Source organism: Burkholderia sp. HI2714, assembly GCF_002223085.1.
In the GTDB taxonomy this organism is placed as follows: domain Bacteria; phylum Pseudomonadota; class Gammaproteobacteria; order Burkholderiales; family Burkholderiaceae; genus Burkholderia; species Burkholderia lata_D.
In genome coordinates, this window is record NZ_NKFM01000016.1 from 1 (window position 1) to 56,661 (window position 56,661).

Here is a 56,661-nt window from a genome sequence, read left to right on the forward strand (position 1 = left end):
TGCACATGCGCCTGATGAAGGGCCTGCGCGGCACGGTGGCCGCATGGTGGGCGCTCACGGGCCTGCTCGTGACGACCTTCGCGTTCCTCGGCGTCAACATGTTCCTGTCCGGGCTGCACAGCTACGGGCAGCTCTGAAACGCGCGCGACGGCTTCTACCGTGTTCTACCCATGCACTTCGGCGAGCACTACCACTACAAGCCGGACGCGTACCGAACCAGAATGTCCGAAGGGGGGATCGCCGCATTGCGCGGTGACGTAGGAGGAGCCATGAGACGCGTCTACTTTCTGTTGCCGACGACGCAATGCGCGCAGTCGATCGTCGGCGAGTTGCTGTCGCTGCGAATCGAGTGGCGACATATCCATTGCCTCGCCAATCACGATGTGATGCGCGACGGGTTGCCGGAGGCCACGCTCGTGCAACGCAGCGATCTGCTGCCGTCGCTCGCGCGCGGCACCGCGGTCGGCTTCGGGACCGGCATGCTGCTCGGGCTGCTCGTGCTGGCGTTCCCGCCCGACGGTTTGCGGATCGGCGGCGGTATCGTCGTGGCGATCACGCTGTTCGGCGCGGCCTTCGGCGCATGGGTGGCGACGATGATCGGTGTCGACGTGCCGAGCACGCGCCTGAAGCGCTTCGAGAACGGCATCGAGCACGGCGAATTGCTGATGATGATCGACGTTCCGACCGACCGCGTTCACGAGATCGAGGACGCGATCAAGCTTCATCATACGGACGCGCATCTACAGGGCGAAGATCCGACCATCCCGGCATTTCCCTGATCGTCTCTCGAGCCGTCGGCCGGTGTCACGCCGGCCGCCATCGCTCGGTGACGCCGGGCCGCGGATCGTACGCGCGTCGCCGGCGGCATCGCGTGCCGCCCGCGTTTCAGTTCGCGGCGAGGAGCCGTTTGTAGCGCGCCAGGACGCGCGGCACGTACTCGCGCGTCTGCGGAAACGAAGGAATGCGATAACCGGCCCGAATCACGGCGTTCTCCCCGGCGTTGTAGGCAGCGAGCGTGAGTTCGACGTTTTCCTTGAACAGGTCGAGCAGGAAACGCAGATACCGCGCGCCGGCCAGCACGTTGTCGCGCGGATCGAGCATGTCGCCGCCCGAGAAGCGCCGCGCCGTTTCCGGCATCAATTGCATGAGCCCGCGCGCGCCTTTGTCCGAGACCGCCTTCGGGTTGTATCCCGATTCGACGTCGATCACCGCGCGAAGGAGTTCGGGCGGAACGTTGAACGCCGCGCTTGCCTCGGTGATCACGTCCGCGAACGACGAGGCGACCGCCGATTTCGGCGCGGCATGCTTCACTGCCGATGCGGCCGGACCGGGGGCCGCGACGATCACTTTCAGATTGGCGGTGCCGGGCTCGTTGGTCAGGACGATGACGCCATTGCTCGCCACCGTGCCGTAAATCTGCGCGTGCGCGACGCCGACGCATGACCATGCCGAGCCGATTCCCACGCATGCGGCAACGATGGCTTTGCTCAATCCGGATGAAGGGTGGCGGTGCATCTTTCTGGCCTCCTGCATCTGCATTGTCGTGGCCGTGCCGGCTCATCGACAATGGGGCACCCTCCTACACTTCGACGCCCGGGGCCGTATGCGGCGGCAGCGCTGCAAAAGTGTTACACAAGTAATGATCGGTAGCGCACAGTAATTGACAGAAGTTGACGATCCTTACGCGCGACGATTGTTTTTTGCTCAACGCAATCGTTGCTCAAGAAGAAATCTTTTCGTGCGCGACGAAAGCGATTGGATAGTCGCGCCATCCGTAGTCGTACGGATGCGTCGCACAACGCTGAATCGATGCAACCCTGAAACATTTCCTGCTACCGCGGGCCCTTTCCGCAGGTGTATGCCGGCGCGGGGGGCTGGCGCGTGGCGCGCTGGCGCGATCCTTGCGGGCACAACGGGCATGGCCGGACAACCGCCATCGGACCGGACCGATGAAATGATTGAAAGCAGTCCGGCACCGTGCAACGAGGCATTGATGTCCAACGCGCGGGAATACTTGGGGGAAGTCGTGAATACTAAATATCGAGTGGTCATTGCAGAGGATCACGATCTGCTGAGAAACGGGCTCCGGTCGATGCTTTGCGCCCAGGGGGATTACGAAGTCGTCGGAGAAGCGCGGGACGGCAAGGAGGTATGCCATCTGGCCATGACGCTCGCGCCGGATCTGATCCTGATGGATCTGTCGATGCGCGGGATGAACGGCATCGATGCGAGCGCGACGATCAAGCGTCGAATGCCGGCCGTCCGGATCGTCGTGCTCACGGTCCATCAGAACGAAGAGTATGTGCGCGAGGCGCTGCGGGCGGGCGTCGAAGGCTACGTGCTCAAGGACGTTTCGTTTGACGAATTGCTGCTCGCCATGCGTATGGTCATGCAAGGGAAGAAGCACCTGAGCGCGGATGTATACGGCTACATGGTCGACTCGTTCGTGACGGGGCGCGAAATGCCTGCGCCGAAAAGGGCTTGGGACATCCTGACCGCGCGTGAACGCAGCGTACTGAAACTGATCGCGGAAGGGCGTACCAACCGGCAGGTCGGCCAGTACCTGAACCTGAGCCCGAAGACGATCGAGAAGTATCGGGCGAGCATGATGCACAAGCTCCATCTCGCGAATCTGACGGAACTGGTGCTCGTCGCGATGAACATGGGTCTGTTGACCACGCTCGCGGCGAAATGCGCGGAGCCGAACGTGGACGACGTGCTGACGCACCCGGTCGTCGACGCAGGGGTGGTTGAGGGTGCCGTCGTGCGGCTGGATGACTATCCGGCGGGCGGCGCGAAGCGCTGAGTGCGGCTGGCGCATCAGACCGGCCAGGTGGCCGAGACGCGTGTACCCGTCGCGGCGGATGACCGGATCGCAAGCGTGCCGCCGTGCGACTCGATGCGGTGCTGCATGCCGATGAGCCCGAGCCCCGCCGCGCGCGCGTCGTCCGTCGAAAGCGGATGACGCTCGTAGCCGACGCCGTTGTCGTCGATCGTCAGCAGCAGGCCGCCCGGATCGTGTTGCAGGCCGAGCACGATTTCGGTTGCCTGCGCATGCTTGACGACGTTGTGCAACGCTTCCTGCGCGACCCGGAACATGTCCGCCTTCAGATGATCCGGTATGTCGTCGTCGTCGACGTTGCAATTGAACTCGACCGACAGCGGGTTCGCGTCGCGCTCGATGCGCCGGCATAGCGAAGCGAGCGCGGCCGGCAGCCCGAGCCTGTCGAGCATCGGCGGCTTCAGTTCGCCGCAGATCTGGCGCACTTCGCCGATCGTCTCGCGGATCCGCAACACGGCGGCGTCGAGCAGATTCGTCGCGTCGGCGATCTCGCCTCGGCGAATGCGCATGAGCGCGTCCTCATTCATCAGCTTGATGAGCGTCAGCGCCTGGCCGAGCCCGTCGTGCAATTCCGCGGCAAGCCGATGTCGTTCCTTCTGTTGGCCCATCAGCATATACGTGTGGAAGGCATGCACGCCCGTATCGTTTGCCGCGGCGCCGCGCCGTTCGGGTTCGGGGGGCGGCGGTTCCTCGAACAGCGTTAGCGACAGGCAGGTGCCGGGCAGCAGCTGCTGATGTACGACGAATCGCGCGGGATGGCCGCTTCGCCCGCTGAGCATGGCCGCGAACGAATGCTGCGCAAGGGCGCTGCTCCTCGACAGTTCCTGCGTCAGTTCAGCGTGGGCGTCGTCGGGTGCCAGTTCGACCAGGTGCAGGTGGACGAGCTCGGTGGTCGTGTACCCGAACAGCGCCGCGGCGCTGCGATTGACCGCCAGGAAGGTTCCGTCGCGGTCGAGAATGGCAAGCGCCGCGCCACGCGCATCGGTGACGATACCGGTGCCGCGATCGTCGGGACGCACGGCACCGCGCAGCTTGCGCATCGCATCGATCAGGTCGAGCAGCCTGATCCGTGGCTCTTCGGGCTGGTGTTCAGTCATGGTAGCTCCCGATGCGCAATTTTCAGGAAACCGTAAGGTTTCGGTCATTCTAGGACGTGACCGACGCCGGCCGCAACATGGGGATTTCGCGCGTAAGGCATAGGGGCATCCCTTACGCATGCACGGGCATTCCAGCCAAGCGGACATGTCCTACCGGCCATTGGGGGGCGTCATCCCATGACGCTTGCGATCAACTTCATGACACTGCATTGACGAGGCACGGAATTATCCGTCGCCTGCATTCGTGTCAGGGAGGCCGGTATGAACAGGATCGCAAGATCGACGATGCGCGCATGGGTGATCGCGGGCGCTGCGCTTGCCACGACGCCCGCGTGGTGTGCGCCCGATGGCAGCGAGATCATGAACGCCGGCGGTGGCGCCGCCGAAGGCGCCGTCGCAAACACGAGCACCGTGGAGGATGCCGCGCCGGGCGTCAGCGAAAGTCTGATGGGAAAGGACATGCAGAAAGGTGTCGAAGAACCGGTCGGGACCGCCGTAGATAGCGCCGACGGGCGTGCCGCCGCCGACGCTGCGCCGCCCACCGCGGAGCACGCGACGGAGCCGGCCGTCGCGCCTGCTGCTGCGCCTGTTACCGGACCCGCCGCGGAGCCTGCTACCGAGCACCCCGCAGAGCACGCACCGGCCGCACCCACCGGGAGCGAGGTGGGCAAAACCGACTCGCACATGACCGAGGGCGCGACCGAAGCCGCCGGCATGCACATGCATCACGCCGTGATGCCGGGCACCGTGCACACGATCGTCCGGTATGCCGAGCCGTCGGTCCAGCTCGTGCGCGACGACGGTCAGGCCGTTTCGCTGGTCAAGGAGCTCGACGACGGCCGGCCGGTGTTCCTGACGTTCATCTACACCAGTTGCACGACCATCTGCCCGATGGTCAGCCAGACGCTCGAACAACTGCAGGGCGAACTCGGCGCCGACCGCGACAAGGTGCACATCATGTCGATCTCGGTCGATCCGGAGGCGGACACGCCCGAGCGGCTCAGGACTTACGCGGCACGCTTCGGTGCCGGCCCCGAATGGCAGCACTACACCGGTACCGTCGATGCGAGCGTTGCGGCTCAGCGCGCATTCAACGTGTATCGCGGCGACAAGATGAACCACACGCCAGTGACGTTCGTGCGGGCCGCGCCGGGCCAGCCGTGGCTGCGTATCGATGGCTTCGCGACGCCGACCGAACTGCTCGCCGCCTATCACGATGTCGTCGCGTCCAATTAGGTGCCACGTTTCTGCAAGGGAGCGTCGAAATTGGACAACAAGCACCGCGTGCTGATCGTCGAGGACCAGCATCTGTTACGCGTCGGCCTGAGTCATCTGGTTTCCGAGTTGGCCGACTACTGCATCGTCGGTGCGGCGAGCGGCGGGGTCGAGGCCTGCCGTCTCGCCGAGAAGACGCGGCCCGACCTGATCCTGATGGATCTATCCATGCCGGGCGGCAGCGGCTTCGAAGCGATCGCGACGATCAAGCGCGACGCGCCGCATACGCGGATCATCGTCCTCACGGTCCATCGCAGCGAAGACAACGTGCGCGAGGCGTTCTTCGCCGGCGCCGACGGGTACGTGGTCAAGGACTCGCCGTTCGCCGACCTAGTTCGCGAGATGCGTTTCGTGATGCAGGGAAAGTGCGTGGTCAGCCTCGACGCGTATCGTGCCCGCGCCGGCCTGCACGGGCTGCACGACGCGAGCGCGCACAAGGCGCGATTGTGGAATGCGCTGACCAATCGCGAGCGCACGGTGTTGCGGCTCGTTGCCGAAGGGCACACGAGCCGGCAGGTCGGCGAGTGCCTGAAGGTCAGTCCGAAAACGGTGGACAAGCACCGTGCCAATCTCATGCGCAAGCTCGGCATCGTGAACCTGACCGGCCTGGTCCACTTCGCGATCGACATCGGCGTGCTCGCGCTGAACGACGACGACCGTGTGTGAACACCCTCCATTGACGCATGGCGAAACTGGAGGGGATTTACCCACAGGGATGGACGGCACTCCCTACTTCTGACCCGTACCGACGCGAGCAAGAATGCAATCAACGGCATCGGCGGCGCCGATGCCGCGGGTCGATACAGGGAGGGAGCCGTGAGCCACGAATCGTTCTCGATCCCGGCCGCCGGGGGGGCGGACCAGCGGCGGCGTGATGAACGACGCGTGTGCCGCGTGTACGCGAGTCGCGGCTTCACCTTGCTCGAGCTGCTTGTCGTGATGGTCATCATCGGATTGCTGGCAGGGCTCGTCGCGCCACGGTATTTCGAACAGGTCGGCAAGTCGAACGTGAAGATCGCGCGTGCGCAGATCGTGTCCCTCGGCCAGGCGCTGGATCAATACCGGCTCGACGTCGGCTCCTATCCCACGACCGAGGAGGGGCTGGATGCGCTCGTGAACAAGCCGCAAAACGCATCGCGGTGGAGTGGTCCCTATCTGCAGAAAACCGTTCCGTCAGATCCGTGGGACCGGCCCTATCAGTATCGCTCGCCGGGCGAGCACGGCGACTACGACCTGTTTTCGCTGGGCAAGGACGGACGCGGCGGCGGTACCGGCGAGAACGTGACGATCTCGTCGTGGTAGCGATGCGTGGCGCGGCGGCCGTGCCTGTCGCGAGCCGTGCGCAAGGAGAATCGACGTGAAGTTCGTGCTGCGTGTTTTCGATACGAATGGCCTGGTCCAGACGCTTCGCGTCGACAGCGATTCGCCGGCCAGCGCGACGGCGGTCGCACGTGCGCGCGGCCTTCGCGTCGTATCGGTGAACGCGGACGCGCGGCGGCAACGGCGCGGCACGGGCCGGCTGGGCATGCCGGGCGCGCGGTTCGACGTCGAGATGTTCGCGCGCGAACTGGCGGCGCTGCTCGATGCCGGGGTCGGCGTCGTCGACGCGTTGCGCACGCTCGGCGGCAACGTGCGGCGCGAGGCGTCCGCGCAGGTCTATCGCGACCTGCTGCGGCGACTGGAGGAGGGGCTGTCGCTGTCGGCGGCGCTCGAGCATGCGAGCCACATCTTCCCGCCGGTGCTGGTCGCGTGCGTCAAGGCGAGCGAGCAGACCGGCGGCCTGGCCGGCAGCCTGACGCGTTACTCGCGCAATAGCGCGACGCTTCACGAGCTGCGCGGGCGCGTCGTGTCGGCCGCGATCTATCCGACGGTCCTGCTTTTCGTCGGCGCGGCCGTCGTGCTGTTCCTGCTCGGCTTCGTCGTGCCGCGATTCGCGACGCTCCTCGAACACAGCGGCCGCGAACTGCCGCTGATGTCGCGGCTGCTGATGGCGTGGGGCGCCATGGTGCACGCGCACGGCACCGGGCTGGGCATCGGCCTCGCGGTGCTGGCCGTGGTGACCGGCATCGCGTTGCGTCGGCCGTCGCTGCGGATCTGGATCGCCGATCGCCTGCTGGCGCTGCCCGGCATCGGGCAACACTTCCGCGTGTTTCGCCAGTCCCAGTTCTATCGCACGACGGCGATGCTGGTGGACGGCGGTATTCCCGCCGTGCGTGCGTTCGACCTTGCGCGCGGCCTGGTCGGCCGGGCAGACCAGGCCGCGCTCGCGGGCGCGCTGCAGCAGGTCCGCAATGGCGCGAGGATCTCCGATGCGTTCCAGCAGGCCGGCCTCGCGAATGCGATCGGCTATCGCCTGCTGACGGTGGCCGAAAAAACCGGCGGCCTCGGGCCCGTGCTCGATCGGATTGCCGCGTTCCAGGAAGCGCAGGTGTCGCGCACGATCGATCTGATCTCGCGACTGATCGAGCCCGTGATGATGATCGTGATCGGCGTGGTGATCGGCGGCATCGTCGTGCTGATGTACCTGCCGATCTTCGAGATCGCGTCGAGCATCCAGTAGGCCGCTCAGGAGACACGCGTGGATACCGACATCACCCTCCCGGAAAACCTGCCCGACGCGGGCGTCGAATTGCGCGATATCCTGCGCGCGCTCGGCGAGCGGCACGGTTCCGGTATTCGCGCGCTCGAAGCGCTGATGGCGCAGACGGCCCTCGGCGCGGACGAGATACGTGGGCGGCTCGCCGCGCAATTCCACATGAAGCCGATCGGGATCCGCGAACTGAATCGTCTCGAGCCCGATTTCGACACGGTGTCGTTCGTCGAGGCGACGGCGCGCCTGTGTGTGTGCTTCCGCGATCCCGACGGCGGCGACGCGCTGCTGTTCGCGATCGCAGACCCGCTCGATGCGCGCACGCGTGGCTGGGTCGAGCACCGGATGCGCGCTCGGCCGGCGATGCCGTACGGCTGGGCGCTCGCGAGCGCGGGGGACCTCAACGCATATCTGGCCGTGCGCGAGAAGGATATCCGCGCGATGGATTCGCTCGCGTTCGACGATTCGATCCCGCACGCGCCGGATCCCGCGTCGCTGGCGCTGACGCTGCAGGGCATCAGCAGCGACGACAGCCCGGTGGTACGCCTGCTGAATTCGACGATCTACGATGCGCTCAAGATGCTGGCGAGCGACATCCACCTCGAATGCCGGGCGAACGGATTGATGATCAAGTGCCGGGTCGACGGCGTGCTCACCGTGGTGGGGCGCGTCGACGGCCATGACGTCGCCGACCAGGTACTGTCACGCGTGAAGGTGATCTCCGAACTCGATATCGCGGAGCGCCGCATTCCACAGGACGGGCGCTTCAAGGCGATGTACGCCGGGCGCGAAATCGATTTCCGCGTGTCGATCATGCCGAACCAGTTCGGCGAGGACGCAGTGCTGCGGATTCTCGACCGCTACCAGCTTTCCCAGGCCGCGGGCGGCCTGACGCTCGAGGCGCTGGGATTCCAGCCGGGCGACACGCGGTTCATGCGTTCGGTCGCGGCCATGCCGTACGGCATGCTGCTCGTCACGGGGCCGACCGGCAGCGGCAAGACCACGACGCTTTACGCGATCCTCACCGAAATCAACAACGGCCTCGAGAAGATCGTGACGATCGAGGATCCGGTCGAATACCAGCTTGGCGAAATCCTGCAGATTCCGGTCAACGAGGCGAAAGGCCTGACCTTCGCGCGCGGGCTGCGCTCGATCCTGCGGCACGATCCGGACAAGATCATGGTCGGCGAGATCCGCGATCCCGACACCGCGCAGATCGCCGTGCAGGCCGCGCTGACCGGCCATCAGGTGTTCACGACCGTCCACGCGAACAACGTGTTCGACGTGATCGGCCGCTTCACGAACATGCAGGTCGATTCGTACAGCTTCGTATCCGCGCTCAACGGCGTGGTCGCCCAGCGGCTGCTGCGTCGGTGCTGCCCGGATTGCCTCGTCGAGGACAGGGTGGATGCCGATACGCTCGCCCGCTCGGGCATCGATCCGGACACGGCCGGCGGCTACCTGTTTCGGCGCGGCGCGGGTTGCGCGATGTGCCGCGGCAGCGGCTATCGCGGCCGGCGCGCGATCGCGGAGGCGCTGCGCATGAACGACGAGCTGCGGCAACTGCTGTCGGAGCGCGCGCCGCTCGGGCACATCAAGGCGGCGGCGCTGCGCTACGGGATGATGACGCTGCGATCGGCGGCGATCGAGCAGGTGAGGCGCGGCGAGACGACGCTCGAGGAGATCAATCGTGTCACCATGGTCGAATAATGCGCTTGCGATCGGCGTCGGCACGCGCGAAGTCGTGGTCGGGGTCCGCACGTCCGTACCGTGGCGGCTGCACCGGCGCACGCTTGCCGGCGATCCGGTCAGCATCGGGATTCCCGACGAGCGGTTCGGCAGCGAGACAGGCGTGCTCGACGCGCTGCGCGCCGCGTTTGCCGCGCCACCGGACGCCGATGCCGATGCCGATGCCACTGCCTCCACGGCGCAGGCGCATGACGCGCACGTGCCGGCGCACGGCAAGACGCCGCCGAAGCGCAGCGCACACATCGTGCTCGACGATTTCTGGTGCCGCCACGCGATTTTGCGCGGCGATTTCCGCACGCTGCGCACGCGCGAACTCGAAACGATCGCGCTCGCCCATTTCTCCGATACGTACGGGATCGACGTCGAATCGCTGATGGTGCGCTTCTGCGTGCAACCCGGCGGGCGCGCGCTCTTTGCCAGCGCGCTTTCGCGCACGCTGTACGACGGCATCCACGATGTCGGTGCGGCCGCCGAGGTGCGCGTGCGCAGCCTGAGATCGGGTCTGCCGGAGACGCTGAACCGTCTCGCGGTGAAGTCCGACGGCGATGCGCTGCTGCTGGTCGCCGCCGACGCGTTGCTCCAGGCGGTCGTGATCGAGCGGGGCGGCTGGACGGCGTACGATGCGCAGCGCCTCTTTCCCGGCGAGCTGGACGACGCGTCGCGGCTCGCCGAGCTCGCGGAGCAACTGTTCGAACGCTCGGCGACGCGGGCGGGCCTGAAGTCCGGGGACTGTACGGTCTATCTGCCTGCGCTCGACACGGACGCGGCACCGTTCGAGGCGCGTTTCGCGGCCGCGATCCGGCCCGCGCTGCCGGCGCTCGACGGCTCGCCCGCGCGCCGGCTGATGGAGTATGCGCCATGATGCGGCCGCTCGACATCGACTTCTGCCGGCGCGGTGCGCGCGTCCGGACGGGCGGCATGATCCTGCTCGGCGTAGCCGTGCTGCTGTGTGTCGCCAGCGGCGCGCGACTGTGGCGCGCCTATGCGGAGAACGATCGCGTGCAGGAGAGCGTGGAGGCCGCCCGGCACCGGACGCTCGCGCAGCGGCACGTCGCGAAGGCGCTGCCGACGGCGGCCGAGAAGCTCGCGGAAAAGCAGAGCGGGGCGGTGCTGCGCGAGCTGACGGTGCCGTGGCAGACACTGTTCTCGATCGTCGAGGACTATCCGGACCACGACGTCGCGCTGATCGGCATCGACCAGAACCCGGCGCAAGGGCAGATCCGCATCACGGCCGAAGCGAAGAACCCCGACGCGATGATCGCGTACCTGAAGTATCTGCAGACGAGCGTCGTGCTGCGCGAAGCGGTGCTCAACGGTCATGTCGTCGAGACCAACGTGCCGGGCATGCCGGTGCGTTTCCAGATCACGGCCGTCTGGAGGAAGTCATGAAAACCGATCGGTTGGCCGACCGGCTGCTCACGTTGCGTTTCGAATGGCGGCGCGCGTTCGGCCTGCCGGGCCTTGCCGGCCTGCTGCTGGTCGGCGCTGCGATCATCATGGTCGCGGCGGTACCCGGCCTGGATGCCGATACGCGCGCGCTGCGCGCGCCGGCCGGGCTCGTACGGGCCGCGCCCGTCCACCGTCCGGCCGGGGCGCCCGCACCGGTGGCGGATGCGGTTTCGCTCGACGCGTTGCCCGAGCTGTTCCCGCGTTTCACGCAAAGCGCGGATGACATCGCGTCGATCTTCGCGCAGGCGCGCGACAGTCACCTGACGCTCGGCTCCGCCGAGTACCAGGTGATGACCGATTCAGGCGCGCGCTTCGCGCGCTACGAGGTGCTGTTGCCGGTCAAGGATCAGTACGGCGCAATCCGGCATTTCCTGGCGTCGGTGCTCAACACCGTGCCGAATGCGGCGCTGCAGGAAATCCACGTCGAGCGTCCCGCGGTGGGCAGCAATATCCTCGATGCGCGGGTGCGCTTCGAGCTCATCTACCGGAGCGCGCAGCCATGAACGCCATCGCCCTGAAGCCGGCTTCGCGCACGCGTATCGTGCTGGCACTGTGCTGCGTCGTCTTCGCCGGCGCCGGGTATCGCGTGCTGGTCGCGGCGACGCGGAGCACGTCGCCGGTTGCGGCGATTGCCGGCGTGCATCGCGACAGCGCACACGCATCGGCGGCCCGGGCCGCCGCGCACGCCGCGCCGGCCACGCCCGCGTCGCGACCCGCGCCACCGGTCGCGGCGCCGACGCCGCTGGAGCGGCTCGCCGCATTGCGTGCGCCGGTGTCCGTCGAGGCGGCGCACGACCCGTTCACCGCGTCGTCGTGGCTGCCGCCGCCCCCCGTCGTGCCGCCGCCGCCCGAAACGCGTCCGGCGCCGCCGACGGCGCCGCCGATGCCTTTCACCTTTGTCGGCGAACAGGATGCCAAGGCGGCCAGGCCGCGTGTGTTTCTCAGCAACGGGGATCAATTGCTGATCGTGTCTCCGGGCGACGTGATCGATCGCCAGTATCGCGTCGAGTCGGTTTCGGAGTCGAGCGTGGTGCTCACCTATCTGCCGCTGAACCAGGTGCAGGTGGTGTCCATTCCAGTGGAAGGAAAGTAGATGAAAACCTCACGCACACGGGATGCGCGCCGCACCGGGGACAGCGGCCCGTCGACCCCACTCACGCCTGCCGTCCCGTTCGACCTCCGGCATGCGCCGGTCAGCCGGATCGCGACGACACGCGCGCTGGCGATCGCCGTGGCGCTGCTCGCGGGCGGCGGCTGCGCGCACGTGCCGAACGTTCACGACGATCCGACCAATGCGCAGGTGAGGATCGACGCGATGCACGACCGCGACGCGCAGGTCAACGAGTTGCTGGACAACGCCGACACGTTTCGCCGGCAGAACCAGTTCGACGACGCGGCGCGGTCCGCCTACATGGCGGCCGAGCTCGACCCGACCAGCGAGCGCGCGCGCCGGATCGGCACGATGATCGAGCAGGACCGCAAGCATCTGGCGATCCTGCAGGAAGCGGACCGCATGATGAAGCGCGGCTCGTACGCGCCGGCGGCCGACCGCGTGCATCGCGTGCTGGTCGAGGATCCGGCCAATGCGATGGCGCTGAGCATGCAGTCGGAACTCGACGCCAAGCGCCAGCAGCAACGCGCGGAACGGGACGACAAGCTCGCCGCTTCGTCGATCATGCGTACGCCGGTGTCGCTGCAGTTCCGCGACGCCAATGTGCGGATGGTGTTCGAGGCGCTGTCGCGGACCTCCGGACTGAACGTCATTTTCGACCGCGACGTGCGCGCCGACCTGAAGACGACGATCTTCGTGCAGAACGCGTCGCTGCAGGACACGGTCGACATGATCCTGATGCAGAACCAGCTCGACAAGAAGCAGATGAACGCGAACACGTTGTTCATCTATCCGGCGACACCCGCGAAGGAACTCGAATACCAGGAGCTCAAGGTGCGCACGTTCCAGCTGTCGAACGTCGATGCCAAGCAGATCCAGTCGCTGCTGAAGAGCCTGCTGAAGGTGAAGGAAGTCGTGATCGACGAGCACGCGAACACCGTGACGATCCGCGGCACGCCGGACATGATCAAGGTCGCCGAGGAGATGATCGCCGCGCAGGACCTGCCGGAACCGGAGGTGATGCTCGAAGTGCAGGTGCTGGAGGTGTCGCACGAGCGGATGACGCAGCTCGGCATCGACTGGCCGAATTCGTTCACGGTGTCGACGCCGAGCACGGCGAATACCTGGGGCGGGCTGCACCATCTGCCGGTCAATGCACTGAACGTCAGCGGCTTGTCCGCGACCGCGGATTTCAAGCTCACGGATACCGACGCGAACCTGCTCGCGAGCCCGCGCATCCGCACGCGCAACAAGGAGAAGGCGCGCATCATGATCGGCGACAAGGTGCCGGTGATTTCGAGCTCGAGCACGCCGAGCACGAGCGGCCCGTCGTTCACGCAGATGATCCAGTACCTCGATGTCGGCATCAAGCTCGAAGTGGAGCCGCAGGTTTACCGCGACGGCGACGTCGGCATCAAGTTGAATCTCGAGGTCAGCAATATCACCAACACGATCTCGAGCAGCAATTCGCAAGGCCTCAGCTCGCTCGCGTATCAGATCGGTACGCGCAGCGCGTCGACCAGCCTGCGCCTGCGGGATGGCGAAACCCAGATACTCGGCGGGCTGATCTCGGACGAGGATCGCCGGAACGCGAACAAGGTGCCGGGCCTGGGGCAACTGCCGTTGCTCGGTCGGCTCTTCTCGGATCATGGCGGCGATCACAAGAAGACCGAGATCGTGCTGCAGATCACGCCGCGCATCGTGCGTCCACAGGTCGCGGCGGATTCGGACACGCAGGAAGTGTGGTCGGGCACCGACGTCAACGTGCACGCCGACCAGCTGCGGCTCGACCCGGTCGCGCTGAACGCGGAAGGGTCCGCCCCGGCGTCCGCATCGTCGGCGCCGGCGCCCGTCGCGAGGGTGGTGCCCGGCAGCGTGGGCGGCGGCACCTCGGGCCGCAGGACGTCCACGCCGCTGGAGGCGGCCGCGATCCGGGCGCAACCGTCGCCGGGGAGCGGCGCGTTCGGGCAGATGCCGGCCGCGCCGCGCACGACGCCGCCGCCCGAACCGTACGGCGGACGCTTCGCGAGACCGCAGCCCGCGTTGCCCGCGCCGGCGGCGGCAACAGGCGGAGCGTCGCCCGCGGATGGCGCGGCGCAGGCCGCCGAGCCGGCGGGCAACGAAGTGGCGCCGGCCCCGGGCACCACCGTGACGCCGGTGGCGACGCCGCAGTCGACAACGCAGGTCGCGGCACCGGCCGCGCCGCCGGCCGCGGCACCGGCTGCGGCACCGGCGTCGACGCTGCAGATGCCGGCGGGCGATATCCCGAGCGAAAACCCGCTTCACGCGGTTCCCACTGGAAATTGAACCGTGGCTATCCATCACCGCACGTCGCGCGTCGGCGGCCCTCGTCATCCCGGTCAGCGGGGCTTCACGCTGATCGAGATGGTGATCACGCTCGCGCTCGTCGGCATTCTTGCGTTCGCGATCATGCCGTTTTCCGAACTGATCGTGCAGCGCCAGAAGGAGCAGGAACTCGGCGCCGCGCTGCGCGAGATCCGCACCGCGGTCGATGCGTACAAGGATGCGAGCGACGCGGGGCAGATCGACAAGGAACCGGAAGCGTCCGGCTATCCGCCGTCGCTGGCCGTGCTGGTGACGGGCGTGAAGAACGCGAGGGATCCGAAGGGCGGCCTGATGATGTTCCTGCGCCGGGTGCCGCGCGATCCGTTCTTCGCCGGCGATCCCGATACGCCCGCCGAGGAGACCTGGGACGTGCGCGCCTATGGAACGCCGCCGGATCCGGCGGCGGGCGATCCCGCGGCCGACGGGATATCCGGGAGCGCCGAGGCCGGCAAGGACGTGTTCGACGTGACCTCGAAATCCGCGCGTGTCGGCATCAACGGCATCCCGTACAAACAATGGTGACGGTGATCATGAACCCCGCTCGCATCCGCAGGACTCGCGGCTTCACGCTGATCGAGATCGTGGTCGTGATGGCCATCATCGGCCTGCTGCTGACGCTGGCGGTGCCGCGTTACATGCACAGCATCGAGCGCGGCAAGGAGCAGGTCCGGCAACAGAACATCGCGGTGATGCGCAACGCGATCGACCAGTACTACGGTGACAACGGTCAGTATCCCGAAACGCTCGACGAGTTGGTCTCGAAACATTATCTGCGAGCGGTCCCGCTCGATCCGGTGAACGGCGACGACAAGTGGGCGGCGATCGCGTCGTCGGACGAGACCAAGCCGGGCGTCTACGACGTGGCGCCCGCGAGCAGCGCACAGGCTGCGCAGCCCGCTGCGACGAGCGTGCCCAAATGAGCCAGGCCGGCCGAGCCGCGCACGTCGTCGCGCGGGCGATGCGCGGCCGCCCGTGCACCGCGCGTCAGCGCGGGCTCGTGCTGCTGGCGCTGCTGATCGCGCTGATGCTGATGTCGATCGCGCTGGCGGGCGCGCTGGATGTCTGGTCGTTGCAGCGTCGCCGCGAGCAGGAGCGGCAACTGCTGTTCGTCGGCGATCAGTACCGGAGGGCGATCGTCCACTACTACCGGCTGGCGCGCGCCTATCCGGAAACCGTCGACGACCTGCTGGAAGACAGCCGCTTTCCGAAGCCGATCCATCATCTGCGCCGCGCGTATCCCGATCCGGTCACCGGTCGGAACGACTGGGGATTCCTGTGGCGCGCCGATCGCTTCTACGGCATCTACAGCAGCTCGGATCTGGCGACGATCAAGCGTGCGGGATTTCCGCCTCGGTATGCAGATTTCGAAGGCGAGGAAACCTACGGAAAGTGGCGCTTCCTTTATCTCGCCCCCGGCCTGATCGCGCCGGCCGACGGTGTGTCCGCGTCCGCGCCTGCGCCTGCGTCTGCGTCGGTGGGCAGCTTCCCGAGCCTTTCCGGGTTCGCGGGCGGATACCTGCCGGGGCAGGCGCGGTCCGGTCTGCGTTGAGGAACGACGAAAAAAAGCGCGATGCCCACACGGGCATCGCGCGTCAAACGGCGTGGAGCGCCGACGAATGATCGTGGTGAAGAAAGGGACGCCCGGTTAGGGACGCCCGGTCAGGGGAGAGGCCCGCCTCGCGCGCCCGGTCAGGCCTTCGCGAGCTTGATGCTGGTCTGCTCGGCGGTCAGGTAGCCGACGCTGGCGCCGAAGCGGTCCTTGAAGTTCGCGCGCACGAGCGGATCGAGCGTCGGCTTGACCTTGTCGTGCAGCGGCGATTCCCAGTCGCCCGCGTGCTGGAAGTTGCTCATGATGTAGGTCCAGCCGTTGATCTCGTCGACCGCGTGCAGGCCCGTCGATTCGGCGCCGGCCGGGCACGACAGCACGCGTACCAGCGACTTCGTGTCGACGTTGTAGGCCCACAGGAAGTTGTTCACGTGCATGCCCGAGTCTTCGCCGATGAAGAGCGTGCGCAGCTTTTCGGAGAACTTCAGGTTGTCCGGGTTCGCGATCTTGTCCGGGTTCGCGAGGTTGCCGAGCGCGTCGGCCGCGGCGAGATCCTCGCCGACGAGCGCGGCCGGCGCGCCCATGTCGACCGGCACCCATTCGCTGTCGATCGCGCTGCCCGTCGTGTCGCGCTGGCTGCCCTTCAGGTTCAGTGCATAGACGGCGCCCGCGGCGATCTTCTTGTCGACCGCGACGTCGCGCGACACCGCATTGCCCTTGACCATCGACGTCTCGATCCGCGACATCGCCGTGTAGACGATCTTGTCCTTCGCGTTCACGGTCGTGCCTTCGAGCTTCGTGAAGCCCATGCTGCCGCCGAGCAGCGCCGCGTAGCGGTGCGTCTCGAGGAACGCGGCCGCTTTTTCCATCCCCGGCTTCACGCGCATCCAGTTGAACTTGCCGCCGAAGTGGATCTTCGTGTAGCTCGCATCGTTCGGGTCGGTAGTCACCAGGTCCATGATGTCCGACGCCTTCAGCGTGTTCGCGAGCGCTTCGATCTCGCTGCTGGTCGCGTGGCCGATCCTGATCCACGTGAGCGTCGCGGTGCCCGCGCCGGCCGACGACGTCTGCGTCCACTTCGCGACGTACAGCGTACCGGCCGACAGGTCGGCCGCCTTGTCGGCGACGAACATGAACAGGCCGCCGTTGGTGGCGTCGTCACCCATCATCACGGTGCGCTGGTCCGGCATCACCTGGATCAGCTCGTGCGAGATGCGGCCGAGGCAGTAGTGCTTCTTCACGGTGCCCGTGCCGTCCGGATTCACGGTGATCTCGGGCAGGTGGCCGTAGTGGTAGGGGTTCGCCTTCGTCTCGTCGCCGAAGGTGTTCTTGCTGAACGCCTTGAACTGCGCGTCGGTCGCGACCTTCGTCGCGTCCGGCTCGTACTCCTCGCTCGACAGGTGCGTGCCCCACGGCGACAGGCTCGCGCCGCACGTGATCCACAGCCCGTGCGCCTTCGACGTGTCGACGTTGTGGTACTTGACGACCTTCAGCGCGCCGTTGGCCGGATCCTGGTCGAGCGTCAGCACCGCGATCGGCGACGGCAGCTGGCCGTATTGCGATGCGCTGGCCTGGTCGCGCGTCGTGTATTCGAACTGCACGACCGCGAACACCGTGTTGCCCTTCACGCCGGGCACGTTCGCGTTCTTCAGCGTCAGCAGCGAGCTGCCGTCCGGGCAGTCGGAATAGAACTGGCGTTCCTTGCCGGCCACCGAGCGATCGATGATCGGCTGGTTGTTGATGTCGTAGTAGCCGCCCGCGAGCGTCGTGCCGCCCTTGCCGTCCGGCACCAGGTCGCCCGTCACGAAGAACGGCCGGTACGCCAGCTTGAAGTTGCGCGCGGAGCCGTCCGAGAACGACACCGACAGCGTCGAGCCGACCGTCGTCGTGGCCATCGCGGCCGCGTTGTCGAGCGTGGGGGCAGCCATCGCCGAGAACGTCGCCGACGTGTACGCGGCGGCGACCGGGGCCGGCGTCGACGCCGGATTGTCGTCGCCGCCGCAACCCGTCAGCAGGGCCGGCAGCGCGAGGCCGGAAAGCGGAAGCATCGGCGCGCCGGCGAGGATCTTCAGGGCCTGACGACGGGAAGTATTGGGCAACGCGGGCATGTGGAGTCCAGTTTCAGTTGTTGGAAGAATGGCCTTCGCGAAGCAGGCGGTCGGCAAGCTCGGCGAAGGCAAATTGAAAACTGGACGGAAGTGTAGGGACGCTAGATGAAAGTTTTTTGAATTGAAAACGTAATGATGTGTCGGGCGGCCGTCAGGTGAACGGACGGACGCCGGTCGCAAGCGTTTGCGCTCAATCGCGTTCGGGCGTCGCCGAGATCCGGTGGATCGACAGGTCCGCGCCGTCGAACTCGGCTTCGCGGTCGAGGCGCAGCCCGACGGTCGCTTTCAGCGCGCCGTAGACGAGCGTGCCGCCCGCGGTCGCGATCGCGATGCCGCCGAGCGTGCCGACGAGCTGCGACATGAACGACACGCCGCCGAGACCGCCGAGCGCGGGCAGGCCGAACACGCCGGCCGCGAGGCCGCCGAGCGCGCCGCACATGCCGTGCAGCGGCCACACGCCGAGCACGTCGTCGATGCGCCACTTGTTCTGCACGCAGGTGAACATCGCGACGAACAGCGCGCCGGCCGCGGCGCCCGTGACGAGCGCGCCGATCGGGTGCATCACGTCGGAGCCCGCGCACACCGCGACGAGGCCCGCGAGCGGCCCGTTGTACGTGAAGCCCGGGTCGTTGCGGCCGGCCATCCACGCGGCGAGCGTGCCGCCGACCATCGCCATCAGCGAGTTCACGGCGACGAGGCCGCTGATCTTGTCGAGCGTCTGTGCGCTCATCACGTTGAAGCCGAACCAGCCGACCGCGAGCACCCACGCGCCGAGCGCGAGGAACGGGATGTTCGACGGCGGGTGCGCGGCGATCCGGCCGTCCTTCGCATAGCGGCCGTGGCGCGCGCCGAGCAGCAGCACGGCGGGCAGCGCGACCCAGCCGCCGAACGCGTGCACGACGACGGAACCCGCGAAATCATGGAATGGCGCACCGAACGCGTGCGTGAGCCAGGCCTGCACGCCGAAGCGTTCGTTCCACGCGATCCCTTCGAAGAACGGATAGATGAAGCCGACGATGATCAGCGTCGCGACCAACTGCGGATTGAACTTCGCGCGTTCGGCGATGCCGCCGGACACGATCGCGGGGATCGCCGCCGCGAAGGTCAGCAGGAAGAAGAAGCGCACGAGCGCGTAGCCGCTGTGCTGCGACAGCGTGCCGATGTCGTCGAAGAACTCGACACCGTACGCGATCGTGTAGCCGATGAAGAAATACGCGAGCGTCGACACCGAGAAGTCGACCAGGATCTTCACGAGCGCGTTGACCTGGTTCTTCTTGCGGACCGTGCCGAGTTCGAGAAAAGCAAAGCCCGCGTGCATCGCGAGCACCATGACGGCGCCGATCAACAGGAACAGTGTATCGACGCCGGATTTCAGACCATCCATGCCGTGGCTTCCTTGCGCAAAAAACGGGCGAGGAACGCAAGTATCGAGCCAACTTGGTGAACGGCTGCGTGGAGTTGGTGCTTCAACCCCGTGTGGTGCGGCAATCCGGTGAATCGTGCACGGGAAGGGGGCGCGGCCGATGCGTATGCGATGTGATTCGGGGTGCACGCGTGTGGTGCGACACGTGCAGAACTGGTGCGTGTGACGTGCCGATTGGCGCGGTGTGGTGCGTCGTGGTGCGCGAAGGTAGGTCGCTGCGCACCGTTCCGGCGCATCAGTGACGCGGGAACAGCAGCGGCGGCCGGCGCAGCCGCAGCGCGCACGCCGACCAGTAGGCGGCGACGGTCGTCAGCCCAAGGGCGGCAAACGCGAGTGCCGCGAAGCCCGCCAGCGACTGGCCGTCGGCGGTGGGGCCGAGGATGCCTTCCGCGACGATCAGCGCGGCCGTCCAGAAGCCGATCACGGCCTGCGTGAGCAGGCGCGCGGACGCGACGCGGCGTGGGCGCCCGGATTCGGCCAGGCGATGGGCCGACGGCGGGCGCAGGCACAGGAACAGGGTGGCGGCGAGCACGGCGGCCAGGGCGATGAGCCAGTCGACGAGAAAATTCATGAGAAAAAGGGGGCGTCCAAAGCGGATTGAAGCGTGCCCACTTTAGTGTCCTCGCGTGTTCGATTAAATCAGACGAGTCCGAAATTGAAAGCCATTTTTAATCACGGCGCGTGATTGGCCCTGTTCCACAGGCGGTATCATCGACGTCGGTCCAACCACGAGGCTGCGCGACGCGCGGCCGGAGATTGCAGATGAACATGAAGACATCGCGGGCGCGTCGCGTGCCCGGGTCCGTACTGGCGGCCATGGCCGCCGGTGCGCTGCTGTTGCTTGCGGGTTGCGAGAAGTCCGGCGCGCCGGCCACGCAACCCGATACGGCCGCGAGCGCGGCCGCCGATGCCGCGAACAATGCGGCCAAGGCGCTCGACCAGGTGGCGAGCACCGTCAACCAGCAGCTCAACGCCGCGAAGGCCGGCATCGCGTCCGCGGCGTCGGCCGTGCCGCCGCTGTCCGCGAGCGGCCTTGCATCCGCCGCGCAGGCGCAGATCGACGCGGCCGCGTCCGCGGTCGTCGCGCATGCGGCTTCCGAAGCCGGCGCGAAGATCGCCGAAGCCGGCAAGAAGCTCCAGCAGTGGAGCCAGCAGAATGCGTCGGGCGCCAAGCCCGCGAGCGGAGAGTGACGCGGGCTTGCATGATCCGCTAAATGTAATTATAGTAGTTACACATGTCGCCGGCTGCGGGATGGGCCGGCGTCGTCAAGTGAGTCAGGAATGAATACCAGCAGCCGGTTCGCGTTTGCCGTCCACGTGCTTGCCTTGCTGTCGATGCAGGAGGGCGTGCCGCTGTCGTCCGACATCATCGCGGGCAGCGTGAACACGAATCCGGCGCTGATCCGCCGGTTGCTGTCGATGCTGGCGGCCGCAGGGCTGACCACGTCGCAGCTGGGTGCGGGCGGCGGTGCGCTGCTGGCGCGTGAGCCCGGCGAGATCACGCTGCTCGACGTGTATCGCGCGGTCGACGATGCGCAACTGTTTGCGCTGCACCGTGAGGCGCCGAATCCGGCGTGTCTCGTCGGGCGGCACATCCAGGGCGCGCTGATCGACTACATCGGCGACGCGCAGCGTGCGATGGAAGCATCGCTTGGCACGCGCACGCTGGCCGACGTGACGGCCGACGTGCTGGATCTGGAGCAGCGCACGCAGCAGGCGACACGCGCCGGCGGGTGAGCGGCGGCAGGGCAGGAAGCCGGACGGCGCGAGATGCGTGGCGACCGGCACAACGGGGGCTTTGCCCCGTTTTTTTCGGTCTTATATGTAATTAACTACGTTACATATTTTTCTTACTGGAGAATCGATATGACGCAACGTACCTTGAATATCGCGCTGTTCGGCGCCACCGGCACGATCGGCTCGCGCATCGCCGCGGAAGCGGCACGACGTGGCCATCGCGTGACCGCGCTGTCGCGCCATCCGGGTGCAGCCGGCGACGGTATCACCGCGAAGGCGGCCGACCTGTTCGACGCGGCCAGCATTGCGGCCGCCCTGCCGGGCCATGACGTCGTCGCGAGCGCGTACGGTCCGAAGCAGGATGATGCGGCGAAGGTCGTCGCCGCTGCGAAGGCGCTGGTTGCCGGCACGCGCCAGGCGGGGCTGAAGCGGCTCGTGGTGGTGGGCGGCGCCGGTTCGCTCGAAGTTGCGCCGGGCAAGCAACTCGTCGACAGCGAAGGTTTCCCGGAAGCGTACAAGGCGGTCGCGCTCGCGCACCGCGACGCGCTCGACTACCTGAAGACGGTCGGCGATCTCGACTGGACGTTCTTCGCGCCGGCTGCGCTGATCGCCCCGGGCGAGCGGACGGGTACGTTCCGCACGGGCGTCGGCAAGCTGATCGTGGACGCGCAAGGCAACAGCAAGATCTCGGCGGAGGACTACGCGATCGCGTTCGTCGACGCGCTCGAGCAAGGCAGCTTCGTGCACGAGATCGCGACGGTCGCGTATTGAGCGGTGCGCTGACGCTGGCCGGTGGCGCGTGAGCGCCGGGCCGGCCGCGACGTGCAGGAACGCCAGGCGATTCCACCTTCACGGGCGGGATCGCCTGTTTCATTTGGCGCGTGCGGTGTGGCGGCGGATCCGCTCGCTCCGCGCGCGTACCGGATCGGTATTTATACCGGTCGACGCGGCGAAGCCGTTTTCATATTGTTCCCCGTTGTGCAGGATGAATAGAATAAATTTCTATCTACGAGGGACTGGAGAAATGGACGCCATCGATCGCAAGCTGCTGGAGCTGTTGCAGGCGGATGCCACGCTGCCGATCGCGGAACTGGCGCAGCGCGTGAACCTGTCGCAGACGCCGTGCTGGAAGCGCGTGCAGCGGCTCAAGGAAACCGGCGCGATTCGCGCGCAGGTTGCGCTGTGCGATCCGCGCAAGCTCGGGGTCGGCACGACCGTGTTCGTCGCGATCCGCACGAACCAGCATACCGAGGAATGGGCGCAGCGTTTCACGCAGGCCGTGCGCGACATGCCGGAAGTGGTCGAGGTGTACCGGATGAGCGGCGAGACCGATTACCTGCTGCGCGTCGTGGTGACCGGCATCGACGATTACGACCGCGTCTACAAGCAGTTGATTCGCGCGGTGCCGCTGTTCGACGTCAGCTCGTCGTTTGCGATGGAGCAGATCAAGTATTCGACCGCGCTGCCCGTGCGCGATCTTGCCGAGCCGGCCTGACGCGGCAATGAAGCGCAGCAACGAAACGCGGCGATGAAGCGACGCGGGCGCGTATTGCGCCCGCGGGTTCAGCGGCCGCGCGCCAGTGCGCGCGCGCGTTGGTCGGCCAGCGCGTCGCGGCGCACGAAATCCGCGACGAACGGGCTGGCCGGATGGTGATGCAGCGCGTACGGCGTATCCCATTGCGCGAGCTGGCCATCCTTCATCACGCCGATCCGGTCGGCGATCGCGAACGCTTCGGCCTGGTTGTGCGTGACGAGGATCGCGGTGTGGCCCGTGCGTTTCAGGATGTCGCGCAGCTCGAACGCAAGCCGCTCGCGGGTATCGACGTCGAGATTCGAGAACGGTTCGTCGAGCAGCAGTAGCTCCGGCGACGGTGCGAGCGCACGCGCGAGTGCGACGCGCTGCTGCTGGCCGCCCGACAGCTCGTGCGGATACGCGCCGCCGGAATCGGCGAGGCCGACGAGTTCGAGCATCTCCGCGACACGCAGGCGCCGTTCGGCCTTCGGCATGCGCCGCAGGCCGAAGGCGACGTTGTCCGCCGCGCTCAGGTGCGGGAACAGCGCGTAATCCTGGAACATCATGCCGATGCGCCGCCGCTCGGGCGGCACGTCGAGCGATGGCGCCGCGACGGGCACGCCGTCCAGGATGATGCGCCCCATGCGCACCGGCTCGAAGCCGGCGATCGCGCGCAGCACGGTGGTCTTGCCGCAGCCGGACGCGCCGAGCAGGCAGCCGATGTCGCCGCGCGGCAGCGCGAGGCTCAGCCCGTCGACTACGGTGCGGCGGCCGTGCGGCGAGTCGTAGGCGAGGCAGAGGTCGTCGAGTTCGAGCAGGTTCACGGTGTCAGGCTCCGATCTTGTGGCGGGTGCGGGCGAGCAGGATCACGGGCACGAGCCCGGCCAGCACGATCGCGAGCGCGGCGACCGCGCCTTCCTCGTAGGTGCCGCGCGCGGCTTCCGCATACAGCCAGGTCGCGAGCGTGTCGAAGTTCAGCGGACGCAGCAGCAGCGTCGCCGGCAATTCCTTCATCGCGTCGACGAACACCAGCAGCGCGCTCGTCGTGAGCGCGGGCCGCAGCAGCGGCAGGTGCACGCGGCGCAGCGTGCCGCCGGCCGTCTCGCCGAGCGAGCGCGCCGCCTGTTCCAGCGACGGCGGGATGCGCGCGAGGCCGGCCTCGATGCTGCCGGCCGGGATCGCGAGAAAGCGCACGGTATAGGCGATCACGAGCGCGGCGGTCGAACCCATCAGCAGCAGCCCGTCGCGGCCGAGCGCCGCGCCGAACAGCCGGTCGGCCGCCGCGAACGGGATCAGCAGGCCGATCGCGAGCACGGTGCCGGGCACCGCATAGCCGAGGCTCGCGATTCTCGCGCACACGCGGGCCGGGCCCGCGCCGGCGCTGTCGCGTTGCGCGCGCGCCGCCCATGCGACGACGAGCCCGCACACGAGCGTCGCGAGGGTGGCGGCGGTGGCGATCGTCAGTGTGTTCGCGAGCCCGGTCATCAGTTGTGCGGATATGCCGCCGACCAGATGCAGCCGCTTGGCCGTCTCGACCGCGAGGTAAGCGGCCGGTGCGCCGAAGCCGAGCAGCACGGGCAGCCAGCCGAGCACCGCGGCGCCCAAGGCAGCCGTGCCCGTCAGGCGGCGCGGCGCGATCGGCCGCATGCGCCGGCCATGTGCATAGCGCTGGCGGCGGCGCCCGTAGCGTTCGAGCGCGATCATGCCGACGACGATCGCGAGCATCGCGAGTGCGATCTGCGCGGCGCCGGCGAGGTCGGAGCGCGTGATCCACGTCGTGTAGACGGACACGGTCAGCGTCTGCACACCGAGGAATTCCGACGCGCCGATATCGTTCAGCGTTTCGAGCAGCGCGAGGCTCACGCCCACCGCGATCGCCGGCCGCGCGAGCGGCACGACGACGCGCCAGAACGTGGCGATGCGTCCCGCGCCGAGCGTGCGCGCGGCTTCGAGCAGGCTCGCGGACTGCGTGACGAACATCGCGCGCGTGCTCAGGTAAACATAGGGATACAGCACGAAGCCGAGCACGAAGATCGCGCCGGGCAGCGAACGCAGGTCGGGCAGGCGGAACTGGCGCGGGCTGTCGAAGCCGAGCAGCCAGCGGACCGCGCCCTGTACCGGGCCGATCGGGTGCAGCAGGTCGAGATAGGCGAACGCGACGATGTAGGTGGGAACCGCGAGCGGCAGCAGCAGCGCCCACGTCAGCATCCGGCGGCCGGGAAAGTCGTACGCGGTGACGAGCCACGCGCAGCCCGTGCCGACGATCGACACGATCGCGCCGACGCCCGCGAGCAGCAGCAGCGTATTGACGAGTGCCTGCGGCAGCACGAATTCGGCGAGATGGTGCCAGTGCGCGAGATCGGCGTCGAACGCGGCGGCCACGAGCACCGCAAGCGGCGCCGCGACCGCCGCGGCGATCGCCAGCGCCGCGAGCAGCCACAGGCTGCCCGCGCGCGGCAACACGCGCGGCCGGCGGGGCGGGCGGCGCGCGGCGCCGGCGGTTGTTGCGTCAGTTGTCAAAACCGACCTTGTCGACCAACTGGCTCGCCTGCTTGCGATGCTTCGCGATGTCCGCCAGCGGCAGCGGGTCGATCTTCAGCGTGCCGAAGCTGGCGATCACCGGGTCGAGCTTCACGTTCGCGCGCACCGGGTATTCGTAGTTCGCCTGCGCGTACAGCGCCTGCGCTTCCGGCGACACGAGGTACTCGAGCAGTTTCACCGCGTTGGCCTTGTGCGGCGCGTGCTTCGCGACCGTCGCGCCGCTGATGTTCACGTGCGTGCCGCCGCTCTTCGCGTTCGCGAACGTCGGCCGCACGACCTTGATCGCGTCGCCCCACTTGCGCGCGTCGCTGCCGGGCTCCGCGTTCTTCATGTGACCGACGTAGTAAGCGTTCGCGAGGCCGACGTCGCAGATGCCGCCGAGGATGTCGCGCGCGACGTCGCGGTCGCCGCCCGTTGCCTTGCGCGCGAGGTTCGCCTTCACGCCGCGCAGCCACTTCTCGGTCGCCGCTTCGCCATCGTGCGCGATCATCGCCGCGACGAGCGCCGTGTTGTACGGGTGCTGGCCCGAGCGGATGCAGACCTTGCCCTTCCATTTCGGATCGGCGAGATCCTCGTAGCGGAACGCGTCGACCTTCAGGTCCTTCTCGACGTACAGCACGCGATCGCGCAGCGACAGCGCGTACCAGTCGCCGTTCGCGCCGCGCAGGTTCGCGGGAATCGCGTCGTCGAGCGCCTTCGAGCGCACCGGCTGCGTGAGCCCGCCGTCGACGAGATCGAGCAGGTTGCCGACGTCGACCGTCATCAGCACGTCGGCCGGCGACTGCGCGCCTTCCGCCTTCACCCGCTCGAGCAGGCCGTCCTTCACGAACACGGTATTGACCTTGACGCCGCTCTGCTTCGTGAATGCGTCGATGAGCGGCTGGATCAGCTTAGGTTCGCGAGTGGTGTACAGGCTCACTTCCTCGGCCGCTTGGGCCGGCGGCGCGAATGCGGCGGCGGCAAGGGCGAGGGCGCCGGCAAGCGGCAGCAGGCGGGTGCGCGGATTCGACATGAAGACTCCGGAAGGGGCAGGTGGAAGATGGGGGCGTTCCGGAGCGCGCCTGCCGCCCGAGCGATCCGAAACATTACAAAATGAAAGACTCGAGATTCTAGATCGAAATGGGAACGATTATCAAATGAAAGCTTGCGATGGGCGCGGGGAGGACGGGGAAGGGGGACCGGAAACGGCGCGTCGCAGCGGGCGCGCAAGCGCGTAGAATGCCCGCTTCGATGAATTTGACGGAGTCGCCCCGACCATGAACGATCAGCGCAAGAAGAATCCTGTCCGCAACGTGAGCATCCTGATCGTCGTGGCCGTGCTGCTCGTGATCGGGACGATCCTGTACAACGCGATTTCGCAGAAGCACGCGTACGACGAGGCCCATCCGGCCGAGGCCGCGAGCGCGGCGTCGCACTGACGTGCCGATGCGCGGCCCGGCGGGCCGCGCCCGCAGGTGCATGCGAAGGGGAGGCATCCCCGGCTGCTGGCGCGCTGGATGCCGCGCGGAGCCGGGCGAGAAGCGGGCGCCGGAACCGGCGCGTCGCGTAGGCAGGTCAGTCGTGCGTCAACGTGACGCAGGGGCGAACTTCGGGCGGATTCGTGCGTAGAACACGACCGCGAGCAGCGCGAGCCAGGCCGCGCCGACGACCAGCGCGACGCGCGTGTCCTCGAACCAGCCGAGCATCACGATCACGAAGCCCATGAACGCGATCGTCAGTGCCGGCGCGACCGGCCACAACGGCACCTTGAACTTCAGCGCCGCGACTTCGGCGCTCGACAGCCGGCGGCGCATCGCGACCTGCGACAGCAGGATCATCAGCCACACCCACACGGTGGCGAACGTCGCGATCGCCGCGACCATCAGGAACACGTCCTTCGGCATCAGGTAGTTGAGCAGCACGCCGACGAGCAGCGCGACCGCCATCACGAGCACCGTGACCCACGGCACACCGTGCCGCGACGTCGTCATCAGCACGGCCGGCGCCTGGCCCTGGCGCGCCATCCCGAACATCATCCGGCCCGCGCCGAAGATGTCGCTGTTGATCGCGGAGATCGCCGCGCTGATCACGACGAGATTCAGGATCGTCGCGGCCGACTTCACGCCGAGCGCCGAGAAGATCTGCACGAACGGGCTGCCGTCGTTGCCGACACCCGTCCACGGGCTGATCGACATCAGCACGACCATCGTCAGCACGTAGAACAGCAGGATGCGCGCGGGCACCGCGTTGATCGCGCGCGGAATCACGCGCTCCGGGTCCTTCGCCTCGCCTGCGCTCATGCCGATCACCTCGATCCCGCCGTACGCGAAGATCACGACCGACAGCGACGCGATCAGCCCGCCGACGCCGTTCGGCAGGAAGCCGCCGTGGTTCCACAGGTTCGCGAACGTCGGCACGTCGGCCGAGTGGCCGAAGTGCATGCCGGTCAGCAGGATCGCGACGCCGCCGCCGATCATCGCAATGATCGCGCCGACCTTGATGATCGACAGCCAGAACTCGAGCTCGCCGAACACCTTCACGTGGCACAGGTTCAGCCCGCAGATGATCGCGACCACGCCGAGCACCCAGATCCATTGCGGGACATCCGGAAACCAGAAGCCCATGTAGATGCCGAACGCGGTGATGTCGGCGATCGCGACGATCACCATTTCGAGCGTGTAGGTCCAGCCGGTGACGAATCCGGCGAACGGGCCGAGGTTCTCGGTCGCGTAGTGGCCGAACGAGCCGGCGACGGGTTCGCGCACGGCCATCTCGCCGAGCGCGCGCATCACCATGTAGACGGCCGCGCCGCCCAGGATGTACGCCAGGATCACGGGCGGGCCCGCGAGCTGGATCGCGGACGCCGACCCGTAGAACAGGCCCGTGCCGATCGCCGAACCCAGCGCGAGAAAGCGGATGTGCCGCGCGCTCAGGTGGCGCTGCAAGTTTTTCATCGTGTCTCCGATATCGTTATGCGACGGACCGGGCGAGCGGAGCCGGTCCGATTGGCTCAAGTTGTCTATACAACTTAAATGTGAACGAATGATAACAAGCCGGGCCGGGTGACCGGAATCGGGTATTCCCTGACTGGCGCGACGGGCGCAATGGGGGGCTGGGCGGTCGCGCCTCGAGGGCGCGGGCCGCGTGGAACGGACGGGTCATGCTTCGGGGATCGCTGAATCGGGGAGCGCCGGGGCCGATCCGCGGCATGCGCGGGCCGGCCACCGGCGGGGTAAAGCCTGGTCAGGCGGGCAGGCGGATCACGCTCGCATCCTTGCGGATCAGCAGCGACGACGCCAGCATCTGTTTGCACTGGTGCGCGAGCACCTTCAGGTCGTGCGTGAGCTCGGCTCCCACCGCATCGGATTTCTCCGCGGACACGACCATCGCGTCGAGGTCGCGCGTGATCTGCTTCGACGTGTCGAGCTGGTCGGCGGGCGGCGGCTCGCCCGCCTCGGCCTTCTCGAGATTGTCGAGCACCGCGGCGAGGCCGCGATGCAGCGCGTCGTCGTGGAGGAGGCTGCCGTCGGCCGCGCAGGCCGTGCGGATCAGCGGCGCGGCGGCCGTGATCTGCGCGCCGAGCACGTGCGTCTGCACGAGCAGGTCGTTCAGTTCGGGCACGAAGCGCTGGTGCGCCTTCGGCTCGATCATCATCCGCTGGAACGCCTGCCCGAGATTCGCGAACGCGATGTGCACGTCCTTGCGCGCGAGGCGGTAGCGGTAGTCGTCGTCGAGGGCCGTGGCCGGCGTCTCGATGGCCGCGGCGACCACCGGCACGACGGCCGCGCCGTCGGCGGCCGGCACCGGCGGCGGCGACATGCCGCGCCCCGCGCGCCACACGGCCTCGAAATACTTGCGGGTGGCGGTGAGCATGTCGGCGACCTGCTTGCCCATCAGCCGGTATTCCCAGTACGGGAACAGCCGGCTCGCGGCGATCGCGATCATGCAGCCGACCACCGTGTCGATTGCGCGCTCGCCGATGATCCGCATGCTGCCCGGCGCGAGCAGGTGGAACATCAGCAGCACGTACGACGACGTGAACACGACGCTCGCCGCGTAGTTGAACAGCAGCAGGCTGTAGCTCATCACCATCGACCCGAACATGATCGCGATCAGCAGGTGCGTATCCTTGACCGTGTAGATCAGCGCGACGCTCGCCGCGCAGCCGATCAGCGTACCGACGATACGCGCCGTGTTGCGCTGCTTGGTCAGCGAGTAGCCGGGCTTCAGGATGATGATGGTGGTCATCACGATCCAGTACGCGTTCGTGAGCGGCAGCAGCCGGCCGATCCAGAAGCCGACCGCCACGGCGATCGTCACGCGCAGCGCATGGCGAAAGCTCGGCGAGCGCATGTTCAGGTTCGAGAAGATCAGCAGCGGCGACATGCGGCGGCGCTGCAGGAAGCGCGTGAGCGCCTTGTCGATCTTCAGTTCGGTTTGCTGCGGATCGGCGCGGCCCGACAGGTTGCGGCGCATCCGGTCGATCAGGCGCGTCGCGCTCCAGATGCGCCGGAATGTGGCCAGCACGGCCGCATACGCTTCCGCGTTGGTGGCCGGGAAGTTCTTCTTGCGCATCAGCTCGATCTCGTACTCGATCGCGCGCAGCTCGGCCTTCACGCTGATGTGCGAATGCGGCGCGCGGTTTTCGAGCACCGAGAGGCCGACCTCCTCGAGATCGGCGGCGGCCTTGCGGATCAGGTCGCGATAGAAAATGATCAGGTCCGAGCCGCCGAACGTATTGCGCACCAGCGGGTAGTCGGTGTGCGCGCCGACGAACAGCTCGTGCAGGTCGACGCTGTTGATGAACAGGTTGTACATCGTCGTGCGGGCGGGGTCGAGCTTGCCGCGCCGCAGCTTCGGCAGGTTGCGCAGCACGATGTCGCGCGCGGTTTCCTGCGTTTCGACCGCCGTGATCTGCTTCGCGACGAGATTGCGGTAGCACTCGTCGAGGTCGGCATCGAGATCGTAGAACTGCGCGCGCGCGAGCAGGTAGTCGGCGCACGCGAACAGGCTCTCGGCCAGCGCCTGCTGCTCGATCCGGCGCGCCTGCCATTGCGACACGAGCGTGGCCCAGTACGTGTACCAGAGGCCGCCCGCGAGAATCCAGCCGGCGTTGATGAACGCCTGCAGCGGCGTGAACTTCTCCTCGAGCGTCATCACCATCATGAACAGCGTCGCGAAGCTGATCTGCGGCCAGCGGTTGCCGTAGACGACGATCAGCGACAGCACGAAGGTGAGCGGCACGATGGTGAGCCACAGCACGAAGATGTTCGGTGTCGCGAGGCCGGTGGCGAGCGCGGCCAGAAAACCGATCACGCTGCAAGCGAGCATTTCGTTGTGCTTGTACTTGAGCGGGCCCGGCATGTCGACGACGCAGGCGCCGAGCGCGCCCGTCGAGATCGTGAAGCCGAGCTCCCGGTTGTGAAACACGATCAGGCACAGCACGGCCGGCAGCGAGACGCCGACCGCGATCCGCAGGCCGCCGAAAAAGTACTGGCTGTAGAAAAACTTTCTGATTTCGACCGAATAGCGCATCGATGGGCTGAATAGCAGACGAAGACGCCCGGGGGCGGCATCTTGACTGGCGACGAGTCTATCGTATTTCGCGGTCCGTAAAACCTGGCTTTCCGGACGAGGTTCGCGACGGCGGCCCATTTGCTATCCTTGGTGATCCTGTTCGCCCGGCCCGGCCGGCGCGAGGTTCCGACGCCTGCCTCATGCTCCATCTCTTCTATTCGAACCGTCACGAAACGCTGGCCGATGCGCTGCTCGAGGATCTGGCCGCGTTCCCGGCCCGCAATGGCCCGTGGGCGCCGCAACAGGTCATCGTGCCGAGCGCGGCGCTGCGCCGCCGTCTCGAGCTCGACATCGCCGCGCGCAACGGCGTGTGCGCGAACGTCGAGTTCACGTATCTCGCCCAATGGCTGTGGGCGCAGATCGGCCGCGTGCTGACGGTCCCAGCGCGTTCGCCGTTCGCACCCGATCGCCTCGTGTGGCGCTGCTACCGGCTGTTTGCACAGGCGAACGACGGTGCGCCGTGGCTCGCGTCGCCGCGGCTGGCCGCGTATCTGTCCGCGTCGGACGATGCGATGCGCTACGAGCTGGCGCACCGCGTCGCGGCCGTGCTCGATCATTACCTGACTTATCGTCCCGAATGGCTGGCCGCATGGCAGGCCGGCGAGTCCGTGCTCGCGGGCGACGGCGCGCCGCGCGGGATCAGCGACGCCGCGCGCGACGACGAACGCTGGCAGGCCGCGCTGTGGCGCGCGCTGCTCGCCGAGCTGAGCGACAGCGGCACGCCGCCGGCGCACCGTTTCCTCGTCGAGGCGCGCCATCTCGATCCCGACGCCATCGCGCGCGCGGACTGGCCGGAATCGGTCAGCGTGTTCGCGCTGCCGACGATGCCGCCGCTGCACGTCGCGTTGCTGCGCGAGCTGTCGCGCTGGATCGACGTGCGCGTGTATGCGCTGAACCCGTGCCGCGAGTTCTGGTTCGACATCGTGACCGCCGCGCATGCCGAGGCGCTCGATGCGGCCGGGCGGCTCGACTACCAGGAAGTCGGCCATCCGCTGCTCGCCGAATGGGGCCGGCAGACCCAGGCGCAGCTGCACATGCTGCACGAGCTGACTGAAAGCGCCGCGTCGGGCGACGCGTCGCGTTTCGTCGAGAATCCCGCGCCGACGTGGCTCGCGCGCGTGCAGAACGCGATCCTCGAACTGCAGCCGGAGGCCGAAATCGGCGATACGCCGGCCGAGCGCGGGATCGAGGTGCACGTGTGCCACAGCCTCGCGCGCCAGCTCGAGGTGCTGCACGACCGGCTGCTCGCGTGGTTCGACGCCGACGCGAGCCTGCAACCGTCCGACGTGCTCGTCGCGGTGGCCGATCTCGCTGCGGCCGGGCCGCTGATCGACGCCGTGTTCGGCACGGCCGGCGCCGGCGGCTCGCGTGTGCCTTACCGGATCACCGGCCTGCCGCCATCGCAGGCGAACCCGGTCGCGCGCGTGCTGCTCGACTGGCTCGCGTTGCCGGAGCGGCAGGTCGGCGCGCCCGAACTGGTCGAATGGCTGCGCGTCGATGCGGTGGCGGCGCGCTACGGTATCGATGCGGCGGCGCTGGAGACGGTGCAGACCTGGCTCGCGGCCGCCGGCGCGCGGCGCGGGCTGTCGCCGCTCGCGAGCGACGACGCGGCCGTGCCGTCGCCGCGCCATACGTTCTCCGATGCGCTCGCGCGGCTCTTTCTCGGTTATGCGATGCCGGAAGGCGCGGCGCCGGTCGGCGCGTGGCTGCCGATCGAGGCGGCCACCGGCAGCGAGGCCGAACTGCTCGGCCGGCTCGCACGCTTCACCGACGATCTCGACGGCTTCGCGCGGCGGCTGGCCGAATCGCATACGCCGCAAGGCTGGAGCGAGCTGTTCGCCGATACGCTCGCGCGGTTCTTCGATTCGGGCGCCGCGTATGCGGACGCGCTTGCGGGCGTGCGCGATGCGCTCGACGCGATGCTGGCCGCGATGACGGAGGGCGCGCCCGACGAGGCGTTGCCGGCGGCCGTCGTCCGGGCGGGGCTGGCCGCCGCGCTCGACGATCCGGCGCGCGGCGGCGTGCCGTGGGGCGGCGTCACGTTCTCGTCGCTGACGAGCCTGCGCGGCCTGCCTTATCGCGTCGTCTGCCTGCTCGGGATGGACGATGGCGTGCTGCCGAGCCTCGCGCGTGCCGACGAATTCGATCTGATGGCCGTGTTGCCGAAGCTCGGCGACCGGCAGCGCCGCGACGACGAGCGCAACCTGTTTCTCGACCTGCTGCTCGCCGCGCGCGACCGGCTGATGATCGCGTACACCGGCCGCAGCATTCGCGACAACGCGCCGTTGCCGCCCGCGGCACTCGTTGACGAACTGCTCGACCATCTCGCGCTCGTCACGGCCGGGCCCGACGCGGCACCGGACGCGGTCGATGCCGCGCGGCGTGCATTCGTCGTCGAGCATCCGCTGCAACCGTTCGCGGCCGCCTATTTCCAGCCCGGCAGCGAACTCGTTTCCTTCGACGCCGAGCGTGCGACGCTCGCGACGTTGCTGGCCGCCGAGGCGTCGCGCGACGGGCCGCGCGAGCTGCCGTTCTTCGCGCAGCCGCTGCCGGCCGAACCGGTCGAGCCTGTCGCATTCAGCGAATTCGAACGCTTCTGGCGGCATCCCGCACGTGCGCTGCTGCGCGCGCGGCTCGGCATCGTGCTTGCCGACGCGCAGGCCGAACTGCTCGACACCGAGCCGTTCGCACTCGACTTTGCCGGTAGCGATGCGCTCGCCGAGCGCGTGCTGCCGCTGCTGATCGAGTCGGACGAGGGCGGCGTGCTCGATCACGCGCTGCGCATTGCGGACGCGAGCCCCGAACTGCCGGGCGGTGCGACAGGTGCCGTGTGGCGCGACCAAGCGCTCGGTTCGATGACGCAGCTTGCGTCGAACGTGCGCCGCGCGCTGGCCGACGGGATGGAGCGGCGGCCGTTCACGCTCACCATCGTGCCGGCCTGGCCGGACACCGAACAGGCGCTGTTCGGCACCGACGACGCGCTGCTGTCGGGCGACGCACTGAGCGCGCCGTTCGACCTGCACGGCACGCTGAACCGGCTCACGCCGGCCGGGCAGATCATCTATCGCTATGCACGGCCGAGTGCGCGTGACTACCTGTCCGCGTGGCTCGCGCATCTCGTCTACTGCGCGGTGGACCCTGACGGCACGCGCCGCACGCTGTGGTTCGGCAGCGGCGGTGCGTTCGAGCTGACGCCCGTCGCGGCGCCGCTCGAGCAGCTCGCGCCGCTGGCCGCGCTGTTTCGCGCGGGGCGGCGCATGCCGCTGCGCTTTTTCCCGCGCAGCGCGTGGGCGAGGGTGTCCGACGGCGAGGCGAAGGCCGCGAGCGTCTGGATCAACGAGCGGGTCGTGAGCGAAGCCGACGATCCGGCCATCGCGATCGCGTGGCGCGGCGCGCATGCATCGCTCGACGAGCCGTTCGGCACGCTCGCGCGGCTCGTGTTCGATCCGCTCGTCGCGCATCTGAAGGAGGTCGCATGAGCGCCGTGTCACAGCCGCAGCAGGCGCTCGAACTCGACGTGTTCGCGTGCCCGCTCGACGGTGTCAACCAGATCGAGGCGTCGGCCGGTACCGGCAAGACCTGGAACATCTGCGCGCTGTATGTGCGCCTGCTGCTGGAGAAGGATCTCGGTGCGGATGAAATCCTCGTCGTGACCTTCACGAAAGCGGCGACCGCCGAGCTGCACGAGCGGATTCGCGGTCGCCTCGCGCAGCTTGCGCATGCGCTCGACACCGGTGACGACGGCGGCGATCCGTTCATCGAGCGTCTACTCGAAACCACACTCGGCGAAGACGGCGCGCTCGATCCCGAAACGGCCGCGAAGCGGATCCGGCGTGCGCTGCGCGCGTTCGACCAGGCCGCGATCCATACGATTCACGCGTTCTGCCAGCGCGCGCTGCAGGAAGCGCCGTTCGCGGCGGCGATGCCGTTCGCGTTTGACATGGAGGCCGACGACGCGTCGCTACGCTTCGAGCTCGCAGCGGATTTCTGGCGCACGCGCGTCGAGCCGGCGGCCGCGCGCTGGCCGGGCTTCGCGACCTGGCTCGTCGAATCGGGCGCCGGCCCGGCCGCGCTCGATGCGCAGCTCGCGCGCCGGCTGAAGAAGCCGCTCGCCGCGCTGCGCTGGGACGGCGTGACCGAGCCGGACGAATCGGCCGAGGCGGCGGCTGCCGAATGCTTCGCCGAGGCCGAACGGATGTGGGCGGCCGAGCGCGAAGCGATCGATGCGTTGCTGCGCACCGCGCAGCCCGCGCTCAACCAGCGCTCGCACAAACCCGAAGCGGTTGCCGATGCGCTGGCCGCATGGGCCGCGCATTTCGCGCAGGGCGACGCGACGGCTGCGCTGCCGAAGGCCGCGCTGAAGCTCACGCGCACCGCGCTCGTGAAGGCCACGAAAAAAGGCGGCGCGACGCCCGAACACGCGTTCTTCGACGTGGCCGACGCGCTCGAAGCGGCTGTGGCGGCGGCCGAGGCCGCGCAGCGCGCGCGCTGGCTCGCGCTGATCGCCGAATGGCTCGACATGGCGCCGGGCGAGCTGGCCGAGCGCAAGCGCACGCGGCGCGTCGTCTCGTTCGACGATCTGCTCGCGAACCTGTACCACGCGCTGCATGCGCATCCGTGGCTCGCCGAGACGCTGCGCGCGCGCTATCCGGCCGCGCTGATCGACGAGTTCCAGGATACCGACCCGCTGCAGTTCGCGATCTTCGACCGGATCTTCGCGCCGGGCGGCCCGCTGTTTCTGGTCGGCGATCCGAAGCAGGCGATCTACAGCTTCCGCGCGGCCGATCTGCATACCTATCTTGCCGCGCGCGCACGGGCGAGCGCGTGCTACACGCTCGCGGTCAACCAGCGGTCGACGCCCGCGATCGTCGATGCGTGCAACCGCTTCTTCATGTCGAATCCGCGCGCGTTCGTGCTCGAAGGGCTCGACTACTACGCGGTGCGTGCCGGCACGCGCGTGCGCGCGCCGTTCGTCGACGCAACCGATCCGGGCCCGGCAGGCGACTTCCGGGTATGGGCGTTGCCCGGTGGCGAAGGCACGTTGCTCAAGCGTGATGCGCAGGCACAGGCCGCGCAGGCCTGTGCCGCCGAGATCGCGCGGCTGATGCGCGGCGCGCGCGAAGGGCGCGTGCGGCTCGGCGAGACACCGCTGTCGCCGGGCCACATTGCGGTGCTCGTGCAGACGCACCGGCAGGGCAGTCTCGTGAAGCGCGTGCTGTCGACGTGGGGCATCGGCAGCGTCGAACTGGCGCAGGCTTCGGTGTTCTCGACCCATGACGCCGAGCAGCTCGAACGCGTGCTGGCGGCGATCGATGCACCGGGCGACCTGCGGCGCTTGCGCGCGGCGCTCGCATCCGACTGGTTCGGCCTCGATGCCGGTGCGCTGTGGCGGATGGAGCAGGGCGACGGCGATGCGCAACGGGAAGCATCGGCGGCGGACAGCGCCGACGCGATGAGCTGGGTCGAGCGCTTCTCGCGGTATCGGCTGTTGTGGCGCGAACGCGGCTTCGCGGTGATGTGGCGCACGTTCACGCGGGAGCTGCGGATTGCCGAGCGGCTGATGGCCGGCGCGGACGGCGAGCGCCGCGTGACCGACATCAACCATCTGGCCGAACTGACGCAGGCACGCGCGTCCGCGCAGCCGGGCATCGCGCCGACGCTGCGCTGGCTCGCCGCACAACGGCTCGACGGCGGCGGCGAGGAAGCCCAGCTGCGGCTCGAATCCGATCGCAACCTCGTGCAGATCGTCACCGTGCACAAGTCGAAAGGCCTCGAATACGCGATCGTGTTCTGTCCGTTCCTGAACGACGGCGGGTTGCGCGAGCCGCCCGCGTCCGCGTTGCCCGATGCGCGCGAGTATCACGACGATGCGGGCGACGCGGTGCTGCATTACGGGTGCGACGACGAGGCAGCCGAGCATGCGGCGCGGCAGGCGCTGCGCGAGCAGGCGGCGGAACGCGCGCGGCTCGTCTACGTGGCGCTCACGCGCGCGGTCTATCGCTGCTATGTCGTCGCCGGGTCATACCTGTCGTCGCGCTCGACGCGAGAATCACGGCGTAGCGTGCTCAACTGGCTCGTCGCGGGCGCCGGCCAGTCGTTCGATGCATGGCTCGACGAGCCGCCCGACGAAGCCGCGCTCGATGCGGCGTGGCAGGCGCTCGCGGGTGGCCCCGTAAGCGTCGCGCCGTTGCCGTCGCCCGTGTGCCCCGAGCGTTTGGCGGCCGGGCACGACGCGTCGCAGACGCTCGCGGCGCGCCAGGCGACGCGCGTGCTGCGCGATGCGTGGCGGATGGCCAGCTTCAGTTCGCTGACCGCGTCGATGGCGCGCGAGGAGGCGGGTGTCGCGGCCGTGCCCGACGACGAGCTGCGGCCCGATCACGATGCGCTTGCCGCGGTGGCGCCGGATGGCGAGTGGCTATTGGCGGATACGGTCGCGCCCGAGCCGCCGGACGACGATATCCTCGTGTTCCCGCGCGGCGCGGCGGCCGGCGAGTGCCTGCACCGCCTGTTCGAACTCAGCCGCTTCACCGAGCCCGAGTCGTGGCCCAGGGCCGCGCTCGGCGCGCTGCACGACCGGCCGGTCGAGGCCGTGCCCGAGCTGGCCGCGCGCCTGCCGGCCATGATGGTGCAGCTGGTCGACGATGTCGTGCGCACCGAGCTCGTGCCGGGCATGCGGCTCGCCGATCTCGATCCCGCGAAGCGGCTCGACGAAATGGGTTTCCTGTTCCCGGCGCCCGCGCTCGACCTGATGGCGCTGCGCCGCCTGCTGGTCGCGCACGGCTACCCGGACGTTGCACTGGAGGCGGGCATGCTCGCCGGTTTCATCAAGGGTTTCATCGACATGATCGTCGAACACGACGGCCGCTTCTGGATCGTCGACTGGAAGTCGAACCATCTCGGCACGACGCCGGACGCCTATGGCCCGCGCGCGCTCGACGTCGCGATGGCCGATCACGCGTATCACCTGCAGGCGCTGCTCTATACGGTCGCACTGCACCGCTACCTGCGCGGGCGGCTGCCCGACTATGACTACGACACGCATGTCGCGGGCTACCTGTACCTGTTCGTGCGTGGTGTACGGCCCGGCTGGCGCAGCGACGGCAAACCGGCCGGCGTGCATGCGCGGCGGCCCGAGCGCGCGCTCGTCGACGCACTCGACCGGATGATGGATGGGGGCCGCGCATGAACGCGCAGGACGACACGCTCGAATTTACCGGCGGCCTCGTCGCGCGCCTGCCCGAACCTGCCGATTTCGGTATCGCACTCGCGGAAGGGTTTGCGCGTCGCATCGGCGACCTTTCCCGCCGTGCCGGCGCACCGGCCGTGGCCGCGCGCTGGGCCGCGCGCGCCGCTTTCGCGACGAGTCGTGCGACCGCGGGCGGCCACGTGTGCGTCGCGCTCGGCGCGCTCGCGCAGCGCTACGAAGCACCGCTCGACGAAGTCCGCTCGGCGCTTGCCGCGAGCGGCGTGGTCGCGTTCGGCACGCTCGCACGCGGCGACGAGCGGCCGCTGATCGTCGACCGCCACGACCACCTGTACCTGTCGCGCTATTTCGACTACGAACGGCGGCTTGCCGATGCGCTCGTCGCGCAGGCCGGCGTGGCCGCGCCGGACGACGGTCTCGCGCCCAACCGGTTGCGCGACAGCCTCGCGCGCTACTTCGGGCCGGCAACCGGCGAAGTCGACTGGCAGCGCGTCGCGGCGATCGTCGCGCTGACGGGCCGCGTGACGATCGTCAGCGGCGGCCCGGGCACGGGCAAGACGACGACCGTCGTCGGCGTGCTGGCCTGTCTGCTCGACGCGCATCCGGGGCTGCGCGTCGCGCTGGCCGCGCCGACCGGCAAGGCCGCGCAGCGGATGCAGGAAGCGCTGCACGCACGGGCCGGCGACCTGCCGCCCGAACTCGCGGCGCGCCTGCCGGAGACGTCGTTCACGCTGCACCGGCTGCTGGGCGGCGGCGGGGCGGCCGGCTTCCGGCATCATCGCGACAATCCGCTGCCGTACGACCTGATCGTCGTCGACGAGGCGTCGATGATCGACGTCGCGCTCGCCGCGCATCTGCTCGATGCGCTCGCGCCGGGTGCGCGGCTCGTGCTGCTCGGTGACAAGGACCAACTGGCCGCGGTCGAGGCGGGCGCCGTGTTCGCAGAGTTGAGCGCGCGGCCGGCGTTTACCGCCGCGGCGCGCACGCGCATCGCGCAGGCGCTAGGCATCGACGAGGCGGCATTCGTTGCGGCGCTGCCAGTGCAGGACGAAGCCGCGACCGCAGCGATTCCGGCTGCTGATCCGGTTTCCGCCGCAGCCCGGGCGCCGGCGCCTGCCGCGGCCGCTACGCGCAAACCGGCGTCGCGACGGAAAGTCGATGAGCGACAGGCATCGCTCTTCGACGACGAACCGCAGGATCACGAAGTTTCGACGACCAGCGTCGCGCCGCCGCCGGCCGCAGGTCCGGTGCTTACCGAAACCGGTGAGCCTGGTGAGGCTGGCGCGACAGGCGACGCCCCTGCGTGGATCGAGGTTGACGAACTTGCGTGGCTCGACGCCGTCGAGCTGCCGCCGTTCGACGCGGGAGACGCGGCGCTTGCGTCGATCACTTCGATATTGCCGGACGAAACGGCCGCCGCGCCAGCCACGCCCGCACCCGCACCGCTCGCCGACTGCGTGGTCTGGCTCGAACGCAATTACCGCTTCGGTCTCGATTCGCCGATCGGGCGGCTGTCGCTCGCGATCCGCAGCGGCGACGTGCAGGCCGCGCTCGACGCGCTGCCCGCCGACGATTCGGCTGCCGCATCATTCCACGACGATGCGGGCGAGTCGCTCGCGTCGACGACGGTCGAGCGGCTCGCGCGGCGCTTCGGTGCTTACCTCGACGCGTTGCGCGACACGCTGGCCGCGTCGGTGCCCGATCCGCTGCCGCTGTTCGACGCGCTCAACCGGTTCCGGATCCTGTGCGCAACCCGCAGCGGCTTGCGCGGCGCGGAGCACGTCAATGCGCTCGTGGCCGCGCACGTGCGCCACGCGGCGCGGGTGCCGCTGGCGGTCGGCGCGCACTGGTTCACGGGGCGGCCGATCATGGTGACGCGCAACGACTATGCGCTCGGGCTGTTCAACGGCGATATCGGCATTGCGCTGCCCGACGCGCACGGCGTGCTGCGCGTGTGGTTCAGGCGTGCGGACGGCACAGCGCGCGCAGTCTCGCCGGCCGCGCTGCCGCCGCACGAAACCGCGTTCGCGCTGACGGTCCACAAATCGCAGGGCTCGGAATTCGACGAAGCCGCGCTCGTGCTGCCGGCGTCGTTCGGCCGCGTGCTCACGCGTGAACTCGTCTATACGGCCGTCACGCGTGCCCGCACACGTGTGCAGGTGATCGGGCCGCGGCGCGTGCTGGCGCAGGCGGTCGCGACGCGTACGCAGCGCGATTCGGGGCTCGCGGCACGCGTCGACGAGGCGCTGGCACGGCGCCGCGGGGAGGCTTCGCGATGATGATCCGCTATACGCTCGATCCGGCCGAAGTCGAATGGACGGCCGTGCGCGCGCAGGGCGCGGGCGGCCAGAACGTGAACAAGGTATCGAGCGCGATCCACCTGCGCTTCGATATCCGCGCGTCGTCGTTGCCGCCCGTCATCAAGGAGCGGCTCCTCGCCCTGTCCGACCAGCGCATCACGCGCGACGGCATCGTCGTGATCAAGTCGCAGGAATATCGCACCCAGGAAAAGAACCGCGAAGCCGCGCTGGCGCGACTCGATGCGTTGATCAGCGGCGTGGCATTCACGCCGCGTGCGCGGGTCGCCACGCGGCCGACGCGTGCGTCGAAGGAGCGGCGGCTCGAGCACAAGTCGCGCCGCAGCATGGTGAAGTCGGGGAGAGGGAAGGTGATCGACTGACGAATCGATGAGGGGCTACGACTAGCGCGCGCGTTGTCTGCCCACCGTCGTGCCGGCTAGCGCATCACGGTCCCGGCGCTGTCGAGCACGAAGTCGACGCAGAACACGACCAGCCGGCTCTGCGCGCGGATTGCAACGGCGGCCGTGTAGCAGTCGCGGCCTTCCGTCAGCGAGAAGTGCGGGCCCATCAGCGCGACGCGTCCGGGCGCGGCGATCGCGCGCTGGAAATACGGGCGCCGCGACCAGTTGCTGTGGGTTTCCGGGAAGAGTGGCGAGAGGCGGGTGAAGCCCGCCTGGCCGTCGTCGGCGCGCGCGCCGATCGACGGCAGGAACTGCTCGCCGGTTTCGTCGGTGACGAACACGCGGCGCGCGGCCGGCACCGCGAACACGCGCTGCGCGGCGTCCTGCAGGTTGCCGCTTGCGGAAAACGCCGCCGCGCCGGACAGCACGAGCCGCTCGATCGCGTCGAAGCCCGGCTGCTCGGCGACGACCGGCGCGTGCCGGCGCGCGATGAAGCGCTGCCACGCGGCGTCGAGCATCGCGGGTGCTGCCGCGCTGGCATGTGCGATCGATGCATCGGGCTGGCCGAACTGGAAACCCTGCACGAAATCGATATCGGCTTCCATCAGCGCCTGCAGCGAGTCGTCGCTCTCGACACCCTCGGCGAGCACCATCGCACCGGCCTGATGCAGCATCGACACGAGGTGATGCATGATGCGGCGATCGTCGGCCGAACCGGTCGAGCGTACGACAAGCGAGCGATCGAGCTTGACGATGTCGGGTCGCGCGCGCCACACGCGGTCGAAGTTCGAGAATCCCGTGCCGAAGTCGTCGATCGCGATCAGGAAGTCGCGATGCTGGATCATGTCGATCGTGCGGGCGAGCGCGGCTTCGTCGCGTGCCGGCTGTTCGATGACTTCCAGCACGATGCGGTTCGGCGGCAGCGAGAAATGCCGGCACAGCGCCTCGACGAATTCGCGCTGCACGAGGCCCGAGTCGAGCACGCGCGGCGTGACGTTCAGGAACAGCCAGCCGTCGCCGATGCCCTGCGCGACGAAGTTGGCCGTATGCAGGCAGCGCGCGAGCCGGTCGAGCAGCAGCGCGTCGGCGTCGGCGCGCGTCTTGTCGAACAGCGCGGTGGGCGAGATCAGTGCGCCGTTCGAATCGACGACGCGCAGCAGCGCTTCGTAACCGACGACCCGCTTGTGCGTGATCGACAGCACGGGCTGGAACACGCTGCGCAACGTCGTGGTGCGATAGGTGGCGACCCAGCCGCCGGGCGTCGGCGTGAGGCTTTCGAGCAGGGAGTCGAGCGAGAGGTCGCGGGCGGGCTTCATGTCAACCGTGCCCGGCAGTGAGCGGCGGAACGGCAGCGCGCCGCCACGCTGAAGCAGTCGTACGCGCCGGCGGACGCGAAAGGACGTGGGACATCGAGACCGCCTTCTGCGGGTAAGTGTTCGAAGTGTAACGGGAACGCGGCCGCTCGCGTATCAGGGAAACTCCAGACGCACGCGGAAATGCAACTGCGGCCGGCGCCGCTCACATGCGCGCCGCGCATGACCGCCGCGTAGCGTCGGGCGTCGCCGCCGCACATGACAATTCGGCGGCATGGCATGGCATGCGCGGTGAGGCGGGCAATCCTGACGGCCGGCAAAAGGCGAGCGAAAGTCGCCGTCAGAGGAATGCCGGCCGCGCTGCCGCACCTCTGCGGGCGCGGCGATGAACGGTCGGCGCCCGGTCGTCAGGCATCACGGCCGCAACGATGGCGGCGCGTGCACCCGAATGAATCGTCAGGTCGCTTCGCCGCTGCGCGGCCGGATCCCGGGAATCCGCTTGATCACGCCGGTCGCGAGCGCGGTGCCGACGAGCACGATCGCGCAGCCTTCGATCATCACGGCCGACACGTGTTCGCCGAGGAACAGCGCGCCCCACAGCAGGCCGAACACGGGGATCACGAACGTCACGGTAATTGCTCGCGCGGGGCCGATGTGCGCGATCAGGTGGAAGAAGATGAAATACGCGATGCCCGTGCAGGCGACGCCCAGGGCGAGCACCGAGCCCCACGCGTGCGCGCCGACCGGCGCGGCCGGCCAGGTGGCGATCGCGAAGGGCAGCAGCAGGACGGTCGAACCGATCATGCTGCCGGTCGCGTTGACGAGCGGATCGACGCCGGTCAACTTGCGTTTCGTGTAGTTGGCCGCGATGCCGTACAGCAGCGTCGCACCGAGCGCCGCTGCGGCGGCGAGGGCGGTCGCGGCGGCGCCCGTTTCGCTATGCGCATTCGCGATCTGGTTCCACACGAGCGTGAGCACGCCGGCGAAACCGATCACGAGGCCGAGCGCGCGCGGCAGCGACAGCTTGTCCTTCAGCCACAGGTAGGCCACGAGCGCGCCCCAGAGCGGCGTCGTCGCGTTGATCACCGACGTCAGGCCGGCCGACAACGTCAGTTCGGCGAACGCGAACAGGCAGAACGGAATGCCCGAGTTCAGTGCGCCGACGACGAACAACGGCCACGCATGACGGCGCAGCCGGGCGCCGAGATCGGCGGGTGTGAAGCGCGTCAGTGCGAAGCCGGCGAGAAACAGCGCGCCGATACCCACCCGCAACGCCATCAGCGGCGCGACGCCGAAATCGACCACGCCGACGCGGATGAACAGGAAGGACGCGCCCCACAGGGCGGCGAGCACGGTCAGCAGGAAAGCGTTCTTGGGTGACATCGATCGGCGAGGGCGGGGACGGGATGCGAGGAATCTTACACCGCGTTACCGCCCCGTCGTTTCATGATCGGATGAAACGACAAGAAACGGCCATTCCGCCGGCTTGCCGCCGGGCGGCGGACGCTCCGCCACGTGCGGCGCGGCCGATCGGATCAGTGATGACGCCAGCCGCCGCGTCCGCCGAAGCCGAAATTGAGCGACAGCGCTGGGCCCCAATAACCGCCCCATGCGGGCGCATAGGCCGGCGCCGGATAGTAGTAGGCGGGGGCCGGATCGACATACACGGGCGCGGGCTGTACCGGCACCGGCGCCGCCGTGTAATAGCCGCCCGGATAGTACCCGTATGGGTAATAGCAGCCGGCAAGCGTCGTGCAGGCAAGTGCCGCGGCGACGAAGGTCCTGTTCATGATGTGTCTCCGGCGGAGCCGGCTATCGGCAGATGCCTGAAGCTTAGGCCGAGTACCGATGACACGGTATGAGAAACGGTAACCGATCATTTCCGGGTGGAGCGGTCGTGCCTGTTGCGGCACGACAGACGAAAACGGCGCTGCCGCACCGCGGAAACGCCGTTGAACTGCCCGGCCTGCGGCGGGGCGACGACGCCCCGCCGGCCGATGTCGGAGTGTTTACTTGCCGACCTGGTTACCGATGATGCCGCCAGCCGCCGCGCCGCCCAGCGTCGACAGCGCGTTACCGCCGATCGCCGCGCCGGCGACGCCGCCGACACCCGCACCGATTGCCGTATCACGCTGGCGTCGCGACATCGAATCGCAGGCCGACAGACTGGCTACTGTCGCGACGAGGAGAGCGTATACCCCAAAACGCCGAATCGAATTCATGATCGTTGTCCTTGTGGTAGTGAACGGAAGGCGCACGACCGGCTGGCGGCCGCGCATGTCCCCAATCTACGCGCCGTCCCGCGCTGCTGCTGTAAGGACTTGTTAAGGCTCGCGCGGTTTCGTAATCAATTGTTTCGCATGGGCCGGCAGGCACGCCGCATGCGCAAAAAAGCCCGCTCGAAAGCGGGCTTCGTGCCTGGCGAGGCGATCCGGCGGGGAGCGCCCGGACCGCGCGTTCGCTTACTGACGGTGATAGATTTCGGCGCCGGTCTTGACGAACTCGACCGCCTTCACTTCCATCCCCTTTTTCAGCGCTTCGGTTTCCGACACACCCTGCTGCGCCGCGAACTCGCGCACGTCCTGCGTGATCTTCATCGAACAGAAGTGCGGGCCGCACATCGAGCAGAAGTGCGCGACCTTCGCCGAATCCTTCGGCAGCGTTTCGTCGTGGAATTCGCGCGCCTTGTCCGGATCGAGGCCGATGTTGAACTGGTCTTCCCAGCGGAACTCGAAGCGCGCCTTCGACAGCGCGTTGTCGCGCACCTGCGCGCCCGGGTGGCCCTTCGCGAGATCGGCGGCGTGCGCGGCGAGCTTGTACGTGATGATGCCTTCCTTCACGTCGTCCTTGTTCGGCAGGCCCAGGTGCTCCTTCGGCGTCACGTAGCAGAGCATCGCGGTGCCGAACCAGCCGATCATCGCGGCGCCGATGCCCGACGTGATGTGGTCGTAGCCCGGTGCGATGTCGGTGGTCAGCGGCCCGAGCGTGTAGAACGGCGCTTCCTTGCACCAGTCGAGCTGGAGATCCATGTTCTCCTTGATCAGCTGCATCGGCACGTGGCCGGGGCCTTCGATCATCACCTGCACGTCGTGCTTCCACGCGATCTGCGTGAGCTCGCCGAGCGTCTTCAGCTCGCCGAGCTGCGCTTCGTCGTTCGCGTCGTAGATCGAGCCGGGGCGCAGGCCGTCGCCGAGCGAGAAGCTCACGTCGTACGCCTTCATGATCTCGCAGATCTCTTCGAAGTGTTCGTACAGGAAGCTTTCCTTGTGGTGCGCGAGGCACCACTTCGCCATGATCGAGCCGCCGCGCGACACGATGCCGGTCATCCGGTTCGCGGTGAGCGGCACGTACTGCAGGCGCACGCCCGCGTGGATCGTGAAGTAGTCGACGCCTTGCTCGGCCTGTTCGATCAGCGTGTCGCGGAAGATTTCCCAGGTGAGATCCTCGGCCTTGCCGTTGACCTTTTCCAGCGCCTGGTAGATCGGCACCGTGCCGATCGGCACCGGGCTGTTGCGGATGATCCACTCGCGCGTTTCATGGATGTGCTTGCCGGTCGACAGGTCCATCACCGTGTCGCCGCCCCAGCGGATCGCCCACGTCATCTTGTCGACTTCCTCGCCGATCGACGACGTGACGGCCGAGTTGCCGATGTTCGCGTTGATCTTCACGAGGAAGTTGCGGCCGATGATCATCGGCTCGGATTCCGGATGGTTGATGTTCGCGGGGATGATCGCGCGGCCGCACGCCACTTCCGAGCGCACGAATTCCGGCGTGATCTCGGCCGGCGCGTTCGCGCCGAAGGCCGCTGCGCCGAACGCCTGGCCCGGGTGCTGGCGGCCCATCATCGCGGCGAGCTTCGCGCCGTTCGGGCCGCTCGCTTTCAGGCTCTCGAGGTACTCGGCGCGGCGCTGGTTCTCGCGGATCGCGATGTATTCCATTTCCGGCGTGATGATGCCCTGACGCGCGTAGTGCATCTGCGTGACGTTCTTGCCGGCCTGGGCGCGGCGCGGGTTACGGTGCAGGCCCGGGAACCGCAGGTCGGCGGTGGCCGGGTCGGCCGCGCGCTCGAGGCCGTACTGGCTCGACAGGCCGTCGAGCACTTCCGTGTCGCCGCGCGCCTCGATCCAGCCCTGGCGCAGCGGGGCCAGGCCCGCGCGGATGTCGATCTTCGCGTCCGGATCGGTATAGGGGCCCGACGTGTCGTACACGTAGATCGGCGGATTCTTTTCGCCGCCGAAGCCGGTCGGCGTGTCGGCCTGCGTGATTTCACGCATCGGCACGCGGATGTCGGGCTGGGAGCCGGTGACATAAACCTTGCGGGAATTCGGCAGCGGGGCGACGGCCGCGGCGTCGACATGAGCGTCGGCGGACAGAAACTTCGGATTGGCGTTCATGCAATCTCCTGTGTGAGCGCCGGACAGGCGCTTCGGCGCTTGCCCGGAGCCCTTGACGTATGTGGGGCTCGAGCTAAGCAGGAGACGAGGCTTGGTGAGGCGGCGGATTTCGTCAGAAGGATGGCGGCGAAATCCGTACGCTTCCCTGCGCTGGCATTATCCAGATCAGGTTCAAAGGGTATTTCTCACCCGCAATGCCGGTTGTTTGACCGGGCGCATTGCAGGACCCCCGCGTTAGCAGGGCACACGATACACTGGCTTGGCGGCGGTTTCAACCGGGAGAGGATCGGCTGCCCCGGTGCGGCCGCAGCATGGCGGGCGGTACGGCGGCCCGTCGAAATGGCAGCGCGCGTCGCCGCCGCATGGCCTCCCGGCTTGGCCGGCCACGGCAAAGCGGTGCAGCATGACGCGCTTTCGCGCAACCTCAAAAAAAATTTCGCAGCGGCTGTCATTTCCCGCGACGTCGTCCGTCTATTCGGCTCCTTAAACCCATGTTGTTTTGGAGAGATGTCATGAAAAAAGTACTGATTGCCGCTTGCGTCGCCGCTTTCGCCACGATCGCCACGGGCGCGTATGCGCAGAACGACACGATGTCGCAGCCGGGTTCGTCGATGTCGAAGGACGCGATGGGCCACGACGCGATGGCCAAGGATGCAATGGGCCACGACGCGATGAAGAAGGACGGCATGAAGAAGCATCCGATGAAGAAAGGCGCGATGAAGAAGGACGAGATGTCGCACGACGAGATGGGCAAGCCGTCGGGCGACAAGATGGCGCCGTCGAACTGACGGAAGCGGACGCGGCGCGGCCGGCGCGTGCGTCGCACGGCGGCCGCGCGCATCTCGTCCCGTCCCGTTGACTCATACCGGGAGTCTTCATCATGCAAACCGTTCCCGCCACCGGCCGCGCGGCCGCCACGCCGCCCGCGCGCCCGATCCATCCGCTGTGGGTGCGCGCGAGCCACTGGCTCAACGCGCTCGCGGCGATCCTGATGGTGCTGTCCGGCTGGCGCATCTACGACGCGTCGCCGATCTATCCGCCGTTCACGTTCCCGCACGGGATCACGATCGGCGGCTGGCTCGGCGGCGCGCTGCAATGGCATTTCGCGGCGATGTGGCTGCTCGTCTTCAACGGGCTGTTCTACCTGACGATGTCGATCGCGACGGGGCGCCTCGCGCGCAAGATGCTGCCCGTCACGCCGGCGTCGATCTGGCGCGACGTCCGTGCCGCGCTGGGCGGGCGGCTGTCGCATGCCGACCTGAGCGTCTACAACGCGGTGCAGCGCGCCGCCTACCTGACCGCGATCGTCGATCTCGTCGTGCTGGTGCTGTCGGGGCTCACGATCTGGAAATCCGTGCAATTCCCGTTGCTGCGCGAATTGTTCGGCGGCTACGACAACGCGCGAGTCGTGCACTTCTGGGCGATGTCGCTGCTCGTCGCATTCATTGCCGTTCACGTCGCGATGGCGCTGCTGGTGCCGCGTTCTCTGCTCGCGATGCTGCGCGGGCGCTGACCCGTCAACTTCGGGTGAAGGAAATCATCATGTCGGAATCCGAATACAAGCGCGACGGTTCGCGCTGGACGCTCGACCGGAAGTCGCTCGAACTCGACGTGCGCCGCGAGCTCGAGATGCCGTCGCGGCGGCTGTTCAACCGGCGCGTGCTGACGCTCGGCGGCCTGACGATGCTGACCGGCTGCACGCTGAAGGACGACGCGTCGGTCAACACGTTCCTCGAGACGGTGTCGCGCATGAACGACCGCGTGCAGGCCTGGCTGTTCAGCGGCGAGCGGCTCGCGCCGACCTACACCGAAGCCGACATCACGCGACCGTTCCCGTTCAACGCGTACTACGGGATCGACGAGGTGCCGCACGTCGACGCGTCGACGTATCGGCTCGTGCTGTCCGGCCGCGTGACGGGCAAGCGCGTGTGGACGCTCGACGAACTGTATGCGCTGCCGCACGAGGAACAGATCACGCGGCATATCTGCGTGGAAGGGTGGAGCGCGATCGGCCGCTGGGGCGGCACGCCGTTCGGCGCGTTTCTCGCTCGCGCCGGCGCCGATACGCGGGCGAAGTACGTCGGCTTCAAGTGCGCGGACGATTACTACGAGAGCATCGACATGCCGACCGCGCTGCATCCGCAGACGCTGCTCGCGTTCGACTACGACGGCCATCGGTTGCCGCCGGAATTCGGCTTCCCGATGAAGCTGCGGATGCCGACCAAGCTCGGCTACAAGAATCCGAAGCACATCATGGAGATCTTCGTGACCGATACGTTTCCGGGCGGCTACTGGGTCGACCAGGGGTACAACTGGTTCGGCGGATCGTGAGCGGTGCGCGGCATGCGGTCGCGGCGCATGCGCGGGCCGCGATGCGTCGGGCAGCGCGGCATCGCACGTGACGCGTCACGCGGATTCGCGCACCTGGAGGTCGACGCGCAGGCCGACGGCCGCCGCCATGTTCACGAGCGCGTCGAGCCCGAACAGGTTGATCTTGCCGCGCATCAGGTCGGAGATGCGCGGCTGCGTGACACCCAGCTGTTTCGCGGCCTGGGCCTGGCTGAGCTCGAGCTGTGCGATGCGCTGCTTGAGCGCGATCATCAGCTCGGATCGCAGCTTCATGTTCTCGGCTTCGGCCGGCTGGCCCTCGATTGCGTCCCAGACGCTCGAATAACGGTCGTTGGTCATCGTTTCCTCTCCATCGTCAGCGCGCGATAGCGCCGGGCGGCCAGTTCGATATCGGCCCTGGTGGTGCGCGCCGATTGCTTCCGGAAGCAGTGCAGCACGTAGACGGCGTCGGCGAATGTCGCGACGTAAATGATCCGGAACGCGCCGCTCGCATCGCGCAGGCGAATTTCCCGCACACCGATGCCGACGGTACGCATCGGCTTCCAGTCGTCGGGCGCGAACCCGCGTTGTACCTGGTCGATCTGGTGGCCGGCTTCGCGTCGCGCGGGCAACGGAAAGCCGCGAAGATCGTCCAGCGCGCTGCCGACGAAAACAACCGGCTTCGGCGGAAGAATGGTTGAATTATACAAAATTTTGTATGGACGGTGTAGGTTTCGAAAGAGGGCCGAGCAGGGCAGGAGGCGCGTGAGCTGACCGTCACGATAAGGGGGAAGCGCTGGCTGGCGTGCAGGACTGGCCGTTCGGCCGATGGCTGACTCGATCGCGACGGATGGGCGTGGAGGGCGGGTCGGATTGATACCCGGCAACGCACGCGTGTCGCATGTCCGGCCCCCGATTTCACCCGCCCGCCGGCCGGGAAATGTCGCGTGGAAACATCATTCGCGATCCTTTCAGACTGGTCCGACGATGCTTTCGAATCCTTGATGCCATAATGCCGAGCGTGCGCAGCCGAAACGGTTGCGCGCGTTTTTTTTGTCCCTCTGCCGCCGCTTGCCGGTTCTCTTTCGTCGCCGTTCGCACTGCCATGTCGTTCCGCACGTTCGCTCTGCCTTCCCGGTCCCGCCAGGGCCGTTTGCCGGCATCGCCGGCGTCTTTCAGCGGAGCACGCGGCGTGACGTGCGGGCGGGCTGCGCAATGACGCCGCTCGACCGTCTCCTCGACTTCTTCGCCCGCTTCTCGTTCCGGATCCGCCTGCCGCAAAGCCGCGGCGGCCGCGTCGCGCTGGCGCTCGTCTTCATCTATTTCGTCTGGGGTTCGACCTACAGCGGCCTGCATTTCGCGCTGCAGTCGTTCCCGCCGCTGCTGCTGTCGGGGCTGCGCAACCTGCTCGGCGGGATCGGCCTGTTCATCTTCGCGCTGCGGCGCAAGCCCGAATGGCCGACGCTGCTCGAAATCCGCAATGCGGGGATCGTCGGCACGATGCTCGTCGCGCTGTCGTCCGGCACGATCGCGCTCGGGATCAGTCTGGTCAGCAGCGGCTCGGCCGCGGTGATGGTGGCCACGGTGCCGCTGTTCGCGACCGTGATCGCCGCGGTTGCCGGGCGGCCCGTCACGAAAGGCGAGTGGTCGGCCGTTGCGCTCGGGATGGTCGGTATCGTCGTGCTGAACTCGGGCGGCGCGGCCGCGCACAATTCGGCGCTCGGCACGATCTGCGTGCTCGCCGGCGCCCTGTTCTGGGCGGGGGGCGCGCATCTCGCGACGCGGCTCAAGCTGCCGTCCGACCTGTTTCTGTCCACGTCGCTGCAGATCGGCCTCGGCGGCATGATCTCGACGCTCGTCGCGTGGCTGGTCGGCGAGCGCGTCGAGCACCTGATGGTGGGGCCGGTGTTCGCGTTCCTGTACCTGATGGTGTTCTGCACGATGGCCGCGTACGTCGCGTACGGCTACCTGATCCGCCACACGAGCCCGATCATCGCGAGTAGCTGCATGTACGTGAACCCGATCGTCGCGGTCGCGCTCGGTGCGCTGCTGCTTGGCGAACCGGTGACGATGGCGACCGTGGTCGCGACCGTCGCGATCCTCGGCAGCGTCGGGCTGTCGTTCGTGTTCGATCCGGCGCGCCGGCCCGCGGCGCGCACGGCGGCTGCCAGTTCGGCGGCCGCGGCAGCCGAGTCGACGGTGGAGGCTTCATCAGTACCCGAACAGATCGCGGTGCCGGATGCGGCGCCGATCCTGGCGCCTTCCGCCGTTGCGCTGGCCGTGCCGACGCCGGCTGCCGTGATGGATCCTGCCGCGGTCATTGATCCGGCACCGGCGTTCGCCACGCCGCCCATCGCTGAACCGGCACCGGCGTTCGCCCCGCCGCCGGCCGCCGAACCGGCCGCCCCCCGCGCCGACGCGTGACGCGGCCGTGGCCGGTCGCGCTCAGTCGCGCCGGCCGCCGCGATGGTGGAACCAGCCCCCGAGCGCGGTGAACACGAGCCCGGTCGTGCACATGCCGATCCAGCCGAACGCGTGCCATGCGGCGACGCCGGCCGACGAGCCGAGTGCGCCGCCGATGAAATAGCACACCATGTACACCGTGTTGACGCGGCTGCGCGCCTCGGGCTTCAGTGCATAGATGCGCGACTGGTTCGAGATCTGCGCGGCCTGCACGCCGACGTCCAGCACGATCACGCCGATCACGAGCCCGACGAGGCTCGAACCCGACAGCGCGAAGATCACGAACGACAGCGCGAGCAGCGCGATCGCCAGCGAGATGATCGCGCGCGGGCCGCGCTTGTCCGCGAAGCGGCCCGCGTATGGTGCCGCGAGCGCGCCCGCCGCGCCGACGATCCCGAACAGGCCGGCCGCCTGTGGGCCGAGATGGAACGGCGCGCCGGCGAGCAGCAGCGTCAGCACGGGCCAGAACGCGCTGAATGCCGCGAACAGCGCGGCACCCGTCAGCGATGCCTCGCGCAGCCCGCGCAATTCGACCGCCAGATGCCACATCGAGCCGAGCAGCTTGCCGTACGACAGCGTCGACGGCGGCGAGCTGCGCGGCAGCCGCAGCACGATCACGGCGGCGAGCGCGACGAGCGCCGCGACCGACGCGGCGAACACCGCGCGCCAGCCGAAATACTCGGCGACGAAGCCGGCGGCCGTCCGCGCGAGCAGGATGCCGAGCAGCAGGCCGCTCATCACGGTGCCGACCGCATGCCCGCGTTCGGCGGGCGGCGCGATTTCGGCGGCGAACGGCACGGCCTGCTGCGCGATGGTCGCGAGAATACCGATCGCGAGGCTCGCGACGGCGAGCACGGCCAGCGACGGCGCGGTGGCCGCGACGATCAGCGCGATCGACAGGCCCGCGATCTGCATCAGGATCAACCCGCGGCGGTCGAAGCGGTCGCCGAGCGGCGCGAGCAGGAACATGCCGGCCGCATAGCCGAGCTGCGTCGCGGTCGGCACCGCGCCGATCCACGAAGCGCCGTCGGGAAACGCCGAGCGGAAGCTGTCGAGCAGCGGCTGGTTGTAATAGATGTTCGCGACGGACACACCGGCGATCGTCGCGAGCAGCAACAGCAGGCTGCGCGAATAGTGGGGCGAGGCGGCGTCGGCCGGACGGTCGGTGGAGGCGGTGGACATGGCTGCGCGAACGGAAGTGGGGCGGCGCAGCGCGCGGCGCACGCGTCGGGTGCGCAGGCGGGCAGGGCGCCGTCGAGGCTGCCGATCATACCGGAGCGACGGGAATCCTGCCGGGCGGGGCAAATCGGCCAAACCGGTGTAACCAGCCGGCCGCTGTCCGTCATCGTGCGTGCGTCGACCCGTCAGTCGACCAGCTCACCCGTCGGTTCATAGAACGGATAAGGCCCGGCCCCTTCATCGACATACACGTGATGCGACGTCATCCCCGTATCGGGCGTATAGCGATGGACCGCGAAGGCCGGCGGTTCGAGCCGGAACGCGGAGGGCGCATCGGTCCGCAGGTCGAATGCGACCTGATGCGCGGGCGACGGCACCGCGGCTGCGAGCGTGCCGCCGAAGCGCGTGAACATCGTGCGATGCACGTGGCCGCACAGCACGCGCTCGACGTTCGGATGGCCGCGCAGCAGCGCGTCGAGTTTCGCGGCGGCGGCCGGCGCGAGGCGCAGCTTGTCCATGTGGCCGATTCCCGACGCGAACGGCGGGTGATGCAGCGCGACGATCACGGGGCGGTCGCGCGCCGCGTCGAGCTGCGCGGCGAGCCAGGCGAGCCGTGCGTCACACAGGTCGCCATGGCTTGCGCCCGGCACTTGCGAATCGAGCGCCAGCACGCGCACCGCGCCGACGTCGAGCGCGTACTGCACGAATTCGCCCGCCTGCAGTTCGGCGCGATCGGCGAACGCGCGGCGCAGCCCGGCGCGGTCGTCGTGATTGCCGATCATCAGGTAGTACGGAATCTCGAGCGCGGCGAGCAGCCCGCGCAGGTTGCCGTACTCGTCATCGTGGCCGAAATCGGTCAGGTCGCCGGTGACGAGCACCGCGTCGGGGCGCGGCACGAGCGCATTCAGTTTTTCGATGCAGCGCGTGAGCGCGGCCGCGGTGTCGACGCGCCGGTACGCGAGCTGTCCCGGACGCTTGATGTGGAGATCGCTGATTTGAGCAAGCAGCATCGTCGTTCCTCGGAATTGTCTGATTGTTGTCGCGGCGTCGTGCGCCGCGGTGGGGTGCTGCATGAATGATGCCGGAATGACGGATCAGGCGCCGAGCGCGATCAGGCCTTCCGGCGCGATCGTGAGGCCGACTGCCGTGCCGCGTGCGAGCGCGATGCGGCCCGGCACGTCGATCACGAGCGCGTCGGGGGCCGCATGCTCGATCGTGAGCCGCGTGCGCTCGCCGAGGAATGCGCACGCACTGACGGCACCGCGCAGCGGCGCCTGGCCGGGATCGGTGAGTTGCGCATCCTCGGGGCGGAAGAACCACTCGTCGGCGGCGTGCGGCGTCGCGATCGCGCCGCCCGTGGTCACCAGCGTGCCGTCGCGCCATTGCCCGGCGAGCCGGTTCAGCGTGCCGATGAACTGCGCGACCGTGCGGTTGGCCGGGTGGTAGTAGATGTCGCGCGGCGTGCCGATCTGTTCGATGCGGCCCGCGCCCATCACGACGATCCGGTCGCCGAGCTCCATCGCTTCGGCCTGGTCGTGCGTCACGTAGACCGTCGTCACGCCGAGTTCGCGCAGCAGCGTATTCATCTCGCGACGCAGCGTGTCGCGCAGCTTCGCGTCGAGCGCGGTCAGCGGCTCGTCGAGCAGCAGCACGCGCGGCCGCACCGCCAGTGCGCGGGCCAGTGCGACGCGCTGGCGCTGGCCGCCCGACAGCTGGTCGATCGGCTTGTCCGCATGCGCGTCGAGCCGCATCATCGCGAGCAACTCGTCGACACGTTCGCGCAGCGCGCGCGGCTCGGTCTTGCGGATCTTCAGCCCGTAGCCGACGTTGCCGCGCACCGTCAGGTTCGGAAACAGCGCGTAGTTCTGGAACACCATGCCGACCTGCCGGCGCTCGATCGGCAGCGCGGTCACGTCGTCATTGCCGAATGCGATCGTGCCGCCGGCGTCCGGCGTGTCGAGGCCCGCGATCAGGCGCAGCGTCGTGGTCTTGCCGCAGCCGGACGGCCCGAGCAGCACGAGCGTTTCGCCCGCGCCGATCGACAGGTCGAGCGGTTCGAGCACGCGCGTGCCGCGGAACGTCTTCGCGCAGCGGGTCAGGGTGATGGGAGTGGAATCGAGTTTCATGTCTGCGAGAAATTCAGCGCGGGCGCTTCTTGAGTGCCCGCGTGCCGGACGGATCGACGCCGAGCCACTGCATCGCGACGAGCAGCGGCAGCGTCATCAGCAGGAACAGGATCGTGTACGCGCTGCCGACTTCGAGACGCAGCGACGCATACGTATCGGCGAGCCCGACCGGCAGCGTCTTGGTGTCGGGCGTATGCAGCATCCACGTGAGGTTGAATTCGCCGATCGACAGCGTGAGCACGGCGAGCGCACCCGCGACGATGCCGGGGCGCAGGTTCGGCAGCACGATCGTGACGAAGCGCGTGACGAACGACGCGCCGAGGCTGGCCGCGCCTTCCTCGAGCGTGCGCAGGTCGGCGCCGGCCGCGACGGCTGCCACCGCGCGCACCATGAACGGCAGCGTGAACACGACGTGGCCGACGACGATGAACCACAGGCTCATCCGGAACGCGGTGAAGCCGCCGTACACGACCAGCAGCGCGAGCGCCGACGCGAGGCCGGGCAGTGCGACCGGCAGCACGAGCGCCTCCTCGATCGCGCGCGCGGCGCGGCTCTTGCTGCGCGCGAGCGCATAGCCGGCCGGCACGCCCACGGCGAGCACGATCGCGAGCGTCGCGAACGCGACGTAGAGCGACAGCGCGACCGAGCCGTGATACTGCTGCCACACCTGTTCGAGCCAGCGCAGCGTGAGGCCGCTCGACAGGCCGCGGAAATAGTTGACGGTGAGGCCCGCGAGCACCGACATCACGACGGGCACGATCAGGAACGCGCACAGCAGCAGCGTGATGCCCCATTGCAGCGCGGCGATCGCGCGCGCGCCGGTGACGCGCGGCGCGCGGCGGGCGACGCCGTTCGCCTGCGCGGGAGCGGGGGCCGGCGAAGGCGACGGCGCGGAAGAGCCGGAAAGCGATTGCATGCGGAAATCCTCAGGCCGCGGCGGCGGCGGTGTGGCCGGTGAAGCGGCGTGCGAGTGCGAGCACGGCCCAGGTGACGATGCCGAGCACGATCGACAGGCCGGCCGCCGTCGCGATGTTCGCGTTCAGCGTGAACTCGGTATAGATCGTCATCGGCAGCACGTTCAGGTCGGTGGCGAGCGTGAACGCGGTGCCGAACGCGCCCATCGCGGTCGCGAAGCAGATCGCGCCGGCCGCGATCAGGCCCGGCGCGAGCGCGGGCAGCACGATGTCGACGAAGATGCGCCACGGCGACGCGCCGAGCGAACGCGCGGCTTCCTCTAGCGACGCGTCGAGCTTGGACGCCGCCGCGATCACGGTGACGATCACGCGCGGAATCGAGAAGTACAGGTAGCCGATGAACAGGCCCGCGACCGAGTATGCGAATACCCACTTGTCGCCGGTGAGCTTCGCGGACAGCATCCCGATCAGCCCCTGCCGGCCGGCGAGCATGATCACCATGAAGCCGACGACGACGCCCGGGAACGCGAGCGGGAACGTGAGCAGCGCGAGCAGCACGCGCTTGCCCGCGAATTCGCGGCGTGCGAGCAGGAGGCCCGAGATCGTCGACAGCACAAGCGTCGCGAGCGTGACGCCCGCGGACAGCGCGATGGTCTCGCCGAGGCTCTTCATGTAGCGGGCATTGCCGAGCAGCGCCGCGTAGTGCGAGAAGAACGCGCCGTCGGCGGACACCTGCACGAGTGCCGCCATCGGCAGCAGCCAGAACGCGGCGAACACCGCGAGCGCCGGCGCGACGAGCGCGACGCGCCAGCGTAGCGGGAAAGTCAGGTCAAGCATCGATGATGTCCGGCTGCTTATTGCATGACTTGCAGGTATTGCTGGCCGAATGCCTGCTGACCGGCTGCCATCTTGCCGAAGTCGACCGGTTTCGCACGCGCATATTCGCTTGCCGGCAGGAACTTCGACGCGATGTCGGCGCCGAGCGCTTGTGCGCGCACCGGGCGCAGGTACGCGTTGGCCCACAGCTTCTGGCCTTCGTCCGACAACACGAAGTCGAGCACCTTCTTGCCGTTCGCGTCGTGCGGGGCGCCCTTCACGAGACTCATCACGTACGGCACCGCGATCGTGCCTTCCTTCGGAATCACGAACTCGACGT

General features: G+C 68.2%; 52 protein-coding genes, 1 pseudogene and 1 riboswitch (1 of these 54 only partly in view). Of the genes and pseudogenes, 29 read left to right on the top strand and 24 right to left on the bottom strand.

Annotation, left to right across the window (positions count from 1 at the left end):
• Together CFB82_RS43895 and CFB82_RS06445 are read left to right on the top strand one after the other, a co-directional pair.
• Positions 1-137: pseudogene (locus CFB82_RS43895) on the top strand (c-type cytochrome biogenesis protein CcsB); the annotation flags it as partial.
• A gap of 132 nt (positions 138-269) precedes the next feature.
• The gene (locus CFB82_RS06445; RefSeq protein WP_089483648.1) at positions 270-779 is read left to right on the top strand and encodes a DUF1269 domain-containing protein; all 510 of its coding nucleotides are present in this window, start codon (positions 270-272) and stop codon (positions 777-779) included.
• A 106-nt stretch (positions 780-885) separates the two neighbouring features.
• Here CFB82_RS06445 and CFB82_RS06450 read toward each other — a convergent pair whose 3' ends face one another.
• Positions 886-1,539 (bottom strand): lytic transglycosylase domain-containing protein, encoded by a 654-nt coding sequence (locus CFB82_RS06450; protein WP_373558747.1) that lies wholly within the window; start codon positions 1,537-1,539, stop codon positions 886-888.
• 487 nt (positions 1,540-2,026) lie between these two features.
• Between CFB82_RS06450 and CFB82_RS06455 the strand changes: the two genes are divergently transcribed.
• The gene (locus CFB82_RS06455) at positions 2,027-2,806 is read left to right on the top strand and encodes a response regulator (protein ID WP_089483730.1); all 780 of its coding nucleotides are present in this window, start codon (positions 2,027-2,029) and stop codon (positions 2,804-2,806) included.
• A 14-nt stretch (positions 2,807-2,820) separates the two neighbouring features.
• On the opposite strand, the gene CFB82_RS06460 is transcribed toward CFB82_RS06455, so the two are convergent.
• Both CFB82_RS06460 and CFB82_RS43900 read right to left on the bottom strand, forming a co-directional pair.
• Positions 2,821-3,939, bottom strand: coding sequence for a sensor histidine kinase (locus tag CFB82_RS06460; RefSeq protein ID WP_089483650.1), 1,119 nt, complete (start codon positions 3,937-3,939; stop codon positions 2,821-2,823).
• Positions 3,940-4,109: 170 nt separating this feature from the next.
• The gene (locus tag CFB82_RS43900; protein ID WP_256990280.1) at positions 4,110-4,400 is read right to left on the bottom strand and encodes a hypothetical protein; all 291 of its coding nucleotides are present in this window, start codon (positions 4,398-4,400) and stop codon (positions 4,110-4,112) included.
• A gap of 223 nt (positions 4,401-4,623) precedes the next feature.
• On the opposite strand from CFB82_RS43900, the gene CFB82_RS43905 reads away from it, so the two are divergent.
• From CFB82_RS43905 to CFB82_RS06525, 13 genes are all read left to right on the top strand, one after another.
• Positions 4,624-5,175 (top strand): SCO family protein, encoded by a 552-nt coding sequence (locus CFB82_RS43905; protein ID WP_373558748.1) that lies wholly within the window; start codon positions 4,624-4,626, stop codon positions 5,173-5,175.
• A gap of 30 nt (positions 5,176-5,205) precedes the next feature.
• A complete protein-coding gene (locus CFB82_RS06470) occupies positions 5,206-5,880 on the top strand; it encodes a response regulator (RefSeq protein WP_069247548.1) in 675 nt (224 codons plus the stop codon).
• A 219-nt stretch (positions 5,881-6,099) separates the two neighbouring features.
• Positions 6,100-6,516 (top strand): type II secretion system major pseudopilin GspG, encoded by a 417-nt coding sequence (gspG, locus tag CFB82_RS06475; RefSeq protein ID WP_306426968.1) that lies wholly within the window; start codon positions 6,100-6,102, stop codon positions 6,514-6,516.
• A 55-nt stretch (positions 6,517-6,571) separates the two neighbouring features.
• Positions 6,572-7,774: a type II secretion system F family protein gene (locus CFB82_RS06480; protein WP_089483653.1), complete on the top strand. Its 1,203-nt coding sequence runs from the start codon at positions 6,572-6,574 to the stop codon at positions 7,772-7,774.
• 18 nt (positions 7,775-7,792) lie between these two features.
• The gene (locus tag CFB82_RS06485) at positions 7,793-9,514 is read left to right on the top strand and encodes a GspE/PulE family protein (protein WP_089483654.1); all 1,722 of its coding nucleotides are present in this window, start codon (positions 7,793-7,795) and stop codon (positions 9,512-9,514) included.
• Positions 9,495-10,415 (top strand): hypothetical protein, encoded by a 921-nt coding sequence (locus tag CFB82_RS06490; RefSeq protein ID WP_089483655.1) that lies wholly within the window; start codon positions 9,495-9,497, stop codon positions 10,413-10,415. The genes CFB82_RS06485 and CFB82_RS06490 overlap by 20 nt, the downstream gene beginning before the upstream one ends.
• Positions 10,412-10,942 carry a hypothetical protein gene (locus CFB82_RS06495; protein ID WP_069247552.1) on the top strand — a complete coding sequence of 177 codons (531 nt, stop codon included), beginning with the start codon at positions 10,412-10,414 and terminating at the stop codon, positions 10,940-10,942. Before CFB82_RS06490 ends, CFB82_RS06495 begins: the two co-directional genes overlap by 4 nt.
• Complete coding sequence (locus CFB82_RS06500) at positions 10,939-11,505, top strand: hypothetical protein (protein WP_089483656.1); 567 nt, start codon at positions 10,939-10,941, stop codon at positions 11,503-11,505. Before CFB82_RS06495 ends, CFB82_RS06500 begins: the two co-directional genes overlap by 4 nt.
• Positions 11,502-12,095 (top strand): hypothetical protein, encoded by a 594-nt coding sequence (locus CFB82_RS06505; protein WP_089483657.1) that lies wholly within the window; start codon positions 11,502-11,504, stop codon positions 12,093-12,095. Before CFB82_RS06500 ends, CFB82_RS06505 begins: the two co-directional genes overlap by 4 nt.
• A complete protein-coding gene (locus CFB82_RS06510) occupies positions 12,096-14,420 on the top strand; it encodes a type IV pilus secretin PilQ (RefSeq protein WP_089483658.1) in 2,325 nt (774 codons plus the stop codon).
• Between the two features lie 3 nt (positions 14,421-14,423).
• Positions 14,424-14,981, top strand: coding sequence for a type II secretion system protein (locus tag CFB82_RS06515; protein ID WP_256978754.1), 558 nt, complete (start codon positions 14,424-14,426; stop codon positions 14,979-14,981).
• A gap of 8 nt (positions 14,982-14,989) precedes the next feature.
• Positions 14,990-15,379, top strand: a complete 390-nt coding sequence (locus CFB82_RS06520) for a type II secretion system protein (RefSeq protein ID WP_069249252.1) — start codon at positions 14,990-14,992, stop codon at positions 15,377-15,379.
• Positions 15,376-16,008 (top strand): type II secretion system protein, encoded by a 633-nt coding sequence (locus CFB82_RS06525; protein WP_089483659.1) that lies wholly within the window; start codon positions 15,376-15,378, stop codon positions 16,006-16,008. Before CFB82_RS06520 ends, CFB82_RS06525 begins: the two co-directional genes overlap by 4 nt.
• A 140-nt stretch (positions 16,009-16,148) precedes the next feature.
• Here CFB82_RS06525 and CFB82_RS06530 read toward each other — a convergent pair whose 3' ends face one another.
• From CFB82_RS06530 to CFB82_RS06540, 3 genes are all read right to left on the bottom strand, one after another.
• Positions 16,149-18,113 (bottom strand): PhoX family protein, encoded by a 1,965-nt coding sequence (locus CFB82_RS06530; RefSeq protein WP_089483660.1) that lies wholly within the window; start codon positions 18,111-18,113, stop codon positions 16,149-16,151.
• Positions 18,114-18,303: 190 nt separating this feature from the next.
• Positions 18,304-19,497, bottom strand: a complete 1,194-nt coding sequence (locus CFB82_RS06535; RefSeq protein ID WP_069247559.1) for an ammonium transporter — start codon at positions 19,495-19,497, stop codon at positions 18,304-18,306.
• 274 nt (positions 19,498-19,771) lie between these two features.
• Positions 19,772-20,107, bottom strand: coding sequence for a hypothetical protein (locus tag CFB82_RS06540; protein WP_069247560.1), 336 nt, complete (start codon positions 20,105-20,107; stop codon positions 19,772-19,774).
• A 191-nt stretch (positions 20,108-20,298) separates the two neighbouring features.
• Between CFB82_RS06540 and CFB82_RS06545 the strand changes: the two genes are divergently transcribed.
• From CFB82_RS06545 to CFB82_RS06560, 4 genes are all read left to right on the top strand, one after another.
• Positions 20,299-20,727, top strand: coding sequence for a hypothetical protein (locus tag CFB82_RS06545; RefSeq protein WP_089483661.1), 429 nt, complete (start codon positions 20,299-20,301; stop codon positions 20,725-20,727).
• A gap of 90 nt (positions 20,728-20,817) precedes the next feature.
• Positions 20,818-21,273 carry an Rrf2 family transcriptional regulator gene (locus tag CFB82_RS06550; protein WP_089483662.1) on the top strand — a complete coding sequence of 152 codons (456 nt, stop codon included), beginning with the start codon at positions 20,818-20,820 and terminating at the stop codon, positions 21,271-21,273.
• A gap of 129 nt (positions 21,274-21,402) precedes the next feature.
• Positions 21,403-22,044, top strand: coding sequence for an NAD(P)-dependent oxidoreductase (locus CFB82_RS06555; protein ID WP_089445273.1), 642 nt, complete (start codon positions 21,403-21,405; stop codon positions 22,042-22,044).
• A 253-nt stretch (positions 22,045-22,297) separates the two neighbouring features.
• Positions 22,298-22,768, top strand: a complete 471-nt coding sequence (locus tag CFB82_RS06560; protein WP_069247564.1) for an Lrp/AsnC family transcriptional regulator — start codon at positions 22,298-22,300, stop codon at positions 22,766-22,768.
• Between the two features lie 68 nt (positions 22,769-22,836).
• On the opposite strand, the gene CFB82_RS06565 is transcribed toward CFB82_RS06560, so the two are convergent.
• Genes CFB82_RS06565 through CFB82_RS06575 form a run of 3 tightly spaced genes read right to left on the bottom strand, consistent with a single transcriptional unit; the run spans position 22,837 to position 26,339 of the window.
• A complete protein-coding gene (locus tag CFB82_RS06565; RefSeq protein ID WP_089483663.1) occupies positions 22,837-23,610 on the bottom strand; it encodes an ABC transporter ATP-binding protein in 774 nt (257 codons plus the stop codon).
• Between the two features lie 4 nt (positions 23,611-23,614).
• Positions 23,615-25,306, bottom strand: a complete 1,692-nt coding sequence (locus CFB82_RS06570; protein ID WP_089483664.1) for an ABC transporter permease — start codon at positions 25,304-25,306, stop codon at positions 23,615-23,617.
• Complete coding sequence (locus CFB82_RS06575) at positions 25,296-26,339, bottom strand: Fe(3+) ABC transporter substrate-binding protein (protein WP_089483665.1); 1,044 nt, start codon at positions 26,337-26,339, stop codon at positions 25,296-25,298. Before CFB82_RS06575 ends, CFB82_RS06570 begins: the two co-directional genes overlap by 11 nt.
• Before the next feature lie 244 nt (positions 26,340-26,583).
• Between CFB82_RS06575 and CFB82_RS06580 the strand changes: the two genes are divergently transcribed.
• Positions 26,584-26,745 (top strand): hypothetical protein, encoded by a 162-nt coding sequence (locus CFB82_RS06580; RefSeq protein WP_006476417.1) that lies wholly within the window; start codon positions 26,584-26,586, stop codon positions 26,743-26,745.
• 147 nt (positions 26,746-26,892) lie between these two features.
• On the opposite strand, the gene CFB82_RS06585 is transcribed toward CFB82_RS06580, so the two are convergent.
• Both CFB82_RS06585 and CFB82_RS06590 read right to left on the bottom strand, forming a co-directional pair.
• Positions 26,893-28,260 carry an amino acid permease gene (locus tag CFB82_RS06585; RefSeq protein ID WP_089483666.1) on the bottom strand — a complete coding sequence of 456 codons (1,368 nt, stop codon included), beginning with the start codon at positions 28,258-28,260 and terminating at the stop codon, positions 26,893-26,895.
• Positions 28,261-28,549: 289 nt separating this feature from the next.
• The gene (locus CFB82_RS06590; protein ID WP_089483667.1) at positions 28,550-30,841 is read right to left on the bottom strand and encodes an FUSC family protein; all 2,292 of its coding nucleotides are present in this window, start codon (positions 30,839-30,841) and stop codon (positions 28,550-28,552) included.
• A gap of 182 nt (positions 30,842-31,023) precedes the next feature.
• Between CFB82_RS06590 and recC the strand changes: the two genes are divergently transcribed.
• The 4 genes from recC to arfB are packed head-to-tail and all read left to right on the top strand — an operon-like array spanning position 31,024 to position 40,767.
• Positions 31,024-34,362 (top strand): exodeoxyribonuclease V subunit gamma, encoded by a 3,339-nt coding sequence (gene recC / locus CFB82_RS06595; RefSeq protein WP_089483668.1) that lies wholly within the window; start codon positions 31,024-31,026, stop codon positions 34,360-34,362.
• Positions 34,359-38,069, top strand: a complete 3,711-nt coding sequence (gene recB, locus CFB82_RS06600; protein WP_089483669.1) for an exodeoxyribonuclease V subunit beta — start codon at positions 34,359-34,361, stop codon at positions 38,067-38,069. Before recC ends, recB begins: the two co-directional genes overlap by 4 nt.
• A complete protein-coding gene (locus CFB82_RS06605; RefSeq protein ID WP_089483670.1) occupies positions 38,066-40,366 on the top strand; it encodes an AAA family ATPase in 2,301 nt (766 codons plus the stop codon). The genes recB and CFB82_RS06605 overlap by 4 nt, the downstream gene beginning before the upstream one ends.
• On the top strand, positions 40,363-40,767 hold the full coding sequence (arfB, locus tag CFB82_RS06610) for an alternative ribosome rescue aminoacyl-tRNA hydrolase ArfB (protein WP_089483671.1): 405 nt from the start codon (positions 40,363-40,365) through the stop codon (positions 40,765-40,767). Before CFB82_RS06605 ends, arfB begins: the two co-directional genes overlap by 4 nt.
• A gap of 56 nt (positions 40,768-40,823) precedes the next feature.
• On the opposite strand, the gene CFB82_RS06615 is transcribed toward arfB, so the two are convergent.
• From CFB82_RS06615 to thiC, 5 genes are all read right to left on the bottom strand, one after another.
• The gene (locus CFB82_RS06615) at positions 40,824-42,104 is read right to left on the bottom strand and encodes a sensor domain-containing phosphodiesterase (RefSeq protein WP_069247573.1); all 1,281 of its coding nucleotides are present in this window, start codon (positions 42,102-42,104) and stop codon (positions 40,824-40,826) included.
• 453 nt (positions 42,105-42,557) lie between these two features.
• On the bottom strand, positions 42,558-43,484 hold the full coding sequence (locus CFB82_RS06620) for a DMT family transporter (protein WP_089483672.1): 927 nt from the start codon (positions 43,482-43,484) through the stop codon (positions 42,558-42,560).
• 152 nt (positions 43,485-43,636) lie between these two features.
• Positions 43,637-43,891: a hypothetical protein gene (locus tag CFB82_RS06625; protein ID WP_006497666.1), complete on the bottom strand. Its 255-nt coding sequence runs from the start codon at positions 43,889-43,891 to the stop codon at positions 43,637-43,639.
• Between the two features lie 219 nt (positions 43,892-44,110).
• Positions 44,111-44,323: a glycine zipper 2TM domain-containing protein gene (locus tag CFB82_RS06630; protein ID WP_069247576.1), complete on the bottom strand. Its 213-nt coding sequence runs from the start codon at positions 44,321-44,323 to the stop codon at positions 44,111-44,113.
• A gap of 240 nt (positions 44,324-44,563) precedes the next feature.
• On the bottom strand, positions 44,564-46,495 hold the full coding sequence (gene thiC / locus CFB82_RS06635; protein WP_069247577.1) for a phosphomethylpyrimidine synthase ThiC: 1,932 nt from the start codon (positions 46,493-46,495) through the stop codon (positions 44,564-44,566).
• 124 nt (positions 46,496-46,619) lie between these two features.
• A riboswitch (TPP riboswitch) is annotated at positions 46,620-46,736 on the bottom strand.
• Positions 46,737-47,007: 271 nt separating this feature from the next.
• Between thiC and CFB82_RS06640 the strand changes: the two genes are divergently transcribed.
• The 3 genes from CFB82_RS06640 (at position 47,008) to CFB82_RS06650 (ending at position 48,826) form a co-directional block, all read left to right on the top strand.
• Complete coding sequence (locus tag CFB82_RS06640; protein ID WP_069247578.1) at positions 47,008-47,283, top strand: pentapeptide MXKDX repeat protein; 276 nt, start codon at positions 47,008-47,010, stop codon at positions 47,281-47,283.
• A 92-nt stretch (positions 47,284-47,375) separates the two neighbouring features.
• Positions 47,376-48,008, top strand: coding sequence for a cytochrome b/b6 domain-containing protein (locus tag CFB82_RS06645; RefSeq protein ID WP_089483673.1), 633 nt, complete (start codon positions 47,376-47,378; stop codon positions 48,006-48,008).
• Between the two features lie 29 nt (positions 48,009-48,037).
• A complete protein-coding gene (locus CFB82_RS06650; RefSeq protein WP_089445284.1) occupies positions 48,038-48,826 on the top strand; it encodes a molybdopterin-dependent oxidoreductase in 789 nt (262 codons plus the stop codon).
• A 75-nt stretch (positions 48,827-48,901) separates the two neighbouring features.
• Here CFB82_RS06650 and CFB82_RS06655 read toward each other — a convergent pair whose 3' ends face one another.
• On the bottom strand, positions 48,902-49,183 hold the full coding sequence (locus tag CFB82_RS06655; protein WP_069247580.1) for a helix-turn-helix domain-containing protein: 282 nt from the start codon (positions 49,181-49,183) through the stop codon (positions 48,902-48,904).
• Positions 49,180-49,533, bottom strand: a complete 354-nt coding sequence (locus CFB82_RS06660) for a type II toxin-antitoxin system RelE/ParE family toxin (RefSeq protein ID WP_069247581.1) — start codon at positions 49,531-49,533, stop codon at positions 49,180-49,182. The genes CFB82_RS06655 and CFB82_RS06660 overlap by 4 nt, the downstream gene beginning before the upstream one ends.
• A gap of 505 nt (positions 49,534-50,038) precedes the next feature.
• On the opposite strand from CFB82_RS06660, the gene CFB82_RS06670 reads away from it, so the two are divergent.
• Positions 50,039-51,247 (top strand): EamA family transporter, encoded by a 1,209-nt coding sequence (locus CFB82_RS06670; protein WP_089483674.1) that lies wholly within the window; start codon positions 50,039-50,041, stop codon positions 51,245-51,247.
• 21 nt (positions 51,248-51,268) lie between these two features.
• On the opposite strand, the gene CFB82_RS06675 is transcribed toward CFB82_RS06670, so the two are convergent.
• From CFB82_RS06675 to CFB82_RS06700, 6 genes are all read right to left on the bottom strand, one after another.
• A complete protein-coding gene (locus CFB82_RS06675; RefSeq protein ID WP_089483675.1) occupies positions 51,269-52,468 on the bottom strand; it encodes an MFS transporter in 1,200 nt (399 codons plus the stop codon).
• A gap of 182 nt (positions 52,469-52,650) precedes the next feature.
• Positions 52,651-53,475, bottom strand: a complete 825-nt coding sequence (locus CFB82_RS06680; RefSeq protein WP_089483676.1) for a phosphodiesterase — start codon at positions 53,473-53,475, stop codon at positions 52,651-52,653.
• Positions 53,476-53,559: 84 nt separating this feature from the next.
• Positions 53,560-54,591: an ABC transporter ATP-binding protein gene (locus CFB82_RS06685; RefSeq protein ID WP_089483677.1), complete on the bottom strand. Its 1,032-nt coding sequence runs from the start codon at positions 54,589-54,591 to the stop codon at positions 53,560-53,562.
• A gap of 13 nt (positions 54,592-54,604) precedes the next feature.
• The gene (locus CFB82_RS06690; RefSeq protein WP_089483678.1) at positions 54,605-55,507 is read right to left on the bottom strand and encodes an ABC transporter permease; all 903 of its coding nucleotides are present in this window, start codon (positions 55,505-55,507) and stop codon (positions 54,605-54,607) included.
• Positions 55,508-55,517: 10 nt separating this feature from the next.
• Complete coding sequence (locus CFB82_RS06695; protein WP_089483679.1) at positions 55,518-56,342, bottom strand: ABC transporter permease; 825 nt, start codon at positions 56,340-56,342, stop codon at positions 55,518-55,520.
• Positions 56,343-56,359: 17 nt separating this feature from the next.
• Positions 56,360-56,661 carry the end of an ABC transporter substrate-binding protein gene (locus CFB82_RS06700; RefSeq protein ID WP_089483680.1) on the bottom strand. It continues 727 nt past the right edge of the window, so the window shows 302 of its 1,029 coding nt (coding positions 728-1,029); its start codon lies off the right edge, out of view; the stop codon is at positions 56,360-56,362.

What these genes read in the sequence shown, in the direction of transcription:
- CFB82_RS06445 (WP_089483648.1), top strand. Translation starts at nt 270, where the DNA reads ATGAGACGCGTCTACTTTCTGTTGCCGACGACGCAATGCGCGCAGTCG.
- CFB82_RS06450 (WP_373558747.1), bottom strand. Translation starts at nt 1,539, where the DNA reads ATGCAGATGCAGGAGGCCAGAAAGATGCACCGCCACCCTTCATCCGGA.
- CFB82_RS06460 (WP_089483650.1), bottom strand. Translation starts at nt 3,939, where the DNA reads ATGACTGAACACCAGCCCGAAGAGCCACGGATCAGGCTGCTCGACCTG.
- CFB82_RS43900 (WP_256990280.1), bottom strand. Translation starts at nt 4,400, where the DNA reads ATGTCCTTTCCCATCAGACTTTCGCTGACGCCCGGCGCGGCATCCTCC.
- CFB82_RS43905 (WP_373558748.1), top strand. Translation starts at nt 4,624, where the DNA reads ATGACCGAGGGCGCGACCGAAGCCGCCGGCATGCACATGCATCACGCC.
- CFB82_RS06495 (WP_069247552.1), top strand. Translation starts at nt 10,412, where the DNA reads ATGATGCGGCCGCTCGACATCGACTTCTGCCGGCGCGGTGCGCGCGTC.
- CFB82_RS06500 (WP_089483656.1), top strand. Translation starts at nt 10,939, where the DNA reads ATGAAAACCGATCGGTTGGCCGACCGGCTGCTCACGTTGCGTTTCGAA.
- CFB82_RS06505 (WP_089483657.1), top strand. Translation starts at nt 11,502, where the DNA reads ATGAACGCCATCGCCCTGAAGCCGGCTTCGCGCACGCGTATCGTGCTG.
- CFB82_RS06510 (WP_089483658.1), top strand. Translation starts at nt 12,096, where the DNA reads ATGAAAACCTCACGCACACGGGATGCGCGCCGCACCGGGGACAGCGGC.
- CFB82_RS06520 (WP_069249252.1), top strand. Translation starts at nt 14,990, where the DNA reads ATGAACCCCGCTCGCATCCGCAGGACTCGCGGCTTCACGCTGATCGAG.
- CFB82_RS06525 (WP_089483659.1), top strand. Translation starts at nt 15,376, where the DNA reads ATGAGCCAGGCCGGCCGAGCCGCGCACGTCGTCGCGCGGGCGATGCGC.
- CFB82_RS06530 (WP_089483660.1), bottom strand. Translation starts at nt 18,113, where the DNA reads ATGCCCGCGTTGCCCAATACTTCCCGTCGTCAGGCCCTGAAGATCCTC.
- CFB82_RS06535 (WP_069247559.1), bottom strand. Translation starts at nt 19,497, where the DNA reads ATGGATGGTCTGAAATCCGGCGTCGATACACTGTTCCTGTTGATCGGC.
- CFB82_RS06540 (WP_069247560.1), bottom strand. Translation starts at nt 20,107, where the DNA reads ATGAATTTTCTCGTCGACTGGCTCATCGCCCTGGCCGCCGTGCTCGCC.
- CFB82_RS06545 (WP_089483661.1), top strand. Translation starts at nt 20,299, where the DNA reads ATGAACATGAAGACATCGCGGGCGCGTCGCGTGCCCGGGTCCGTACTG.
- CFB82_RS06550 (WP_089483662.1), top strand. Translation starts at nt 20,818, where the DNA reads ATGAATACCAGCAGCCGGTTCGCGTTTGCCGTCCACGTGCTTGCCTTG.
- CFB82_RS06555 (WP_089445273.1), top strand. Translation starts at nt 21,403, where the DNA reads ATGACGCAACGTACCTTGAATATCGCGCTGTTCGGCGCCACCGGCACG.
- CFB82_RS06560 (WP_069247564.1), top strand. Translation starts at nt 22,298, where the DNA reads ATGGACGCCATCGATCGCAAGCTGCTGGAGCTGTTGCAGGCGGATGCC.
- CFB82_RS06575 (WP_089483665.1), bottom strand. Translation starts at nt 26,339, where the DNA reads ATGTCGAATCCGCGCACCCGCCTGCTGCCGCTTGCCGGCGCCCTCGCC.
- CFB82_RS06580 (WP_006476417.1), top strand. Translation starts at nt 26,584, where the DNA reads ATGAACGATCAGCGCAAGAAGAATCCTGTCCGCAACGTGAGCATCCTG.
- CFB82_RS06585 (WP_089483666.1), bottom strand. Translation starts at nt 28,260, where the DNA reads ATGAAAAACTTGCAGCGCCACCTGAGCGCGCGGCACATCCGCTTTCTC.
- CFB82_RS06590 (WP_089483667.1), bottom strand. Translation starts at nt 30,841, where the DNA reads ATGCGCTATTCGGTCGAAATCAGAAAGTTTTTCTACAGCCAGTACTTT.
- recC (WP_089483668.1), top strand. Translation starts at nt 31,024, where the DNA reads ATGCTCCATCTCTTCTATTCGAACCGTCACGAAACGCTGGCCGATGCG.
- recB (WP_089483669.1), top strand. Translation starts at nt 34,359, where the DNA reads ATGAGCGCCGTGTCACAGCCGCAGCAGGCGCTCGAACTCGACGTGTTC.
- CFB82_RS06605 (WP_089483670.1), top strand. Translation starts at nt 38,066, where the DNA reads ATGAACGCGCAGGACGACACGCTCGAATTTACCGGCGGCCTCGTCGCG.
- arfB (WP_089483671.1), top strand. Translation starts at nt 40,363, where the DNA reads ATGATGATCCGCTATACGCTCGATCCGGCCGAAGTCGAATGGACGGCC.
- CFB82_RS06615 (WP_069247573.1), bottom strand. Translation starts at nt 42,104, where the DNA reads ATGAAGCCCGCCCGCGACCTCTCGCTCGACTCCCTGCTCGAAAGCCTC.
- CFB82_RS06620 (WP_089483672.1), bottom strand. Translation starts at nt 43,484, where the DNA reads ATGTCACCCAAGAACGCTTTCCTGCTGACCGTGCTCGCCGCCCTGTGG.
- CFB82_RS06625 (WP_006497666.1), bottom strand. Translation starts at nt 43,891, where the DNA reads ATGAACAGGACCTTCGTCGCCGCGGCACTTGCCTGCACGACGCTTGCC.
- CFB82_RS06630 (WP_069247576.1), bottom strand. Translation starts at nt 44,323, where the DNA reads ATGAATTCGATTCGGCGTTTTGGGGTATACGCTCTCCTCGTCGCGACA.
- thiC (WP_069247577.1), bottom strand. Translation starts at nt 46,495, where the DNA reads ATGAACGCCAATCCGAAGTTTCTGTCCGCCGACGCTCATGTCGACGCC.
- CFB82_RS06640 (WP_069247578.1), top strand. Translation starts at nt 47,008, where the DNA reads ATGAAAAAAGTACTGATTGCCGCTTGCGTCGCCGCTTTCGCCACGATC.
- CFB82_RS06645 (WP_089483673.1), top strand. Translation starts at nt 47,376, where the DNA reads ATGCAAACCGTTCCCGCCACCGGCCGCGCGGCCGCCACGCCGCCCGCG.
- CFB82_RS06650 (WP_089445284.1), top strand. Translation starts at nt 48,038, where the DNA reads ATGTCGGAATCCGAATACAAGCGCGACGGTTCGCGCTGGACGCTCGAC.
- CFB82_RS06655 (WP_069247580.1), bottom strand. Translation starts at nt 49,183, where the DNA reads ATGACCAACGACCGTTATTCGAGCGTCTGGGACGCAATCGAGGGCCAG.
- CFB82_RS06670 (WP_089483674.1), top strand. Translation starts at nt 50,039, where the DNA reads ATGACGCCGCTCGACCGTCTCCTCGACTTCTTCGCCCGCTTCTCGTTC.
- CFB82_RS06675 (WP_089483675.1), bottom strand. Translation starts at nt 52,468, where the DNA reads ATGTCCACCGCCTCCACCGACCGTCCGGCCGACGCCGCCTCGCCCCAC.
- CFB82_RS06680 (WP_089483676.1), bottom strand. Translation starts at nt 53,475, where the DNA reads ATGCTGCTTGCTCAAATCAGCGATCTCCACATCAAGCGTCCGGGACAG.
- CFB82_RS06685 (WP_089483677.1), bottom strand. Translation starts at nt 54,591, where the DNA reads ATGAAACTCGATTCCACTCCCATCACCCTGACCCGCTGCGCGAAGACG.
- CFB82_RS06690 (WP_089483678.1), bottom strand. Translation starts at nt 55,507, where the DNA reads ATGCAATCGCTTTCCGGCTCTTCCGCGCCGTCGCCTTCGCCGGCCCCC.
- CFB82_RS06695 (WP_089483679.1), bottom strand. Translation starts at nt 56,342, where the DNA reads ATGCTTGACCTGACTTTCCCGCTACGCTGGCGCGTCGCGCTCGTCGCG.